The organism is Flavonifractor sp. An82 (assembly GCF_002159265.1).
Classification (GTDB): domain Bacteria; phylum Bacillota; class Clostridia; order Oscillospirales; family Oscillospiraceae; genus Flavonifractor.
This window is the reverse complement of record NZ_NFHG01000003.1, coordinates 1-57,671: the sequence shown is the minus strand read 5'-3', so window position 1 is coordinate 57,671 and position 57,671 is coordinate 1. Positions and strand designations below refer to the sequence as shown.

The 57,671-nt window shown below is 63.9% G+C and carries 50 protein-coding genes (1 of these 50 running past the window's edge); 20 read left to right on the top strand and 30 right to left on the bottom strand.

From position 1 onward, the window contains the following. The 8 genes from B5G34_RS05360 to B5G34_RS05325 form a co-directional block, all read right to left on the bottom strand. Positions 1 to 350: the 5' portion of a ParA family protein gene (locus B5G34_RS05360; RefSeq protein ID WP_087334969.1), read on the bottom strand. Its footprint begins 436 nt before the window's first position; 350 of the gene's 786 nt are visible here — the first part of the coding sequence; it begins with the start codon at positions 348 to 350; its stop codon lies off the left edge, out of view. A 184-nt stretch (positions 351 to 534) separates the two neighbouring features. Next, a complete protein-coding gene (locus B5G34_RS05355) occupies positions 535 to 1,341 on the bottom strand; it encodes a ParB/RepB/Spo0J family partition protein (RefSeq protein WP_087334967.1) in 807 nt (268 codons plus the stop codon). A 103-nt stretch (positions 1,342 to 1,444) separates the two neighbouring features. Beyond that, positions 1,445 to 2,134, bottom strand: coding sequence for a response regulator (locus B5G34_RS05350; protein WP_087334966.1), 690 nt, complete (start codon positions 2,132 to 2,134; stop codon positions 1,445 to 1,447). A gap of 1 nt (position 2,135) precedes the next feature. Further along, positions 2,136 to 2,501 carry a helix-turn-helix transcriptional regulator gene (locus B5G34_RS05345; protein WP_242956857.1) on the bottom strand — a complete coding sequence of 122 codons (366 nt, stop codon included), beginning with the start codon at positions 2,499 to 2,501 and terminating at the stop codon, positions 2,136 to 2,138. A 167-nt stretch (positions 2,502 to 2,668) separates the two neighbouring features. Then, positions 2,669 to 3,925 carry a peptidylprolyl isomerase gene (locus B5G34_RS05340; protein WP_087334964.1) on the bottom strand — a complete coding sequence of 419 codons (1,257 nt, stop codon included), beginning with the start codon at positions 3,923 to 3,925 and terminating at the stop codon, positions 2,669 to 2,671. Positions 3,926 to 3,964: 39 nt separating this feature from the next. Beyond that, a complete protein-coding gene (locus tag B5G34_RS19370; RefSeq protein ID WP_275532288.1) occupies positions 3,965 to 4,099 on the bottom strand; it encodes a hypothetical protein in 135 nt (44 codons plus the stop codon). 141 nt (positions 4,100 to 4,240) lie between these two features. Further along, positions 4,241 to 5,098: a YitT family protein gene (locus B5G34_RS05330; RefSeq protein ID WP_343286554.1), complete on the bottom strand. Its 858-nt coding sequence runs from the start codon at positions 5,096 to 5,098 to the stop codon at positions 4,241 to 4,243. 24 nt (positions 5,099 to 5,122) lie between these two features. Beyond that, positions 5,123 to 6,781 carry an S-layer homology domain-containing protein gene (locus B5G34_RS05325; RefSeq protein WP_087334963.1) on the bottom strand — a complete coding sequence of 553 codons (1,659 nt, stop codon included), beginning with the start codon at positions 6,779 to 6,781 and terminating at the stop codon, positions 5,123 to 5,125. Between the two features lie 254 nt (positions 6,782 to 7,035). On the opposite strand from B5G34_RS05325, the gene B5G34_RS05320 reads away from it, so the two are divergent. The 5 genes from B5G34_RS05320 (at position 7,036) to B5G34_RS05300 (ending at position 12,743) form a co-directional block, all read left to right on the top strand. Continuing rightward, the gene (locus B5G34_RS05320) at positions 7,036 to 7,608 is read left to right on the top strand and encodes a xanthine phosphoribosyltransferase (RefSeq protein WP_087334962.1); all 573 of its coding nucleotides are present in this window, start codon (positions 7,036 to 7,038) and stop codon (positions 7,606 to 7,608) included. A gap of 109 nt (positions 7,609 to 7,717) precedes the next feature. Beyond that, entirely contained in the window at positions 7,718 to 8,983 is a 1,266-nt protein-coding gene (locus B5G34_RS05315; protein ID WP_087334960.1) for a BMP family ABC transporter substrate-binding protein, read from the top strand. A 109-nt stretch (positions 8,984 to 9,092) separates the two neighbouring features. After that, entirely contained in the window at positions 9,093 to 10,676 is a 1,584-nt protein-coding gene (locus tag B5G34_RS05310; protein ID WP_087334958.1) for an ABC transporter ATP-binding protein, read from the top strand. Beyond that, the gene (locus B5G34_RS05305) at positions 10,669 to 11,754 is read left to right on the top strand and encodes an ABC transporter permease (protein WP_087334956.1); all 1,086 of its coding nucleotides are present in this window, start codon (positions 10,669 to 10,671) and stop codon (positions 11,752 to 11,754) included. The genes B5G34_RS05310 and B5G34_RS05305 overlap by 8 nt, the downstream gene beginning before the upstream one ends. Further along, positions 11,754 to 12,743 carry an ABC transporter permease gene (locus tag B5G34_RS05300; protein ID WP_087334954.1) on the top strand — a complete coding sequence of 330 codons (990 nt, stop codon included), beginning with the start codon at positions 11,754 to 11,756 and terminating at the stop codon, positions 12,741 to 12,743. The genes B5G34_RS05305 and B5G34_RS05300 overlap by 1 nt, the downstream gene beginning before the upstream one ends. Positions 12,744 to 12,797: 54 nt before the next feature. On the opposite strand, the gene B5G34_RS05295 is transcribed toward B5G34_RS05300, so the two are convergent. The 9 genes from B5G34_RS05295 to B5G34_RS05255 all read right to left on the bottom strand — a co-directional run bounded on the left by B5G34_RS05295 (position 12,798) and on the right by B5G34_RS05255 (position 21,077). Next, positions 12,798 to 14,276, bottom strand: a complete 1,479-nt coding sequence (locus tag B5G34_RS05295) for a M56 family metallopeptidase (RefSeq protein WP_087334952.1) — start codon at positions 14,274 to 14,276, stop codon at positions 12,798 to 12,800. Further along, complete coding sequence (locus B5G34_RS05290) at positions 14,273 to 15,772, bottom strand: M56 family metallopeptidase (RefSeq protein WP_087334950.1); 1,500 nt, start codon at positions 15,770 to 15,772, stop codon at positions 14,273 to 14,275. Before B5G34_RS05290 ends, B5G34_RS05295 begins: the two co-directional genes overlap by 4 nt. After that, on the bottom strand, positions 15,769 to 16,146 hold the full coding sequence (locus B5G34_RS05285; protein WP_087334948.1) for a BlaI/MecI/CopY family transcriptional regulator: 378 nt from the start codon (positions 16,144 to 16,146) through the stop codon (positions 15,769 to 15,771). Before B5G34_RS05285 ends, B5G34_RS05290 begins: the two co-directional genes overlap by 4 nt. A gap of 129 nt (positions 16,147 to 16,275) precedes the next feature. Continuing rightward, entirely contained in the window at positions 16,276 to 17,655 is a 1,380-nt protein-coding gene (locus tag B5G34_RS05280) for a DUF4179 domain-containing protein (RefSeq protein WP_140397201.1), read from the bottom strand. Then, positions 17,630 to 18,121: an RNA polymerase sigma factor gene (locus B5G34_RS05275; RefSeq protein WP_087334945.1), complete on the bottom strand. Its 492-nt coding sequence runs from the start codon at positions 18,119 to 18,121 to the stop codon at positions 17,630 to 17,632. The genes B5G34_RS05280 and B5G34_RS05275 overlap by 26 nt, the downstream gene beginning before the upstream one ends. A gap of 129 nt (positions 18,122 to 18,250) precedes the next feature. Further along, a complete protein-coding gene (locus B5G34_RS05270; protein ID WP_087334943.1) occupies positions 18,251 to 19,006 on the bottom strand; it encodes an XdhC/CoxI family protein in 756 nt (251 codons plus the stop codon). Continuing rightward, positions 18,994 to 19,797, bottom strand: a complete 804-nt coding sequence (gene yqeB, locus B5G34_RS05265; protein ID WP_087334941.1) for a selenium-dependent molybdenum cofactor biosynthesis protein YqeB — start codon at positions 19,795 to 19,797, stop codon at positions 18,994 to 18,996. The genes B5G34_RS05270 and yqeB overlap by 13 nt, the downstream gene beginning before the upstream one ends. Beyond that, positions 19,785 to 20,501 carry a selenium cofactor biosynthesis protein YqeC gene (yqeC, locus tag B5G34_RS05260; protein WP_087334938.1) on the bottom strand — a complete coding sequence of 239 codons (717 nt, stop codon included), beginning with the start codon at positions 20,499 to 20,501 and terminating at the stop codon, positions 19,785 to 19,787. Before yqeC ends, yqeB begins: the two co-directional genes overlap by 13 nt. 3 nt (positions 20,502 to 20,504) lie before the next feature. Then, on the bottom strand, positions 20,505 to 21,077 hold the full coding sequence (locus tag B5G34_RS05255; RefSeq protein WP_204245915.1) for a manganese efflux pump MntP family protein: 573 nt from the start codon (positions 21,075 to 21,077) through the stop codon (positions 20,505 to 20,507). A gap of 113 nt (positions 21,078 to 21,190) precedes the next feature. Between B5G34_RS05255 and B5G34_RS05250 the strand changes: the two genes are divergently transcribed. Then, on the top strand, positions 21,191 to 21,634 hold the full coding sequence (locus B5G34_RS05250) for a nucleoside deaminase (RefSeq protein WP_087334937.1): 444 nt from the start codon (positions 21,191 to 21,193) through the stop codon (positions 21,632 to 21,634). Between the two features lie 405 nt (positions 21,635 to 22,039). Here the strand turns inward: B5G34_RS05250 and B5G34_RS05245 are convergent, their stop codons facing one another. The 12 genes from B5G34_RS05245 to B5G34_RS05190 all read right to left on the bottom strand — a co-directional run bounded on the left by B5G34_RS05245 (position 22,040) and on the right by B5G34_RS05190 (position 34,054). Then, entirely contained in the window at positions 22,040 to 22,420 is a 381-nt protein-coding gene (locus B5G34_RS05245) for a hypothetical protein (RefSeq protein WP_087334935.1), read from the bottom strand. Between the two features lie 168 nt (positions 22,421 to 22,588). Beyond that, positions 22,589 to 23,152 carry a nucleotidyltransferase family protein gene (locus B5G34_RS05240; RefSeq protein WP_242956854.1) on the bottom strand — a complete coding sequence of 188 codons (564 nt, stop codon included), beginning with the start codon at positions 23,150 to 23,152 and terminating at the stop codon, positions 22,589 to 22,591. After that, on the bottom strand, positions 23,149 to 24,531 hold the full coding sequence (gene hydA, locus B5G34_RS05235; RefSeq protein WP_087334933.1) for a dihydropyrimidinase: 1,383 nt from the start codon (positions 24,529 to 24,531) through the stop codon (positions 23,149 to 23,151). The genes B5G34_RS05240 and hydA overlap by 4 nt, the downstream gene beginning before the upstream one ends. Before the next feature lie 24 nt (positions 24,532 to 24,555). Continuing rightward, a complete protein-coding gene (locus tag B5G34_RS05230) occupies positions 24,556 to 24,909 on the bottom strand; it encodes a hypothetical protein (protein ID WP_087334931.1) in 354 nt (117 codons plus the stop codon). A 28-nt stretch (positions 24,910 to 24,937) separates the two neighbouring features. Further along, positions 24,938 to 26,176 carry a threonine synthase gene (locus B5G34_RS05225; protein WP_087334929.1) on the bottom strand — a complete coding sequence of 413 codons (1,239 nt, stop codon included), beginning with the start codon at positions 26,174 to 26,176 and terminating at the stop codon, positions 24,938 to 24,940. 14 nt (positions 26,177 to 26,190) lie between these two features. Then, entirely contained in the window at positions 26,191 to 27,657 is a 1,467-nt protein-coding gene (locus tag B5G34_RS05220; RefSeq protein WP_087334927.1) for a pyridoxal-phosphate dependent enzyme, read from the bottom strand. A gap of 353 nt (positions 27,658 to 28,010) precedes the next feature. Next, on the bottom strand, positions 28,011 to 29,945 hold the full coding sequence (locus B5G34_RS05215; RefSeq protein ID WP_140397200.1) for an ABC transporter permease: 1,935 nt from the start codon (positions 29,943 to 29,945) through the stop codon (positions 28,011 to 28,013). Beyond that, on the bottom strand, positions 29,920 to 30,822 hold the full coding sequence (locus B5G34_RS05210; RefSeq protein WP_087334924.1) for an ABC transporter ATP-binding protein: 903 nt from the start codon (positions 30,820 to 30,822) through the stop codon (positions 29,920 to 29,922). The genes B5G34_RS05215 and B5G34_RS05210 overlap by 26 nt, the downstream gene beginning before the upstream one ends. Beyond that, the gene (locus B5G34_RS05205; RefSeq protein WP_087187310.1) at positions 30,819 to 31,208 is read right to left on the bottom strand and encodes a GntR family transcriptional regulator; all 390 of its coding nucleotides are present in this window, start codon (positions 31,206 to 31,208) and stop codon (positions 30,819 to 30,821) included. The genes B5G34_RS05210 and B5G34_RS05205 overlap by 4 nt, the downstream gene beginning before the upstream one ends. Before the next feature lie 167 nt (positions 31,209 to 31,375). Beyond that, complete coding sequence (locus tag B5G34_RS05200; protein WP_087334922.1) at positions 31,376 to 32,035, bottom strand: 3-oxoacid CoA-transferase subunit B; 660 nt, start codon at positions 32,033 to 32,035, stop codon at positions 31,376 to 31,378. Further along, a complete protein-coding gene (locus B5G34_RS05195) occupies positions 32,035 to 32,727 on the bottom strand; it encodes a 3-oxoacid CoA-transferase subunit A (RefSeq protein WP_087334920.1) in 693 nt (230 codons plus the stop codon). The genes B5G34_RS05200 and B5G34_RS05195 overlap by 1 nt, the downstream gene beginning before the upstream one ends. A 67-nt stretch (positions 32,728 to 32,794) precedes the next feature. Beyond that, the gene (locus tag B5G34_RS05190) at positions 32,795 to 34,054 is read right to left on the bottom strand and encodes an acetyl-CoA C-acetyltransferase (RefSeq protein ID WP_087334918.1); all 1,260 of its coding nucleotides are present in this window, start codon (positions 34,052 to 34,054) and stop codon (positions 32,795 to 32,797) included. A gap of 228 nt (positions 34,055 to 34,282) precedes the next feature. On the opposite strand from B5G34_RS05190, the gene B5G34_RS05185 reads away from it, so the two are divergent. The 8 genes from B5G34_RS05185 to mfd all read left to right on the top strand — a co-directional run bounded on the left by B5G34_RS05185 (position 34,283) and on the right by mfd (position 45,261). Next, positions 34,283 to 34,774, top strand: a complete 492-nt coding sequence (locus tag B5G34_RS05185; RefSeq protein ID WP_087334916.1) for an HD domain-containing protein — start codon at positions 34,283 to 34,285, stop codon at positions 34,772 to 34,774. A 197-nt stretch (positions 34,775 to 34,971) separates the two neighbouring features. Beyond that, entirely contained in the window at positions 34,972 to 36,165 is a 1,194-nt protein-coding gene (locus B5G34_RS19365) for a DapH/DapD/GlmU-related protein (RefSeq protein WP_087334914.1), read from the top strand. An 88-nt stretch (positions 36,166 to 36,253) separates the two neighbouring features. Continuing rightward, positions 36,254 to 37,213, top strand: coding sequence for a ribose-phosphate pyrophosphokinase (locus B5G34_RS05175; RefSeq protein ID WP_087334912.1), 960 nt, complete (start codon positions 36,254 to 36,256; stop codon positions 37,211 to 37,213). Positions 37,214 to 37,570: 357 nt separating this feature from the next. Continuing rightward, on the top strand, positions 37,571 to 38,167 hold the full coding sequence (gene pth, locus B5G34_RS05170) for an aminoacyl-tRNA hydrolase (protein ID WP_087334911.1): 597 nt from the start codon (positions 37,571 to 37,573) through the stop codon (positions 38,165 to 38,167). 114 nt (positions 38,168 to 38,281) lie between these two features. Beyond that, the gene (locus B5G34_RS05165; RefSeq protein ID WP_087334909.1) at positions 38,282 to 39,112 is read left to right on the top strand and encodes a VanW family protein; all 831 of its coding nucleotides are present in this window, start codon (positions 38,282 to 38,284) and stop codon (positions 39,110 to 39,112) included. Positions 39,113 to 39,124: 12 nt separating this feature from the next. After that, positions 39,125 to 40,468, top strand: coding sequence for an AMP-binding protein (locus B5G34_RS05160; RefSeq protein WP_087334907.1), 1,344 nt, complete (start codon positions 39,125 to 39,127; stop codon positions 40,466 to 40,468). Next, positions 40,465 to 40,707 (top strand): phosphopantetheine-binding protein, encoded by a 243-nt coding sequence (locus B5G34_RS05155; protein WP_162609423.1) that lies wholly within the window; start codon positions 40,465 to 40,467, stop codon positions 40,705 to 40,707. The genes B5G34_RS05160 and B5G34_RS05155 overlap by 4 nt, the downstream gene beginning before the upstream one ends. Before the next feature lie 45 nt (positions 40,708 to 40,752). Beyond that, entirely contained in the window at positions 40,753 to 45,261 is a 4,509-nt protein-coding gene (gene mfd / locus B5G34_RS05150; RefSeq protein ID WP_242956852.1) for a transcription-repair coupling factor, read from the top strand. 95 nt (positions 45,262 to 45,356) lie between these two features. Here the strand turns inward: mfd and B5G34_RS05140 are convergent, their stop codons facing one another. Continuing rightward, entirely contained in the window at positions 45,357 to 45,767 is a 411-nt protein-coding gene (locus tag B5G34_RS05140) for a hypothetical protein (protein ID WP_087334903.1), read from the bottom strand. A 234-nt stretch (positions 45,768 to 46,001) separates the two neighbouring features. On the opposite strand from B5G34_RS05140, the gene secA reads away from it, so the two are divergent. The 6 genes from secA (at position 46,002) to B5G34_RS05110 (ending at position 57,529) form a co-directional block, all read left to right on the top strand. Continuing rightward, positions 46,002 to 48,749 (top strand): preprotein translocase subunit SecA, encoded by a 2,748-nt coding sequence (gene secA, locus B5G34_RS05135; protein ID WP_087334901.1) that lies wholly within the window; start codon positions 46,002 to 46,004, stop codon positions 48,747 to 48,749. Positions 48,750 to 48,801: 52 nt separating this feature from the next. Next, the gene (pgeF, locus tag B5G34_RS05130; RefSeq protein WP_087334899.1) at positions 48,802 to 49,614 is read left to right on the top strand and encodes a peptidoglycan editing factor PgeF; all 813 of its coding nucleotides are present in this window, start codon (positions 48,802 to 48,804) and stop codon (positions 49,612 to 49,614) included. Positions 49,615 to 49,681: 67 nt separating this feature from the next. Beyond that, positions 49,682 to 51,241 carry an ABC transporter substrate-binding protein gene (locus B5G34_RS05125; RefSeq protein ID WP_242956851.1) on the top strand — a complete coding sequence of 520 codons (1,560 nt, stop codon included), beginning with the start codon at positions 49,682 to 49,684 and terminating at the stop codon, positions 51,239 to 51,241. 174 nt (positions 51,242 to 51,415) lie between these two features. Next, positions 51,416 to 52,957: an S-layer homology domain-containing protein gene (locus B5G34_RS05120; protein ID WP_087334897.1), complete on the top strand. Its 1,542-nt coding sequence runs from the start codon at positions 51,416 to 51,418 to the stop codon at positions 52,955 to 52,957. Between the two features lie 153 nt (positions 52,958 to 53,110). Continuing rightward, a complete protein-coding gene (locus B5G34_RS05115) occupies positions 53,111 to 55,741 on the top strand; it encodes a cation-translocating P-type ATPase (RefSeq protein WP_087334895.1) in 2,631 nt (876 codons plus the stop codon). Between the two features lie 402 nt (positions 55,742 to 56,143). Beyond that, complete coding sequence (locus B5G34_RS05110; RefSeq protein ID WP_087334893.1) at positions 56,144 to 57,529, top strand: TrpB-like pyridoxal phosphate-dependent enzyme; 1,386 nt, start codon at positions 56,144 to 56,146, stop codon at positions 57,527 to 57,529. Positions 57,530 to 57,671 lie beyond the last annotated feature (142 nt).

Below are 57,671 nucleotides of genomic sequence, written 5' to 3'. Positions count from 1 at the left end.
TCGTACTGATCGTCCAGCTGGGCCAGGGCGTTCTTCAGCAGATACTCCCGGTCGGGAGCGGTGATCATCTCCACCGTGGCGCCGGTGAGGGACTTGTTGGCGGGGATCACGTCCGCATAGGGAGTGTTTACCACCGCCTTGCTCACCTCCACACCGTTGAGCAGTACATCGTAGATGTTGGGGGAGATGGTCTTGTCCACGCCAAACCCGGAAGTGGTGTTGGCCTGGGGGTCAAAATCACAGACCAGCACCCGCTGGTCCAGCTTTTTCAGGGCGGCGGCCAGGTTGACGCAGGTGGTCGTTTTTCCGACCCCGCCCTTCTGATTTACAATAGCAATGGTCTTTGCCATAGCGCACCTGCCTTTTTTCTCTTAACGGTTCGAGTCTTATTATATCCCGTTATAAAACGCAATTCAACTGAATTTGAAAAAGATTGGATGTTTCACTGTTGCGTTGTTTCACGTGAAACAAGGCAGGTAATAAAAAAGGGGAGTGTTTCACGTGAAACAGTGAAACACTCCAAAAGAGAGGGGATCAGCCTTTGGGAATGGTAATGGTCAGCTGGATGGCGTCGGCGGTCTCCTGCCGCTTGCAGTTGGCGTTGACACCGGCGCTCTTCATCATGGACAGCCCTCGGGTAACGGTGTTGAGGAAGAGCCGCACATCCTTAATAATAAAGGCGGGCTTCTTCCTGGGTGACTTGCCGGGGGCGGGGTGGAGCAGCTCCTCCACATACTGCTCCGTTCTGGCTACCGTCAGCCCCTCCTCCGCCACATGGCGGGCGGCCTCCTCCTGGAGGGCAGGGTCGTCCAGCTTGAGCAGGGCCCGGGCGTGGCGCTCGGTGCAGCCGTGCTGCCGCAGAACGGACAGGGCGGCAGGGGGGAGGCGGAGCAGCCGCAGCTTGTTGGCCACGGCGGACTGGGACTTGCCGATGCGCTTGGCGGCCTCCTCCTGGGACAGGTGGTAGGTCTGGATCAGAGAGGACAGGGCGGCGGCCTCCTCCACAAAGTCCAGGTCCCGGCGCTGGAGGTTTTCCACCAGGGCCAGCAGGGAGGACTCCTGGCCGTCCACGCTGACGATGATGCAGGGCACTTCGGCCAGCCCCGCCAGCTTGGAGGCCCTCAGACGGCGCTCCCCGGACACCAGCTCATATCCAGCCACGGTACGGCGCACCGACAGGGGCTGGAGCACGCCGTGCTCCTTGATGCTGGCGGCCAGCTCCTCCAGGCCGTCCTGGGCAAAAAACTTCCGGGGCTGTCCCGGATTGGGGGCAATGGTATGGATGGGTAAAAACTGGACCCGATTGCTTTCAAACAGGCCCTTTCGACGTAACAGCGGCATAAAAAGCGCCTCCTTCGCGGGCGTAAATGGTTGATCTGACTATAGATTACCATATTTTTCCGCAAAAGAGGCCTAAGGGTGTCGAATGGGAAATATTTTCCATTTACCAACCGGAGGGGTCCAGGGCGGCGGCCAGGCGGCGGAGGAACACCAGGTTGCTGGGCCGCTGGGGCGGCAGGCCCTCCGTCAGGGCCAGATAGGCGGGAGTGGGGTTGGCGTGGAGCTTGTCCACCATGGCCCGGATGTTCTTTTCCACGCTGGCGTAGCTGGTGTGCTGGTCGGAGATGGTGGGGGCGTAGGCCTCCTTCAGCAGGGCGGAGGGGTCCTGACAGAGCACCGCCGCCGCCCGGGCGGCGGCCTCCACTCCCATACCGGCGGCCCCCATCTCCTCCAGCAGGGCCAGGGCGGCCCGCTTCAGAGGGGCCAGACAGAGGAATTGGAGCAGCTCGGGCAGGGCCTGGCAGTTCACCGGCTTCACCAGATAGTAGCTGGCCCCCAGGGAGAGGGCGCACTTCACCACCCCCTGGTGGGACACCTGGGAGGTAACCACCACCACCGGCCCGCCCCGCCTGCGGCGGAGAGCCTCCAGCACCCCAAGGCCGTCCAGACCGGGCATCACCAGGTCCAGCAGCACCACATCGGGGCGCAGCTGGTCAATGAGCTCCAGACACTCCAGACCGTCCTTTGCCGCACCGCACAGGGACAGCCCGGGCAGCTGAGGGATGGCGGCCGTCAGCAGCCGCCGGGCGGCGGGATCGTCCTCCGCCACCAGGACCCGGATCTGGTCTGCCATCTTATTGCTCCGGTCCCATGGCCTCCGCCGCCTCCAGAGCCAACTGAAGCATATGGGTGGCCAGCTCCCGGTTCAGAGGGGTGGTCTGGCGCAAATGGCGGGTGAGCCGGTCCACCGCCGGGTCCTCCGGCAGGGTCCCGTGGGCAAGGTATTCCAGACTGACGCCCAGCACCTGGCTCAGTTCTACAAAAATGGCCATGGACATACATTTTTTGCCCTGCTCAATGTCGCTGACGTACTGGGAGGTGATCCCCAGACGCTCTGCCAGATGCTCTCGGCTCATGCCCAAATCTGCCCGACAGTTCCACACCCGTGTCCCTACCTGGGCCAGCCATTGCTTTCTCTCTTTCTTTTCCGTGATAACCACCCCGCATCTCCTGTGATCTCAACTATAGATATAGGGTGGCACAACTATATGTTTTTACAAGAAACGATAGTTTGTAAAATATCAACTTTAAATTATACGGCTTATGAAAGCGCAAAAAAAGCAGCAGCGGGGCAACTGCCGCCGCTGCTGTTTTGCAGGGGTTGGGTTCAGGCCGCGGGGGAAGCGGTGGGCTCCGCCGCGGGGGTCTCGGTCTCGGGGGCGGGGGATTCGGTCTCTGCCGCCGGGCTCTCAGAGGCCTGGGCCTCAGCCTCGGCCTGCTTCTGCTCCTGCCACTCCATCACCATGTTCATCATGAAGTCGTAGAAGGCCTTGGGGTCCAGCTTGTCGTAGGCGTCGGTGGTCTCCACCTTGGCGTCGGCGGTCCACTGGTCCAGCATCTGGTTCATGGCGTAGTTGGAATAGGCGGCCCGGGTGTCCTCGTTGTCGGCGTTCTGCCGCAGCAGGATGTGGTAGCCGTAGTCGGTGGCCACGGGGGCGCTGATCTCATCCACAGCCAGGGCGGTGCCGGCGGTGACGAACTCGCTCACCAGGGAGGAGGAGCCGTCCAGCAGGGCGCCGGAGGCCAGGAAGGTGTAGCCCTCAGGCTTGAGCAGCTCGCCGCTGGTCTCGTCCCGGCCGTCGTCGCTCTTCTCGTTCATGGCGGCGTCAAAGGCGGCGATGGGGTCGGCGGCGGCGGTGATCTCCTGGTAGAGGGCGTCGGCCTCAGCCTTGGTGGCCGCCTTCTCCTCGTCGGTGACGTCGGAGCCGTCGTCATGGGCGGGGAAGGCGATGAGGATGTGCTTGCAGTTGTAGATGCCCTCAGCGTCGATCATGTTCTGGATGTCCTCGTCGGTGGGGGTGAGCTCACCGGCCTCCTCCATGGAGGTCTGGAGGTTCTGCACCTGATAGTAGGCGTCGTTGAGGGAGAGGTAGCCCTCCCGGGAGATGCACTGCTGGTCCAGCCACTCCTGGGTGGTGAGGCCGTAGTACTGCTCATACATGGCGCCCACCTGCTCCAGCTGCTCCTCGGCCTCGGCACGCTGCTCCTCGGTGACGTTGGCGCCCTGCTCCTCGGCATGGTTGGCCACCACGGCGTACAGCTTGCTGATCTCCAGGGCCTTGTTCTTCAGATAATCGTTGGTGGGCTGGTCCTCAATGGTCTCCTCCCAGGCCTCGTCGTCGGCCAGGTAGCCGGCGCTCTTGGCCTCGGAAATGCTGGTCAGCAGCCAGTACAGGTACTGATCGGCGGTGACGTCCCGGCCGTCCACGGTGAAGAGAACGGTGTCCCGGGCCAGGCCGGTGGCCTGGTAGGCGATGTCATCGGCGGCGGGGGTGGGCTGGGGGTCGGCAGTGCTGCACCCGGCCATGGCGCCGATGAGAAGCGCGCCGCTCAGTCCGGCGCACAAGAGTTTTTTCCAGTTCATGCTTCTTTCCTCCTTGTTTTAGGCCTTGCTTGAAAATTGTCAACACGCCCAATCGGCAGGTTTTTTGCCCGCTGGACGGCCCAATTTTTTCTTGAAATCCGTCAGGATTCCTGCAAAAAAATTGCTTGCCAGCAGCCAAAATCCCTCGCCGCTGGGCATATCGCCAATCTTCAAACAAGGCCTCGCCGGACAGTACCGGCGAAACAGGGATAGTGTACACCTTTTTTCCCGCCCAGGCAAGAAAACCGGGGCGGCGTTCACTGAAAATTCACAAACGCCGCCCCGGTGTGGGGTGTATGCAGTTGAATCGGCGGCTCAGGCCCGCAGGAAGCCCTTGCCGAAGATCTCGCTGGAATTGGCCACGATCATGAAGGCGTGGGGGTCCACCTGCTTCAGGTGGCGGCGCAGGGCCACCGCCTGGCCCCGGGAGAGCACGGTGAGCACCACATGGTGGACGTCGTGGGTGTAGGCCCCCTGGGCGGTCCAGACGGTGGCGCCCCGCACCAGGGTGTGGGTGACGTAGTCGCACACATGCTCCGGGTCGGAGGTGATGACGAAGAAGGCCTTCCGCCGGTTGAGGGACTCAATGGCCGAGTCCACCAGCACCGACTTGAGGGCCAGACCCAGCAGGGAGCACAGGCCCGCCGTGGCGTCAAAGACAAAGAGAGCTGCGGCGGCGATGGCCACGTCGGAGATGAGCAGAGCGGTGCCCACGTCCAGGCCGGTGTACTTCTTCAAAATCATGGCGGCGATGTCGGTGCCGCCGGAGGAGGCGTCGATGTTGAACAGGATGGCGGCCCCCAGGGCGGGCAGGATGACGGCGAAGAAGAGCTCCAGCATCAGCTGGTCGGTGAGAGGCTCGGTGAGAGGCCATACCCAGGAGAATACCTGGATGAGGCCCGCCGACAGCAGGGAGCAGTACACCGTGCGGAACCCGAAGCCCTTGTCCAGCATGATGAAGCCCAGGATGAGGAAGAGCACGTTGATGATGGTATTGTAGGTGGAGGCCGACAGCATGGGCAGCACCTTGCCCAGCAGGATGGACAGGCCGGACACGCCGCCGATGGAGAAGTTGTTGGGGAATTTGAAGCAGTAGACCCCCACCGAGATCATGAGGGCGGCCACATTCATCCATACAAATTCCTTCAGGAAACGCTTTTTATCCGGGTGCACAGCAATCCCTCCTTATTCAGCCGGTCAGCGGGCGGCATTGACGGCGCTCCACACGTCATAGCCGGTGGAGGCGGGGATGGTGCCCACCCGCCACAGGGACACGCCGGTGACGCCGAAGAGCCGGGCCAGCTGGAGCTTGTCCGCCACGCTTTGGGCGTCCTCGTACCATACCTTATAGCGCTCCCCCTCCTCATTGGTGTAGACGGCGCAGGGGTTGCGGTACTTCTCGCTGTAGGTCACCACCGTGTCCGGCTGGGCCAGCCGCCCGGCCAGGGTGTCGGTACCGGGGTGGTAGATGGTGGTGTCCAGCAGGCGGCCGTTCTCGTCAATGTGGAACCCCGCCGTGCCGAAGGAGATGGCCAGGGCTACCTTGCTTACATCCTGTACGCCGGTGTCCGGGTCGGTGATATCCCGCAGGGCCTCGTACACGCTGGCAAAGGGGGTGACGGGGGAATCGGTGTTGCCGGTGCCCACATAGGAGCCGGGGACGGAGGTCCACTGGTAGTCGTGGGCCATGAGGATCACCTTGTCGCACACCTCGCCCAGGCCCCGGTAGTCAAAGCCGGTGTACCAGGTGTCGGGCTGGACGCAGACATACAGGGTCTTATCCTCCGGCAGGGCGGAGCGCAGCTCCTCCATAAAGGTGGCATAATTCTTCTTTATAGTATCCCCTTTCAAACCCTCGAAGTCGATGGTGAGCCCGGCGTAGGACCCGGCGGCCTCCACCAGGGCAGAGATGGCCTGGGCGCGGGCATTGGAGTCGTTGACCACCGCTGCCACTGTGGAGGTGGTGGAGCCGTCGGCCAGGGTCACCGCGTCGGTGGCCGAGCCGAAGACGCACAGGTTATAGTCTACCCCGTGGCTGGTAAAGTAGTCGGTGGCGGGGGTGGGGTCGGAGGGGCGTACCCAGTCGTTGCCGTTGGCGCTGGTGGAGTTGAGGGTGGGACCGCTCTCGCCGTACTCCAGCCGGGCCCAGCCCACGCTGACGGCGTCCATATGGGCGGTCAGGTTGATCTGGGAGTAGGAGGAGAAGGCGTAGAAGCCGTGGAGCCAGTCGGTTTTGGAGGTATAGCGCTCATACACCCGCACCAGCATGGCGGCGGCTTCCTCCCGGGTGGCCGAGTGGGTGGGCAGGAACTTGAGCTGGCCATTGGGCCCGGCCACACCCCGGATCATGCCGATGTCGTAGGCGATGGCGATGTAGCCCGTGTTGGTTTTCACGTCGGTGAAGGGGAGGGACAGGGAGGACAGGTCCCCGGCCAGGGTGTCGTACCCCAGGGCCCGCACCAGCATCACCGCCATCTCCTCCCGGCTGATGTAGTCCAGGGGGCGGAAGGCCCCGGCGCCCTCCATCACGTCGTGGGCCCGGGCGGTCTCCACGGCAGAGTAGTACCACTCTCCGGTACCGCAGTCTATGTAGGAGGGAGAGGCGGGGGAGATCATCTCCCAGTCAAACATCCGGCACAGAATGGTGACAAATTCCGCCCGGGTGATCTCGTCCCCCACGCCGAAGCGGCCGTCGGGGTAGCCCTCCATCAGGCCGTAGGTCTGGGCCTTCTGGATGTCGGCCTGGGCCCAGTGGCCGCTGGTGTCGGAAAAAGCCCGGGCCTGAGGGGACAGGGGGGCGGCGGACAGTAACAAAACGGCGGTAACAGCCGCCGCGCACAGCCGGCGTTTGAGCATAAAAAGGACCCCTCCTTTTATAAAAGTATGGCGTCAGTTGGGCTGCCGTCTCTATTTTAACAAAGGAAAAGGCAAAGTACAACGGAAAACCGAGGTGGGCAGACCGGCGGGAGTAAAAAATCAACTTGACATATCAGACAAAATTTATAAAAAGAGATGACGGGAGAGCGGTTTTTTGATAGAATATGGTCAGTTGCAGTAGGATGCAGAATTCGATACAATAAATATGAATTTTTTGTTAAGGAGACGGCGATATGAAATTGCTGGAAGATCGCATCCGCACCGACGGCGTCATTCGGGATGGCGGCGTGCTGAAGGTAGACAGCTTCCTCAATCACCAGATGGATGTTAAGCTGTTTCAGGAAATGGGCAAGGAATTTTTGCGCTTGTACAAGGACTGCGGGGTTACCAAGATTTTGACCATCGAGGCATCGGGGATCGGGATCGCGTGTGTGGCCGCGCAGTTTTTTGATTGCCCGGTGATCTTTGCCAAGAAGAACAAGACCAAGAATATCGCCGGCGACGTGTACACCTCCAAGGTGGAGTCCTTCACCCACGGCAAGGTGTACGATATCATTGTGGCCAAGCAGTTCCTGCTGCCCGAGGATCGGGTGCTCATCATTGATGATTTCCTGGCCAACGGCTCCGCCCTCCAGGGCCTCATCAATCTGGTGCGGGACGCCGGGGCCACCCTGGTGGGTGCCGGTATCGCCGTGGAAAAGGCCTTCCAGCCCGGCGGCGATTTGATCCGGGGCATGGGCGTGAGAGTGGAATCTCTGGCGAAAATCAAGTCCATGAGCGTGGAGGACGGCGTGGAGTTCTGCTGAGGACCCGCCCCTGGCCCCTCTTTGTATGTTCAGACCAGCCCGTCGGGAAGCGGGCTGTTTTGAAGGAAAGTTGGAAGTCAAACAGGATTTAAAAGGAGGAACACTGGACATGAAGAAGAGAAAACTGCTTGCACTGCTCCTGGCTGGTTCCATGATGCTGGGCCTGGCCGCCTGCGGCGGCGGCACCCAGGGCGGCAGCGAGAGCCCCTCCGGCGGCGGTGAGACCGTTTCCGGCGGCGAGACCGAGGGCAAGACCGTCAAGGTTGGCCTGATCTGCATCGGCGACGAGAACGACCAGGGCTACACCTACAACTTCATCCGCGGCAAGGAGGCCGTCACCGAGGCCCTGGCGGAAAAGGGCATCACCATTGATTGGCAGATCAAGTGGAACATCGGTGAGGACTCCTCCTGCGAGGACGCCAATATCGAGCTGGCCGAGGCCGGCTGCGACCTGATCATCAACAACTCCTACGGCTTTGAGCCCTTCATGCTGAAGGTGGCTCCCGATTATCCCGAGATCGAGTTCATCGCCTGCACCAACCAGGCCTCCGCCGTGGACGACCTGCCCAACACCCACAACGCCTTCGCCAACATCTATGAGGGCCGTTACCTGGCCGGCGTGGTGGCCGGCATGAAGCTGCAGGAGATGATCGACAACGGCGAGATCACCGCCGACCAGGCCGTCATCGGCTACGTGGGCGCCTACTCCTTCGCCGAAGTGATCTCCGGCTTCACCGCTTACTATCTGGGCGCCAAGAGCGTGTGCCCCAGCGTGACCATGAAGGTCCAGTTCGTGGGTTCCTGGTCCGACGCCACTGAGGAGGGCAATGCCGCCCAGGCTCTGTGCGACGCCGGCTGCGTCATGATCTCCCAGCACTCCGACAACACCACCCCCGCCACCGCCGCTCAGAACGCCGGCGCGTTCCACACCGGCTACAACAACGACATGATCTCCGTGGCCCCCGAGGCCTCCCTCATCGGCACCCGCATCGACTGGTCCGTGTACTTTGAGTACGCCATCGAGGCCGTTGCCAACGGCGAGGAGTTTGAGCAGGATTGGTGCCACGGCATGGACGAGGGCGCCGTGGTCATGACTCCTCTCAACGAGGAGATCGCCGCTGCCGGCACCGCCGAGAAGCTGGCTGAGGTGGAGGAGGCCATCCGCTCCGGCGAGCTGCAGGTCTTCGACACCACCACCTTCACCGTGGAGGGCCAGCCCCTCACCACCTGCATGGCTCTGGATACCGACGGCGACTTCGTGGCCGACTCGGAGGAGGCCGTGTTTGACGGCGCCTTCCATGAGTCCTACTTCCAGTCTGCGCCTTACTTTACCGTGCAGATCGACGGCATCGAGTGGCTCAACTCCGCCTATTGATGACCTGACCCAAAAGAGGGCTGCACCAGCAGCCCTCTTTTCTGTCTTTTCCCGGGAAAGACAGTGACCCATTACTCACCCACGTCTCATCACAGGAAGGATGACAGCCTTGGAACCTGTCCATGCAATCGAACTCAGACACATCACCAAGCGTTTCGGCACCAAGGTGTTGGCCAATGACGACATCGACCTGACCATCGACCGGGGGGAGATTCTGTCCCTGCTGGGGGAGAACGGCAGCGGCAAGACCACCCTGATGAACATGCTGGCCGGGATCTATCTCCCCGACGAGGGAGAGATCCTGGTGGAGGGCAAGCCGGTGGCCATCCGCTCCCCCAAGGACGCCTTTACCCACGGCATCGGCATGATCCACCAGCACTACAAGCTGGTGGAGGTGTTCACCGCCGCCGAAAACATCGCCCTGGGCCTGAAGGGGAAGGAGCACGACCGTAAGGCGGTGGCCGCCCAGGTCCAGGCCATCAGCGACAAGTACGGCTTCGGCATCGACCCAAACAAGAAGGTCTATGACATGTCGGTGTCGGAAAAGCAGACGGTGGAGATCGTCAAGGTGCTCTACCGGGGGGCCGAGATCCTCATTCTGGACGAGCCCACCGCCGTCCTCACCCCCCAGGAGACCGAGCGGCTCTTCAACATCCTGCGGGCCATGAAGGCCGACGGCAAGGCCATCGTCATCATCACCCACAAGCTCCACGAGGTGATGGCCCTGTCCGACAAGGTGTCGGTGCTCCGCAAGGGCAAGTACATCGGCACCGTCAACACCAACCACACCAACCCCCAGAAGCTCACCGAAATGATGGTGGGCCATGCGGTGACCCTGAACATTGACCGGCCCCAGGCCCAGTACAAGGACCTGCGGCTGGAGGTCAAGGGCCTGAACTGCCGCAACGGCGAGGGGGTCAGCGTACTCAAGGACGTCTCCTTCCAGGCCTACGGCGGCGAGATCCTGGGCATTGCCGGCATTGCCGGCTCCGGCCAGAAGGAGCTGCTGGAGGCCATTGCCGGCCTGCAGAAGGCGGAGTCCGGCCACATCTTCTACTATCCGCCCCACCCCAACAGCGACATCGCCGGCAACCATGTGCCGGTGGACAAGGCGGGGGAGGAGCTGGTGGGCAAGACCCCCGGCCAGATCCGCAAGGTGGGGGTATCCCTGGCCTTCGTGCCCGAGGACCGGCTGGGCATGGGCCTGGTGGGCGGCATGGGCATGGTGGACAACATGATGCTCAAGACCTACAAGGACACCCCCGGCCCCCTGGTGGACCGGAAGGCCCCCAAAGCTTTGGCGGAAAAGCTCATCGACGAGCTGGAGATCGTCACCCCCGGGGTGGCCACTCCGGTGCGCCGTCTGTCCGGCGGCAATGTGCAGAAGGTGCTGGTGGGCCGTGAGATCGCCTCCGCCCCTACGGTGCTCATGACCGCCTACCCCGTCCGGGGCCTGGATATCAACTCCTCCTACACCATCTACCGTCTGCTCAACGAGCAGAAGATGAAGGAGGTGGCGGTGCTGCTGGTGGGCGAGGATCTGGACGTGCTGCTGGAGCTGTGCGACCGTATTCTGGTGCTGTGCGGCGGCCAGGTATCCGGCGTGGTGGACGGGCCGTCCGCCACCAAGGAGCAGCTGGGCCTGCTCATGACCCACGTGGGCGGCGGAAAGGAGGGAGCACAGGATGCATGACTCGAATAATCCCCTGATCCGCCTGGCCAAGCGGGAAGGGATGCCCAAGGGGCAGGTGTGGGCCATCCGGGCCTGCTCCTTCCTGGCGGCTATCCTCATCAGCGCCCTCATCTTCCTGCTGATGGGCCACAACCCCTTCGGGGCCTTCGGCACCATGATCGTGGGCTCCCTGGGCAAAAAGACCGCCATCCGCCAGACTGTGAAGATCGCCATCCCCCTGCTGGGCACGGCCCTGGCCATCGCCCCCTGCTTCAAAATGCGCTTCTGGAACATCGGCGCCGAGGGTCAGATCACCGCCGGCGCCGTGGGAGCCAGCTACTTCGCCCTCTTCTGGGCGGACAAGCTGCCCAGTCCCGTGCTGCTGGTGGTCATGGCGGTTTCCGGCGCCATCTGCGGCGGCCTGTGGGCCCTGGTGCCCGCCTTCTTCAAGGCCAAGTGGGGCACCAACGAGACCCTGTTCACCCTGATGATGAACTACATCATGATCGGCGTGGTCAAGTGGCTCCAGGGCGGCCCCTGGGAGGGCCGTCCCGGCTCCCAGATCATTCCCCAGTTCGACTCCGCCGCCGTGCTGCCCAAGGTACTGGGGGTCCACTGCGGCTGGATCATCGTCCTCATCCTGACGGTGGCCATGTTCTTCTACATGAAGTACACCAAGCAGGGCTATGAGATCGCCGTCATCGGCGAGAGCGAGAAGACCGCCCGGTACGCCGGTATGAACGTGGGCAAGATCATCATGCGCACCATGTTCCTGTCCGGCGCCATCGCCGGTCTGGTGGGCTTCATCGTGGCCTCCGGCGCGGACAACACCCTGTACTCCGGCGTGGCTGCCGGGGTGGGCTTCACCGCCATTACCGTAGCCTGGCTGGCCCAGCTCAATCCCTTCGCCATGGTGGGCATCTCGGTGCTGCTGGGCGTGCTGGACAAGGGCGCCGACACCCTCCAGACCCAGCTGGCCGTCCCCGCCTCCATCTCGGACATCATCACCGGCATCTTCCTGTTCTGTATGCTGGGCTGTGAGTTCTTCATCAACTACCGCCTCATCTTCCGGGGCAGTCATAAGGAGGTGGCCAAGTAATGGATATCAACAGCAACGCGGTCCTGCTCCTCATCATGGCCGCCGTCCTCAACGGCGTGCCCCTGCTCTACGGCACCCTGGGTGAGATCCTGTCGGAAAAGGCGGGCAACCTGAACCTGGGCGTGGAGGGCATGATGTTCATGGGTGGCGCCATGGGCCTGGGCGCGGCCTTCTACTTCGAGGGAGCCGGCGGCACCAACGGCATTCTGGCCGTCATCCTGGCCCTGTTCTTCTCCTTCCTGGGGGGCGCCATCGGAGCCCTTATCTATTCCTTCCTCACCATCACCCTGCGGGCCAACCAGAACGTCACCGGCCTGGCCCTGGCCATCTTCGGCACCGGCGCAGGCCAGTTCATCGGCGAGTACATGCGGGTGACCTCCGGCGGCTACGTGGCGGTGAGCAACAGCCTGAAGGCGGTCTTCCTCAATTCCCCCTTCCCGGCGGCCATTCAACAGCTGCCGGTGGTGGGGCCCCTGCTCTTTGGCCACAGCATCTTCCTCTATCTGGGCCTGGTGCTGACGGTGGGGATGCACCTGTTCCTCAACAAGAGCCGGGCGGGCCTGTCCCTGCGGGCGGTGGGCGAGTCTCCTGCCACCGCCGACGCCGCCGGCGTCAACGTCACCCTGTACAAGTATCTGGCCACCGTCATCGGCGGCGGCATCTCGGCCATCGGCGGCATGGTGTACATCATGACCATCGCCAGCTGCGTGTGGAACCACGAGGCCCTGTCCGGCGAGGGCTGGCTGGCGGTTGCCCTGGTCATCTTCTGCCTGTGGCGGCCCCTCAACGCCATCTGGGGCTCTGTCCTCTTCGGTGCGTTGATGATCCTGTACCAGCGGCTCCACCTGGGCTTCATTCCCGACGAGCTGTACAAGATCCTGCCCTATGTGGTCACCGTCATCGTGCTGATCTTTACCTCCCTGCGCAACAGCAAGGACAAGCAGCCTCCGAACTCCCTCGGATTGCCCTACTTCCGCGAGGAGCGGTAACATCCAAACGAAACGCGGCCCCGGCGCAACTGCGCCGGGGCCACTCTTTTTGTTCTATGCCGCCAGGGTGCGGAGATCATCCCAGTTCACCGGCCCGTCCATCCGGAAGAGAGCCAGATCCCGGTTTTCCCTCCGGACCACGCAGAACCGGTCGTCCCACCGCACCTCCAGCTGGCTGCCATTAGAACAGCGGAGGGTGAGGTAGAACCGCTGCTCCGAGTCGTCCACCCTGGGATAGTAGGTGGGGGCGGCGGACAGCCGGGTGAGGGGCAGCTGGGACAGGCAGGCCTCCAGCGCCTGGGCCCGGTCCCCGTCCAGGGACTCCCGCCTCAGATCCTGCTCATCCTCCACCAGGGCAGCGGCCACCGCCTGCTCCGCTCCATAGGGGGTCAGGACCAGGTCCCGGCCGCTGCCCTCTATGCCCACCGTCACCACACCATAGCAAAGTATCAGCAGAGCCATGGTCAGTCCCAGCAGCACCGCGCCGGAGGTGCGCTTTCCCGGAGCCACCACCCTCCGCAGCCGCCGGCGCAGGCTGGAGGCCGAGGCGGACAGGCAGGTGGACAGCCCCCGCTGATCCCCCGCCGTCTCCAGCAGGAGGGCGGCGTAGGTCTGCCGCACCGGCTCCTCCGTGCCGTAGACCACCAGCTCGTCGCAGGACAGCTCCAGATCGTCGGAGGCCCGCCGGGTGGCCAGCCACACCAGGGGATTGAACCAGCAGATGGCCCGGCACAGCATGCAGAAGCACTTGGTGTCCACGTCGTACCGCTGGATGTGGAGCAGCTCATGGCGGAAGATGAGCCGGTACTGCTCCAGGGTAAAGTCCCGCTGGGGCAGCAGGGCTGCCATGGAGCAGAGGCCCACCGTCAGGGGGGAGGCGACGGCGGGGGAGATGAGCAGGGGAATGGGCTTTTTCCGCCGGAGGATGGACTGGGCATGGTCCCACAGAGCCAGCACCTCCGGGGCGGTCACCGGCACCGCATCCTTCAAAATGGTCCGGCGGAAGCGGTAGTGGGAAAAGATCTGCCACGCCAGCACCGCCGCCGCTCCCACGCCCCAGAGCTTTACCAGCAGGAGCAGCACATCCCGGGGGACGGAGAGTACCAGCAGAGCAGGCCGGTAGAACGTGTAGGAGAGGACGCCGGGGAGAAAGGGAAGGTAGAGAAGGGTGGGCAGCAGCCACAGCGTGGCGCAGGCCAGGGCGGAGATCCGCCGCCGCAGCAGGGGAAGCAGCACCAGCAGTACCCCGAAATAGATCGTCAGCAGCACCAGCAGCTGGAGGGTGGTGTCCAGCAGCAGACCGGCGGCAATGTCCCAGCCTGTGAAGATGGCCTTCCCCACAACAAAAGCCAGGATAAAGATGGGAAAAAATCTGGGGGAGTATTGGGCCAGGATGCCTTGATACAGGGAAAAGGCCTCCGGATCGGGGCAGCCGTGCAGAGCGATTTTCCGCTCATACCACCACCGCAGCAGGAAGAGCAGGGCGATGACAGCCCCAGAAAAGAGGCTGAAGCCCACATCAAAGCTGGTCATGACGATTCCTCCTCTGCCAGGGCATACAGTCCCTCCCAGTCCACCGGGCCGTCCACCCGGTAGAGAGTAGATACCTCATCTATGCCGTCCAGTATAGTCAGAGAGCACAGACCGTCGGTGAGACGCAGATATTGCAGGTGCTCCCTGTCGGACAGGAAGGCGGAGAGACGGGGTTTTGCGCTGCCGGGGATGTTGGGGCCCACGGCCAGCTTGGTCACCGGCAGGTCGGACAGCTCCGCCAGCAGGGCCCGGTTCATAGTGGGGGAGGGCTCCCGCACATCGACGCTGTCGCTGCCCACGTACACATTGACGGATTGGAAGATCACTTCCTCCTGATTGGGAAAGAGCAGCTCCCCGGCGGTGCCGTTGGCGGTGCTCACCCAAATCAGGCCGGAGCACAGCACCAGGACTGCCATGATGAGCCCCAGAACCAGGGCCCCGGAGCCCCGCTCCCGGGGGACCATGACCCCCTTCAGGCGGCGGCGCAGGCTGGAGGCCGAGGCGGACAGACAGGTGGTAAAGCCTCGCTCATCCCCTGCAGTCTCCAGCAGGAGGGAGGCGTACTCCCGTCGGGTGTGGTCCTCCGCATCGTACACCACCATCTCGTCACAGGACAGCTCCAGGTCGGAGGAGGCCTTCCGGATGGCCGCCCACATCAGGGGATTGAACCAGCACAGGGCCTTGCAGAAGAGATAAAAGCACTTGGTGGATATGTCCCACCGCTGGACGTGGCGGAGCTCATGGCGGAAGATGAGCTGGTACTGCTCCAGGGTGTAGTTCCGCTCCGGCAGCACCGTACACATGGTACGGTTGAAGAGCCCTATGGTCAGAGGAGAAGAGACAGCGGGGCTGGTCACCAGCCTAATGCGCTGCTTTACCAGGGCCAGACGATGCTCGTCCCACCACAGGTTGATGACGTCCGTATCCTCCACCGGCCGGGCGTTCTTCAAAAGCCGGCGGCGGAAGCGGAGGTGGGAAATCAGATACCACAGAACCACCGCCCCGGCCCCCGCCAGCCAGATCCCAAGGAGGACAGGGCCCAGGCCGTTGGGGATGGAGAGCACCACCAGGGGCGGCACAAAGGACAGCTGCCAGAGCAGGATATCGTAGTATAAAAAGACGGGCAGCAGCCACAGGGTAGCGCAGGCCCGGGCGGAGATGGTCCGCCGCAGCAGGGGGAGCAGGAGCAGCAGCAGGGCGAAGTACAGGGAGAGGACCACCAGCAGCTGGAGAGAAAACTCCACCAGGGAGTCGGTGGCCAGCGCCGGACCAAAAAAAGGGGCGTAGATCAGCCAGTAGACGGCCATCATAATGGGCAGCGCCCAGGGGATAACGAAGATGACGGTGTTCCGCTTGGTGCTAACCCGGACGGTACAGCCGGTGACGGCCACCTGCCGCTCATACTTCCACTCCAGCCAGAAGGAGACAGCCACCCCTATGCCCAGTACAAGGGCAACAAATACACGGTAGAACCAGACGATCAGAAAGTTGTTCACAGCCGTCCCTCCTCCAGCATGCGGCGCAGCTCCTCCAGGTCCTCACGGCTCACCCCGGCGTCCACCAGGGAGGTGACCAGGGCGGCCACCGAGCCCCCGAAGAGCTGGTCCAGCACCCCCCGGCTGGCCTGGGCCAGATAGTCCTTTCTGGTGATAATCGGTGTATAGTAGTTTACCTTGCCTCGGCGCTCCAGCTGGAGAAAGCCCTTGTCGCACAGCCGGGTGAGGAAGGTAAGGATGGTGGTGGGGGCCAGAGGATGGGTGTTGGCCAGCGCCTCCTCGATCTCCGGCCGGGTCACCGGCGGCTCCTTGTCCCAGATGATCTGCATCAGCTCCAGCTCGCTGTCGGGCAGACGGCGGATGTCCTGTTTCATGGTTACACCTCCTTCTTCTATTGTAGAACTTCTTCTTCTGTAGAAGATTATAGCGCCAAAGGGCGGGGCTGTCAAGGGCGCAAAAGGGCCGCCGGGCATTGCCCGGCGGCCTTGGAGAGGGGAAATACGTCAATCTATGGGCAGGGTTTCCCCGTTCAGGGTGACCGAGACCACCTGGTCCGGGTCAATGGGCTCCTCAAACTCCCACATCACCCAGCCTGCCCGCTGGCTCCACACCTCGTCATAATAAGCGGGGGTAAGGGTCGTGCCGTCGGCCAGGGTCACGGAGAGGGACAGCTCTGTACCGGTGAGCTGGCAGGGAGACTCCTGCCCCTCCGGGGTACTGAAGTTGGTGCAGACGCTGAGGGGAGAGACCGTGATCTGGTCCAACTGGGCGTCCCAGGTGCGGCCAAAGGGCATTTCCCCGCCGATGGTATAGGGGAGCATGAGGGGCTCCGCCGGAGTGGCGGTGCGCAGGTCCAGTACCTCCACGGGAACGGTGATCTCCCAGCTCCCTTCGATCTTGCCGCCCGCTGCCGAATATTCCGTACTCAAATGCATCAGATCCAGGTATTTCAGGGTATCCGGCGTCAGACCGGGCAGGCAATAGTCCCGGCCGCCCTCCACCGCAGTGCAGAGCACGTCCCCCATGCCCTGCTGAGGCCAGCGGTCCGGGTCCTCCGGGTCATACAGGTAATACTCCACATAGCAGGGGTGTCCGTCGTCCATCAGCGGAACGATATCTTCTTCCTGAACAAAGCGCACATGATAGCACCCGTCGGAGGCAAAGCCCATGGAGGAGATGGAGACAGCCCCGTCGTTATCCAGCGCCATAGGGTTCTGGTCCGGCAGAAGAACGGTGGCGCCGGTATCGGTTACAGTGCTTTCCAGGTCCTCGGTGGGAAGTTCCTCCCGGTCCAGGGCCAGCCGGGCCTGCCGGTGACCGGGAATAAAATAACTGGCCTCCAGGCAGACCTGAGTGGGGGGAGCATCCGCCAGGTCAGCGGTGCCGCGGCTGTATACCAGGGTGGCCAGATGCTGCTCCGGGTCATAGTCCAGCACTTCCAGACCCTTACCGCCGTTGCCCCAGTCAAACTGTCCGTCCGTTTCCTGGGAGAGGATCAGATCGCTGACGGTGTCCTCATCCAGCGTGGTTCCCGTCAGGTCCTGCAGGGTGAAGTACAGCCGGGTGACCCTGGTGTCGGCCAGGGCGGCCTGCACCTCGATCCGGATCCCCTGATCCTCACAGGAGCCCAGGGCCTGGGAGGCATAGGGGGCCCGGTTTCCCAAGTGGTCCTGGATGACTTGCCAGACAGCGGGCCCCGCCGCCAGGGCGGAAACCATAAGCACAGCGCACAGGCCCAGCGTCACCACCGCCCGGCGGCCCAACCGTCTTACCTGCTTCACTTGCGTTTCTCCTTTTGTCAATGCCTCCAGCCGGTCCAGCGCGGCCCGGCTGGGCTCCAGGGCGTCCATCTCCCGCTTATAGTCCCTGTGAAACATCTTCATCCGCCTCCATCCATTCCCGCAGCAGCCCTCTGGCCCGGAACAGCCGGGACTTGATGCCGCCCTGGCTTTTGCCCAGAAGGGCGGCGATCTCCGCTACGCTCATATCCTCATAGTAGTACAGGTGCACCACCACCCGGTATTTGGCGGGCAGGGCCAGCACCGCCTCCACCAGTCCGCCCTCCTCCGGGCCGTCCGGCGCGGGCAGAGCGGGGGAGAGGGGCTCCTCCCGCCGCCGCCAGGGGGCCCGGAACCAGTCGTTGGCGCAGTTGGCCGCCACCCGCAGCAGCCAGGCCCTGGCGTGCTCCCGGTCGGCAAAGTCCGGCCTGGCCTTCAGCAGGCGGACAAAGACCTCCTGCATCACGTCCTCCGCGTCGGCCCGGCTGCCTGTCCGGGCATAGGCCAGCCGAAACACCGCCGGGCCGTACTGCCGGGCCAGCTGACCCGGTTCCTTCCATCCTTCCTCCAAGTGAGCCGCCCTCCTTTCTGCCCTATACACGGTTTTGCCGGACAAACGGTTTCATTTCCCGGGAAATTTTCATGGGAGATGGGTGAAAAAGGCCGCCGGGCATTGCCCGGCGGCCTTGGTAAACGTCATTCAGTTGCGGCGGGGCTCAAAGCGGACCTTCACCCGGCCGCCGCACACCATGCCCAGCTCGGCGGCGGCGTGGGACAGGTCGTATTCCACGACCTCCTCCGGTCCGCCGGACTGCCACAGCTCCTGGGCGTGAAGCTTGGCCTCGTACTCCACGGCGCCGCCGCCGATGGTGCCGGCGCAGGTGCCGTCGGGCCGCACCAGCATCCAGGTGCCCACCCCCCGGGGGGCGGAGCCGTGCTTCTCCACGATGGTGCACAGCACACCGGGCTCCTGAGGCGGACGCACCGCGCCGGGGCCCCGCTGAGCCCGCACCTGCACCAGCTGGGCGGCGATGGACACGGCGATCTCCGCCGGGGTCTGGCCTCCGATGGACAGGCCGATGGGGGAGTGGACCCCGTCCAGCATTTCCTGGGAAAATCCCTCCTCCCGGAGGGCCTTGTATACGGCGGCCACCTTGGTGCGGCTGCCGATCATGCCCACATAGGCGTACTGTCCCCGCAGCACGTGGGCCAGACACTCCTTATCAAAGGCGTGGCCCCGGGTGAGAATGGCGTAAAAGTCGGTGTCCCGGCTGCCCAGAGCGTCCAGGGCCTCCTCAAAGGGCATGCACAGTACCTGATGGGCCATGGGGAAGCGGGCCTCATTGGCAAACTCCGGCCGGTCGTCGATAACTACCAATTCAAACTCCAGACGGGCGGCAATGTGGGCCAGCTCCAGCGACACATGGCCGCCGCCGCACAGGATCAGTCGTTCCACAGGCGTAATCTCCTTCCAAAGTACAAAATACCCTCCAGCACGCCGCCGCCGATGGCCCGGGCCTTGTCCGACACGGTGAAGCAGTGGCGCACCTCACACCGGGGATCGATGTCCCCCGACTTCATGCCGGCGGTGACGGGGATACCGGCAGGCAGCATGCCCCGGACGATGCCGGTGAGCTGGGCGGTGACGGGGATGCCGTTGACTCTGGCCACCACGTCCCCCAAATTGACCTGCTGGCCGATCTGAGCCACCGGCTCAAAGGGACCGTCGGCGGGGGCACGGATAATGCGCTCCTTGGTGTAGCCTCCCACGTCGCCGGGCACGCCGGTGTTGGGGATGGCGGCCCCCTCCAGGATAAGCCGGCCCAGGTCGTGGCCCCGCTTGGTCTCAATGACGCCGTGGCAGTCCACCCCGGCGGTGAAGCCGGGGCCCAGAGCCAGCACGATGGCGGCGTCGTCCAGGGTGGTGCCCAGATTCTTTTTGGCCAGAATGGCATCCACCACCACGGTAAAGGGCAATTCGGTCCGGATACGGGCCTCCGGGTCGGCCAGCACCGGGATCTCGCCCGCCGCCAGAATGGCCTCCGCCTGGGCCTTGTCCGCCGCCTTCCGGGCGGTGATCCCCTCCACGGTGACCTGGCCGTCGTACATACACTGGGAGAAAGCCACGGTCCGCCGCACCGCCGTGGGCTGGGCAATGTCGGTCATGACCACTGAAAAGCCCGCCCGGTACAGCCGCACCGCCGTGCCGGTGGCCAGATCTCCCGCGCCTTTGACTAGAATAAGCATAATCCACCCCGCTCCTCTTCCGTATAATAGGTGATGGTACTGTCAATGCCCTGCTGTGCCAGCAGGGTCTTGATCTCCTCTCCCCAGGCCCGCTGCTGATCGTCGTCCGCCTTGTTCAGCAGACAGCGGAAGGCCATGGCTTGTCCCACGCTCTTTCGCCCGCCCAGGGGGCTGGACAGGATGGATGCCACGTCGGCGGGGGTGATACGATGGTCGGGGGAGACCCCCAGCAGAGCGCATACCCGCTCCGGCCGGTGGCAGATCTCTTCCACCGGCTTGCCCACGCAGTCCAGGCCCGCTGAGGCGATGACGGCGTCACAGGCGGGAGGGATCACCGGCTCATGGTCCGCCGGGGCCTTCAGGGGCCGCAGCTTGGCGCCGTCGGCCTCAATGAGCACCACGTCGGCCACAGCCAGGCAGGTGGCGGGATCTCCCGCGCCGGTGAGCTTGCCCCGGGCATCGTAGGTCCCCAGGGTGACCACCCGGTGCTCCGCCAGCAGGGCGGGCAGGGCGGCCGGGTCGCCGGTCAGGGGCAACTTGGGGTGGGGCAGGATATGGGTGGTGGTGGTGACCACCACACGCAGCCCCAGGTCCATGGCCTGCCGGGCCATGGCATACATGGTGGAGGACTTGCCGCCGCCCCCCACCAGGGCGGTCAGCCGGTGGACCTTGGGGTCCAGCCCCAGCGTCTCCCAGATGCCCATGCTTTAACCTCCCATCGTATGTTCAATGACGATCTTCAGTCCAATGCCGATGAGTACCAGACCGCCCACCAGCTCGGCCCGCCGCTGGAACAGAGCCCCCAGCCGCTTGCCCACCATGCCGCCCACCACCGACAGCACAAAGGCCACCACGCCGATGACCACGGCGGAGAGGAGGACCGGCACATTCATAAAGGCCATGGACACGCCCACGGCCAGCGCGTCAATGCTGGTGGCGATGGCCAGCATGCACAGCCGCTTGGCGGAGAGGTCGGAGGGGGCCTCCTCCTCTTCACCGGCCCCCTGGCGCAGGGCGCCCCACACCATCCGCCCGCCGATGATGGCCAGCAGGGCGAAGGCCACCCAGTGGTCCATAGCCTCTATGTACTGGCTGACGCTGCTGCCCAGCAGCCAGCCGATGAGGGGCATACCGAACTGGAAGCCGCCGAACCACAGGCCCATCTTCACGGCCTGGCGGCCGCCGAAGCCGGGGATGGAGATGCCGCTGGACACCGACACCGCGAAGGCGTCCAGGGCAAGACTGACAGCGATGAGAAAAATTTCAATCAAAGCAATCACCTGCAAAAAAATTAGCCTTGCTTAAAATAGTATAGCATAGGAGCCGGAATTATGCTATAACAAATATAAGGACACATGACCGCCAAAGCGGTGTGGGAGAAGGAGGAGAGCGGATGGAACACCGGGACTGGATGGCCCGCGCCCTGGAGCTGGCCCGGCAGGCCATGGCCGAGGGGGAGGTGCCTGTGGGCTGCGTCATCGTGCGGGACGGCACGGTGGTGGGGGAGGGCCGCAACCGGCGGGAGACCTGCCGCACCGCTCTGGGCCACGCCGAGATCGAGGCCATCCACCAGGCCTGCCGCACCCTGGGGGGCTGGCGGCTGACGGGCTGCACCCTCTACGTCACCCTGGAGCCCTGCCCCATGTGCGCCGGAGCCATCGTCAACGCCCGCATCCCCGCCCTGTATTACGGGGCCAAGGACGACAAGGCCGGGTGCTGCGGCTCGGTGCTCAACCTGTTTGAGGAGCGCTTCAACCACCATCCCCGGATCTACGGCGGCCTGATGGAGGCGGAATGTACCGACCTGCTCCAGCAATTTTTCCAGAATTTGCGTTAATGTGGCGGTTTTTGTACACATTTAATTGATTTGTAACAAGTATCCCTACCTTTTGTAACAACCCCCTGGTAGCATAACACTTGCAAGAGACAAGCTTCTTTTCATTCTATCCTCCAATCATATGAGGCGGACAGCGAGCGCAATGCTGTCCGCTTCGCTTTTCTTGACACAATCTTTTCAAAAGAGGCCGCAGATTTAACGCTTTTTTAACACCTGCGGTTTTTTTCGTTAACATCTTTTGAGTATGATAATACTCGCAAGAGACAGTTTCTTTTCATTTCATTGTATCCTCTTTCCTTCGGCAGGGGCCGGACGCCAGGAGCGGGCGTCCGGCCCCTGCCGTTGTGCGCAAAAAACCGGGCTGCCGCATTTCGCGGCAGCCCGGTTGGTTTCCTGTGCAGGGGATTACTGCTTCTCAAAGGTGAGGGACTGGCCGTCCTGCTCCAGAACGATGGTCTTGCCGTCAAAGGTGACAGGCAGATCGTCGCCCTCGGCGGACAGGACCAGATTGTTGCCGTCGGCCTTCCAGGTGCCGGATACGCTCTCACTCTGACCCAGGGCGGACATATCCAGGGAGAAGTTGCCGTCCTCCTTCAGCTCCAGGGTGATGTTCATCTCCACACCGGCCATGGAGGCCAGCTCATCCAGATCCATGCTGATGCCGGCGGCGTCCATCTTAGTCAGCTTATAAGAGCCGGCGGCGCTGCTGCCGCCACCGCCGCCGCAGGCGGCCAGACTGACGATCATGGCCAGAGCCAGGAGGAGAGTCAATGCGCGCTTCTTCATAGTATCCTTCCTTTCTCATTCAGATGCCGGATGGGCATGATAGGAAATAATACGAAATTCGTTTATTTCGTAAATAAGATTATACCATGGGGAAGGGGCTTTGACAATCTGAAAGAAATCTTAAAAAAATCACCGAGGTGAAAGGAACGTACGGTCGCCGCCCCTGCCTTACCCCAAATCCTCCGGTTTGTCCACATCCTCCAGCTCTTTTGGGGAAAAAGCCTCCACCAGCACCAGCCGCTCCGGATGGCGCTTGATCACCGCGCCGCCGCCGGTGTCCCCGGTGAGGGCGGCCAGTTCGTCCAGCAGATCGGCAGGGAAGAGGACGGGATTGCCCCGCTTTCCTCCCCAGGACAGAGCGCAGATGGCCCCATCTGATTCCTCGAAGGACTGTTTTAGACGAATAATACTGTCTGTGGTCAAAAATGGCTGGTCGCACACGGAGAAGAGTACCCCGTCCATGCCCCCCATCCGGGACACCCCCAGGCGGATGGAGGCCGAAATGCCCTGGGCGCCGTCGGGATTGTACAGGGGAAGAAAGCCCAGTTCCTCCCCGGCCTCCAGCACCTCCGGGTAGGGGGAGCATACCGCCAGCCGGTCCAGACCGGCCCCGGCCAGGGCGGTCATGGCACGGCGGTAGAGGGGTACCCCCTCTACCGCCGCCAGCAGCTTGTTGGAGCCGAACCGCCGGCCCAGACCGGAGGCCAGCAGCACGGCGCCGATGCGCTTCATCGCCAGAACTGGGAGGGGCCCCGGGACACATAGCGGCCCAGACCCTCCTGGACCACCTTGCCCTCCCGGACCGCCACCTGGCCGTCCAGCAGCACCGTGTCGGTGCGGCCCGCCATCTCCATGCCCTCATAGGGGGTGTAGTCCACCCGCTGATACTGGGCCTCGGCGGTAATACGCCAGGTATAATCAGGATCAAAGATTACAATATCGGCGTCGCTGCCCACCGCCAGAGCGCCCTTCTGGGGGAACATGCCGAAGAGCTGGGCGGGGTGCTGGGCCAGGGCCAGCATCATCTGATGGGGGGTGATGCGGCCGGACTTCACGCCATAGGTATACATGATGGGGGGGCGGTGCTCGGTGCCGGGGATGCCGCCGGGGATGGCGGAGAAGTCATCCTTGCCCAGCTCCTTGGTGGGGTGGAAGTTGAAGGAGCAGTGGTCGGTGCCGATGGTGTCGATCTCCCCGTTCTCCAGGGCCTCCCACAGGGCGTCCACGTCGGACTGGGGACGGGCGGGAGGAGCGCACACATACTTGGCGCTCTCGAAGCCGGGCAGGTGGTACTTGTCCTCGGTGAGGGTGAAATACTGGGGGCAGGACTCCAGGTACACCTTCTGGCCCCGGTTCCGGGCGGCACGGGCGGCCTCCAGGCCCCGCTGGGTGGACAGGTGGACCACATTGACGGGATAGCCCGCCTGCTCGGCCAGGGCCAGCCAGCGGTCCACCGCCTCCGCCTCCATGACGGCGGTGTGGGACAGGGGATGGCTGGCGGGGGAGAGCTTGCCGGCGGCCTTGAGCTCGGCGATGGCCCGGTCGATGAGGTCGCCGTTCTCACAGTGGCAGCCCACCACGCCGCCCTCCTTGCCCACGGCCTTGATGACCTCGTAGGCCACCCCGTCGGAGATGCGGATGTTGGCGTAGGCCAGATACACCTTGTAGGAGGTGACGCCCTGGGCGGTCATCTGGGGGATCTCCGCAATGATGCGGGGGTCCCAGTCCTTGATGGTCATGTGGAAGCCGTAGTGGCAGCTGGCGTGGCCGTCGGCCCGGGCGTGCCACTCGTCCAGGGCGGACTGGAGGGAGGCCCCCCGCTCCGGCTCGGCAAAGTCCAGCACGCAGGTGGTGCCGCCGGCCAGGGCGGCCCGGGTGCCGCTCTCCCAGTTGTCGGCGGTCTCCCGGATGGTGCCCTTGTTCATCTCAAAGTGAGTGTGGGTGTCGATAAAGCCGGGGAAGACCAGCTTCCCGGCGGCGTCGATAACCTGGCTGTCCCCCACGGGGAGGTTGGGGCCGATCTCGGCGATCTTGTTCCCCTCCACCCGCAGGTCGGCCTGCACCGGGCCCTCGGGGCAGATCAGGGTACCGTTTTGAATGAGAATAGACATGAGGAAGGCTCCTTTCTCTTTGGATCAGGCGAACTGCATGCCCAGCTGGAACAGAATGCAGGGCATGGCCAGCTTGATGGCGCCGGTGACGATGGTCATGAAGGCCAGCAGCGCCAGGGCGGAGCCCCGCTTGCCGAAGGTGTCCTGCCAGCGGTCCAGCATGCGGGTGAAGTTGGCGGTACGGTTCTGGGCGCCGATGAGGTCAGCCACGCTCTTGATGGTGGTGAAGGCGGTGTAGCCCATCCACACAGGCAGGGCGATCAGGGAGACATTGGAACGGAAGCCTCCGTTCAGCAGGTAGAAGAGGGCCAGGGCAAAGCTGGCCACGGTAAAGAGCAGGTAGGCCCAGACGCCGACCTTGGCGGCACGTTCGTTCATATGGCGGATTTCCTTTCTTTGGTGGATTTCAGGGGCGGATGCCCGCCTGGTCAAAGGCGGAGAGGAGGGCGTCCATGTCCGGTTTTACCAGCATGGGCTCCCCGGCGGCTTTGATGCCGTTCTGCACGTCCTTCAGGCCGTTGCCGGTGACGATGCTCACCACCGTGCTGTCCGGAGAGATGAGACCCAGCTCCAGGGCCTTTTTCACTCCGGCGGTGCCGGTGACCCCGGCGGGCTCGCCGAACACCCCCTGGGTGCGGCCCAGCAGCCGCATGGCGGCCAAAATCTCCTCATCGGATACGTTGACGGCCACGCCATGGGAGGCCCGGATGGCGTTGAGGGCCTTGTCCGGATTGCGGGGCACCCCCACAGCGATGGAGTCGGCCAGGGTGTTCTCCTCCATGGGGGTCCAGGGCTGTCCGGTCTGGATGGCCCGGTTCAGGGGGCAGCAGCCCTCCGCCTGGACGGCGATGAGCCTGGGCAGCCTGTCGATAAGCCCCACCTCATAGAGGTCCACAAGGCCCTTCCAGGCCCCGGCGATGGTGCAGCCGTCCCCCACGGAGAGGGCGATGTAGTCGGGCACCTGCCAGTTCAGCTGCTCCATGATCTCCAGGGTCACCGTTTTTTTGCCCTCGGACAGGTAGGGGTTGATGGCGGCGTTGCGGTTGTACCAGCCCCACTTGTCGATGGCGGCCTTGGACAGCTCGAAGGTGTCCTCATAGGAGCCGTCCACGCTGATGACGGTGGAGCCGAAGATGCGCAGCTGGGCCACCTTGCCCTTGGGGGCCCGGCTGGGTACGAAGATGTAGGTGCGCAGGCCCGCCGCCGCGGCGTTGCCCGCCAGGGAGGAGGCGGCGTTGCCGGTGGAGGAGCAGGCGATGGTGTCCGCCCCCGCCTCTCTGGCCTTGACCACCGCCAGGGCGGAAGCACGGTCCTTCAGGGAGGCGGTGGGGTTCTGGCCGTCATCCTTGATGTACAGCTTTTTCAGCCCCAGCTCTGCTCCCAGCCGGTCGGCCTTGTACAGGGGAGACCAGCCCACCCGCAGGGGCGGGGGTGCAGATTCTTCCTCGATGGGCAGCAGGGGCCGGTACCGCCACATGGACCGGTCGGGGTTTTGGGCCAGCTTTTCCCGGGAAAGATCCCGGCGAAGGGCGGCGTAGTCATATTGGATATCCAGAATGCCCCCGCAGGAGCAGGTGGTGAGATCGGGGACGGCTTCATATTCTTTGCCGCATTTGACGCACTTGGCGCCCAGCACGTATTTCATGGAGGAACCTCCTTTTACAGGCCCTTCAGCACCCCGGTCTCCTCGTTGAAGGCCCGGATCAGCTCATCCAGGGCGTCGGCCTGGCTGTGGACGTCGGCCCACTCGGTGCCATACCACAGAGCGTCCAGCTCCTGGGTGGTCTTGCCCTGCTGCTCCACCCAGGTGTAATACTTCAGGTTGTGGACCCGCTTGCGGTCGTAGTAGCCCAGCTCCGCCATGCAGTCGGTCTTGAGCCCCATGAGATGGAGGGCGTAGTCGAAGGCGGCGGCTTTGGCGTCGTATTCGCCCAGCTGCTGGGCCAGCTCCGCCAGACGGGAGCGGTACATATCCGCCGAGTCGGTGAGGACGGTACACACCACGTCGTGCTCGGTGAGCTCGTAGTACTTGGCCATCTTGATGCAGCACAGCACGTTGGCAATGCCCGAGATGCCCATGAGGGACAGCTGCTCCACCAGCTGGGGGTCAACACCGGCCTCGATCAGCCGGGCCTTGCCCGCCGGCTCGTTGAACAGCCGCAGCAGGGCCATGGCGTCGTTATCGTCCACGTCGATGACCATGTCGGTGTTCTTCACGTCGTGGATCCAGGGCACGTGCTTGTCGCCGATGCCCTCCACCCGGTGGTCGCCGAAGCCGTTGTTCAGGATGGTGGGGCACTGGACGGCCTCGCCCACCGCCAGCTTCATGGCGGGGTAGACCTCCTTCAGATAGTCGCCGCAGCCGATGGTGCCCGCCGAGCCCGAGGTGAAGCAGGCGCCCGCCAGCTTGTCGCCGGGGCGCTTGGCGTCCTCGAAAGCCTGAGCCACCGCCGCGCCGGTGACCTTGTAGTGCCACAGGTGGTTGCCCATCTCGGCAAACTGGTTGAAGATCATGCAGGAGGGGTCCCGGCTGAGCTCGTTGGTCTTGTCAAAGATCTCCTTCACGTTGGACTCGCAGCCCGGGGTCTTGATGACCTCCGCATCGATGGAGGCCAGCCAGTCAAACCGCTCCTGGCTCATGCCGGCGGGCAGGATGGCCACGCCGTGGACCCCCAGCAGCCGGGAGTTGAAGGCGCCGCCCCGGCAGTAGTTGCCGGTGGAGGGCCACACCGCCTTCTGGGAGGCGGCGTCAAACTGGCCGGTGACCAGACGGGGGGCCAGACAGCCGAAGGAGGCGCCCACCTTGTGGCAGCCGGTGGGGAACCACTTGCCCGGCAGGCACAGAATGCGGGCGGGCACGCCGGTGAGGGCGGGGGGCAGCTCGATGTAGTTGGGGGCGGAGCGGTACAGGCCGCCGGACGCCACGGGCTGGTTCTTCCAGGTGATGCGGAACAGGTTGGCCGGGTCCACATCCCACAGCCCCACATGGGTCAGCCGGTCCTGAATGGGCTGGGGCACCGTCTCCGGATGGATCATATTCTCAAAGGTGGGGATCACAACGCCATTTTCCCGGGCAATACGGATGTTATGCTCCAGGCCCTGGCGGCAGATGGTCAGGTCGATCATACACAGGCCTCCTTACCGAGATACTTACCAACATGATAGCACATGCCGCTGAGAAATCAAGGAAAAGTATCCCACACCACTGGGAAAAAGCCTGTCGGATTTGTGGAGAGACAACAAAGGAGCGCGACAGTCCCCAAAATGGCAAAGCCATTTTGGGGATCAGGATGCAGCCCACTGCGTCGCACGCGCAAAGCGCGTACGCTTGTGGGCTGAGCAGTGTTTTTTCCGAGGCACATGTCCCCGGAAAAAACAGATCTGAATTTATTTCACGCCTGCGGGCGCGAACTCTGCGAGGCTTTTAAGAAGCGAAAGGAGCGCGCCGCCTTGGGCGGCGCGCTCCTTCTGAACATCAGTCAGTTGTTGTCGGCCTGCTGGACCTCCACCTGGGACAGGAAGGCGTTGGGGTAGTCCTTGAGCACCTCCAGGGTATGGAGGGCGCTCTTCTGCAGGGTGATGGTAATGGTGTAGGTGTCCTCCTGCACAGCGGAGCCCGTGGGGCCGTATTCCTGCACAGCCACGGTATTGGCAGTGTTGGAGGTGCTGCCCAGAGGCACCCGGTAGGTGAGCTCCAGATCGGCGTAGCAGCAGTTGTCCATCCGGTTCCGGTCCTCCAGCAGGTAGCGGCGGCCCAGGTTGCCCTCGGCGATGTCGGTCTGAATGGCCTCCATCAGGGGCTCCAGCAGCTCAGAGGGCAGATACTCAAAGCCGTAGGTGTCCTCCTGGGGATTGTAGAGGTTGACAATGGCCACGCTCACCAGCTGATCCTCCGGCTCTACGTTGCCGAAATAGCTGTCGTACACCACATCGGGCCGGTTGAGGAGGGCGGAGAGCCTGGCGGAGAGGGTGGTGGAGTCGGTCAGGTCGGCAGAGGTCACCGGGAAGACATACTTGCGCTGCATCACCGAGCCGTCCTTTATGGAATAGGTGAGGATGATGCTTTCGGAGGTGCCCTCCTGGATGTCCACGCCGTCGGCGTCGGTGGTCCACACCTCGGAGCTGCCGCTCTGGCTCTGCCAGTCCTCCAGAGCCGCCTTCTGCTGGGTAATGGCGGTGTGGAGATCCAGCACATCCTGGATCACCTCGGGATCGTCGGAGAACAGGGGACTGTCGCCGCCGTCCCGGGGGGTGGTATCCAGACCGTAGATGCGCACGCTCTCCACCTGGGAGGCGTCGGGCACCGCGTTCTCAAAGCCCATCAGGTCCAGCTCCAGGGCCCCCATGCCGGCGCACAGGCACAGCAGGAAGACCACGCAGCCCTTCCAGCTGGTTTTGAACACCCAGAACCGCTTGCGCAGCAGCATCTCGGCGATGAAGCAGCCCACAGCGCCCCACAGTACCATCCAGCCCAGCAGAACCCAGGGACTGGTGGGGAGCAGGGCATAGAAAATGGAGTAGAAGAAGGTGCCCAGAGCCACGGCGGCACACAGGGAAACCCCGTACCGGAACACCGGGCGCATCCAGCCCACGGTGATCACGTCCCCCGCCCGCTCCAGCTGGCGGCGGCGGTAGAGGATCAGGGCCACCACAGCCAGCGCCAGGCCGATGAGGGCGTAGAGGGTCACCAGACCCAGGCCGTGGAACTGGTAGTTTCCGTCGGCGGCGCTGGGGCCGCTGGCGGTGCCGTGGGTCAGCTTGAGGGCGGGGGAGAACCACTCGGAGGCTTCCTCCATCCACACCGCGCCGGTGAAGCCGAAGAGGAACTGCCGGGCGATGGTCTCCAGCAGGTAGGTCACAGCGGGCACCACAAAGCTGAGGATCAGATAGAAGGCGGGCAGGGCCAGGATGTGGCCGGTGAACATGGCGCAGAACACGGCGAAGGAGTAGAAGAAGAGGCACAGCATGCTTGTGACCACCAGCCAGGTGAACAGGCTGCTGAACACCACCGCGCCGTTGAGGGCCTCCGCCGCCAGAGCCAGCAGGAACACGAGGAAGTTGGGGACGATGAGGAAGACCAGCCCCGACAGGTAGTTGGTGAGGAAGAGCCCCTCCCGGCGCATGGGCAGGGCGTGGAGCATCCCCACCGAGCGGGCGGAGTACAGGTAGGAGAAGACCGCCATGGCCGCCAGGATGCCGAACACGAAGGCCAGCGCCAGGGCGGTGCTGCCGCCGCCGATGTGCTGCAGGGGATAGGAGCGGGCCTCATAGTCCGTCCAGTAGGTCTTCTGGATCAGAATACCCACCGGCATGAGCACCACCCAGATCAGGGTGTACAGACCCCAGATGGGCCAGAACCGGGCCAGATTCTTCCCCAGCAGGGTCATGTTAAAGTACGATGTCCCGGACCGCATAGTCCTCACCTCCCAGCTCGTAAATAAAGATCTCCTCCAGGGTCAGGGGCAGGGCCTCCATGAGAATGGGGGCGTAGGCCGCCAGCCGGTTGGTCACGTCGGTGGCGTTGCCCCGGATGATGAGGGTGTGGATGCGGCCCACATGGGACACATGGAGCACCTCCAGGTCCTCGGGCAGCTGGGGCAGCTCCCGCTCCTGGAAGACGATCTGCATTTTGACCACGTTCTCCTGCAGATCGGACAGGGAACGCTCGATGAGCACCTTGCCGTGGGACAGGATGCCTACGTGGTCGCACACGTCCTCCAGCTCCCGCAGGTTGTGGGAGGACACCAGCACGGTGGTGCCGTGCTCGGCCACGTCGCCCATGAGCAGGGACCACACCTGGCGGCGCATCACCGGGTCCAGACCGTCCACCGGCTCATCCAGCACCAGCACCTCCGGCCGGCAGCACAGGGCCAGCCAGAAGGCGGACTGCTTCTGCATGCCCTTGGACAGGCGGCGGATGGGCTGCTTCTCGTCCACAGTGGTGAACACGTCCTTCAGAGCCTCATAGCGCTTGTGATCGAACCGGGGATAGAACCCCTTGTAAAAACGCATCATGTCCCGGGTGGAGGCGGACAGGAAGTAGTACAGCTCATCGGGAATGTCGGCAATGCGGGCCTTGGCGGCGGGATTTTCGTAGATGGGGTTGCCGTCCAGCAGCACCGAGCCCGAGTCCTGCCGGTACACGCCGGTGACATGGCGCAGCAGGGTGGACTTGCCCGCGCCGTTGGGACCCACCAGGCCGTAGATGGAGCCCTGGGGCACCGTCATGGTCAGGCCGTCCAGAGCTTTAAAGCCGTCAAAGGTCTTGACCACATTTTTGGCTTCGATCATGGTTTCCTCTCCTCTCTCACCGCCTGGCGGGCGGCGGCCTCGTCCAGACGGCGGGCCAGTTCCCCCGCCGTCATCCCCAGAAACAGCAGCTCCGCCGCCGAGGAGTCAAAGTCCTTCAGCAGGCGCTCCCGCCGGTCGGCGTTTACGTCGGCCTGGGGGGCGGCAAAAGAGCCCTTGCCTGCCACAGTGTACAGATAGCCCTCACGCTCCAGGGATTCGTAGGCCCGCTGGATGGTGTTGGGGTTGATGGCCAGCGACGTGGCCAGCGCCCGCACCGAGGGCAGTTTGTCCCCCGCCTGGAGCGCGCCCGTCACCACCAGGTGCCGCAGCCCATCCTTTACCTGTTCGTAGATGGGCCGGGCGTCCCGGTAATTGAGCTGGATCATCCTGGCATCTCCTTTCCGGAAGTGTATGACACATCTTAGTACAGTCAGTATACACGGGACAGAGGGGAGAAATCCTTAAAAAAGTATAACGATTTTCTTCCGGTTTTCAGGAGGCATAAAAAACGCCCCGCGGTTTTCCGCGGGGCGTTGGAAACGGCAAAAGCCGATCAGCACATGGGCTTCAGGTCGGGGGAGACGATCAGGGTAGCCTCGGTGGCAGCCTGGATCTGCTCCACGGTGAACTCGGGGTTGTACTCCACCAGCTCCAGACCCTTGTCGGTCACGTTGATCACGGCCATCTCGGTGATGATCTTGGTGATGCAGTGCACGGCGGTGTAGGGCAGACGGCACTTCTTCAGGATCTTGGGATTGCCCTTGGCGGTGTGCTCCATGGCAACGATGACTTCCTTGGCGCCCACCAGCAGGTCCATGGCGCCGCCCATGCCGGGCATCTTCTTGCCGGGGATGATCCAGTTGGACAGGGAGCCCTCCTCGTCCACTTCCAGGCCGCCCAGGATGGTGGCGTTGACGTGGCCGCCGCGGATGAAGCCGAAGGAGGTGGCGGAGTCGATGTAGCAGCCGAAGGTATCAGCCTGGGCGGGAGATCCGCCGGCGTCGGTCTTATAGCGGGGGTCGGCCTCCTCGGGAGTGGGCTTGGGGCCGGTGCCGATGATGCCGTTCTCGGACTGGAGGATCACGTGGACCCCCTCGGGCAGATAGGCGGGAACCATGGTGGGCAGGCCGATGCCGAGGTTGACCACGTCGCCGTCCTTCAGTTCCTGAGCCACACGCTTGGCGATAAAGCCCTTGATCTCAGACTTTTCCATTACGCATTCCCTCCATCCACAATGTAATTGACAAAGGCGCCGGAGGTGACCACGTTCTCGGGCTCAATGTCGCCGATCTCCACCAGATGGTCGGCCTCGGCGATGACCACGTCAGCGGCGGTGGCCATCACGATGTTGAAGTTACGGGTGGTGCCCTTGTACCAGACGTTGCCGAACTTATCAATGGTGTGGCCGTTGATGATGGCAAAGTCGGCGCGGACAGGCTGCATCAGCAGATAGTCCTTGCCGTTAATGGTCTGCTTGCCCAGGCACAGGGGGGAATCCTCCACGATGGTGCCCACGCCGGTGGGGGTGAGCACGCCGCCCAGGCCGGCGCCGCCGGCACGGATCATCTCAGCCAGGGAGCCCTGGGGAACCAGGTCCACCTGCAGGGTCTTCTCCACCATGCCCTGGGTGCCCACGTCGGGGGTCATGCCCACGTGGGTGGCGATGACGCGCTTGACCTGATGGTTGTGGACCAGCTTGGCCATGCCGTAGAACTCCTCACCGTTGGGACCCACGGCCATGCCGCAGTCGTTGCCGATGATGGTCAGGTCCTTGGTGCCCTTCTTGGCCAGGGCCTCGATGACCTTGTGGGCGCTGCCGCAGCCCAGGAAGCCGCCGAACATAATGGTGGCGCCGTCGGGGATCATGTTCACGGCTTCCTCAACAGAAATAATCTTGTTGCGCACGTTATTACCCTCCTAAATATAATATAGGGGCCGGCCGGGGCGGCAGCGCCGCCCCGGCGCGGACAGATCAGCACTTCTCGAAGACAGTGGCAACGCCCATGCCGCCGCCGATGCACAGGGTGGCCAGGCCCTTCTTGGCCTCGGGCCGCTTCTGCATCTCGTGCAGCAGGGTAACAATGATGCGGGCGCCGGAAGCACCCACGGGGTGACCGATGGAGATGGCGCCGCCGTTGACGTTGACCTTGTCCATATCGAAGCCCAGCTCACGGGCCACGGCGATGGACTGAGCGGCAAAGGCCTCGTTGGCCTCCACCAGGTCGATGTCCTCGATGGTCACGCCGGCCTTGGCCATGGCGTTGCGGGAGGCGGGCACGGGGCCCACGCCCATGATCTTGGGATCCACGCCGCCCTGGCCCCAGCCGATCAGCTTGGCCATGGGCTTCAGGCCGTACTTCTCCACAGCCTCGCCGGAAGCCAGCACGATGGCGGCAGCGCCGTCGTTGATGCCGGAGGCGTTGGCGGCGGTGACGCGCTGGACGTGCTTCTTGGCGTCGGCCTCGTGGACCTGAGTGACCTCAAAGGTATGGACGATCTCGTCCTCCACGCCCTCGGGACCGGCGGGGAAGGCGCCGCGCAGCTTGGCAACGGACTCCATGGTCACGCCGGCCTTGGGGAACTCGTCCACCTTGAACTCCACCATTTCCTTCTTCTTCTTGACCATAACGGGCACGATCTCGTCCACGAACTTGCCAGCGGCCTGAGCGGCCTCGGTCTTGTTCTGAGAGGACACGGCGAAGGCGTCCATCTCCTCGCGGGTGATGCCCCACACGTCGGCGATGTTCTCAGCGGTGGTGCCCATGTGATAGTTGTTGTAAGCGTCCCACAGGCCGTCCTTGATCATAGTGTCCACGACCTTCTTGTCGCCCATGCGGGCGCCCCAGCGCTCAGCGGGCAGAGCGTAGGGAGCGGCGGACATATTCTCGGTGCCGCCGGCCACGATGACGTCGGCGTCGCCGGCCATGATGGCGCGGGCGCCCTCAATAACGCTCTTCATACCGGAGCCGCACACCATACCCACGGTGTAGGCGGGCACGGAGTAGGGCAGACCGGCCTTCACGCCCACCTGACGGGCGGGGTTCTGGCCCTGGGCAGCGGTCAGGATGCAGCCGAACATCAGCTCGTCCACCTGCTCGGGCTTCAGACCGGCCCGGTTAAGGACTTCCTTGACCACCACGGCGCCCAGATCAGTGGCAGGGGTGTCCTTCAGGCTGCCGCCAAAGGAGCCCACAGCGGTGCGGCAACAGTTGACAACATAGACTTCTTTCATGTGTTTGACCTCCAGATTTTTTCGTTTTCTCCCCTAATAAACCCTTCGTTTCATTATACATCCGCCATTAGTAAAAATCAACTGTGGAAAGTGTGGAAGCGGCTGCCGGCAGCGGGTATCCAATTTATACCAGAGGCACGGGGGCAGGATGGGGTTGCGGCCCGAAAGGCGGGGGGATATAATAAGTAGAAACGAGACCGGACACACCGGGAAAGGAGGGATGGACCCATGCGGGAAGAACATTGGAGCGCCTATCTGGACTGCGTGGGGGAGCTGCTGGCCCAGCCTCAGGTGCAGGCCATGAAGGAGATCCGCCACCATCCGGGGGTGTCCTGCTTTGAGCACAGCCTCTTTGTATCCTATGTGGCCTTCCGGCTGGCCGGGCGCTGGCGGGGGGACCGCCGGGCGGCGGCCCGGGCGGGGCTGCTCCACGACCTGTATCTCTACGATCCCCGGAGCCTGCCCTCCTATAAACAGTGCTTTGCCCATCCCCTGGCAGCCGAGCGCAATGCCCGTGCCCTGTGCGGGGAGCTGAGCCCGGAGGAGGAGAACGGCATTCTGGCCCACATGTGGCCACTGGCCCCCCGGGCGCCCCGCAGCCGGACGGCGGCGGCGGTGTGCCTGGCCGACAAGCTGTGCGCCACGGCGGAGGTGCTGGGGATCTGGCGGCGGCTGGAATTGTACCGGCTGGCCTGGGCCCCGGCGCGGGCGTTCCGTTGAAATTTGGTAAAGAACAGGTAAAGGACGGCGGGGAAATTGTGCAAGGGTGCCAAGTTGGAAAAATGACGGGCTTTTTTTCAAAATTTCGATGCATTTTCTCTGCCCCTTTGCTATAATTATAATGATTCATAATATAGGCTTGATCACGGCCTGTCCGGCGGACAGGCAAATCCATTGTGTTTGAGGTGATCCCAAGTATGAGCGCGACTGGAGCGGTAGTGTTCCTGCCCCGGGAGGGGACCGGCCCGTCACGGATGCTGGAGGAGCTGCTCTTTGATCCGGCGGCTCTCTGGCTGACCGAGGCGCTGGAGGCAGCCGGTGTGGAACAGTTTTTTGTGGTCTGCCACAGCGATGACCGGGAGAAGGCCCGGACCTGCTTCCCCGAGGGCACCGAGTTTGTCACCGGCAGCACCGGAGACGCCCTGGAGCAGCTGATGGACTTCCTGGCCCGGCTGGAGGGCAAGGTGCTGGTCTTTACCCGGCCGGTGCTCCTCTCCTGGCAGAGCGCCCGCCAGCTGGTGGACGACAACTGCTCCGGACCGCTGGACAATAAGGACACCGGCGTGTGCCGCATCGACGCGGCCCTGCTGGCCCAGGCCCTGGCCGACGGCAGCGGCCTGGACGAGGTTTTGAAGGAGAACGCCGACAAGCTGGGCGGCCGCAGCATCTGGTACCAGAGCGCGGCGGTGCTCAAGGCCGGCCCCGAGGGCCGGGTGGAGGCGGAGCTCACCGCCCGCAACTACGGCGCCTACCGGCTGCTGGAGAGCGGCGTTCGCATCATGGACCCCAACACCTGCTATGTGGGACCCCGGGTGAAGGTGGGGGAGGGCACCGTGATCCTCCCCGGCACCATCCTGCGGGGGGAGACCGTCATCGGCGCCGGCTGCGAGCTGGGCCCCAATTCCATGGTGCGGGACTGCACCGTGGGGGACAACGTGGTGGTCAACGCATCCCAGATCAATGAGAGCACCGTGGACGCCGGCACCAAGATCGGCCCCTTTGCCTACATCCGCCCCAACTGCCACGTGGGCGCCAACGTGAAGGTGGGCGACTTCGTGGAGCTGAAGAACTCCACCATCGGCGACGGCACCAAGATCTCCCACCTGACCTATGTGGGCGACTCCGACGTGGGCTGCCGGGTCAACTTCGGCTGCGGCACCGTCACCGTCAACTATGACGGCATCAGCAAGTACCGTACCACCATCGGGGACGACGCCTTCATCGGCTGCAATACCAATCTGGTGGCCCCCGTCCGGGTGGGGGACGGCGCCTACACCGCCGCCGGCTCCACCATCACCGACGAGGTGCCCGCCGACTCCCTGGCCATCGCCCGGCCCCGCCAGACGGTGAAGAAGCAGTGGGCCGCCCGCCGCCGTTCCAGAAGAAAGTGAACCCGCCCCTCACCGGAGGGGTAAAGATAGTTCCGAGCTGCACCATGAAATAGAGAACGACTATATTTGTGAGAGGATGTTTAAAAAAATGATCGCACACGGTAAGGACATCAAGATCTTTTCCGGCACTTCCAACCGCGCTCTGGCTGAGGCCATCTGCAAGGAGATGGGTATGGAGCTGGGCAACGCCGAGGTAGGCGCCTTCTCCGATGGTGAAAACTTTGTCTCCATCTACGAGACCGTCCGCGGCTCCGACGTGTTCGTGGTCCAGTCCACCAGCTCCCCGGTCAACGACAACCTGATGGAACTGCTCATTATGATCGATGCCCTGAAGCGGGCCTCCGCCGGCCGGATCACCGCCGTGATCCCCTACTTCGGCTACGCCCGTCAGGACCGCAAGACCAAGCCCCGTGATCCCATTTCCGCCAAGCTGGTGGCCAATCTGATCACCCGGGCCGGCGCCGACCGGGTGCTGACCATGGACCTGCACGCCAACCAGATCCAGGGCTTCTTCGACATCCCCGTGGACAATCTGCTGGGCAACCCCATCTTCACCAACTACCTGCATGACCGCTTCGCCGGCCAGGAGGAGGACGTGATCGTGGTGTCCCCCGACGTGGGCTCCGTGGCCCGCGCCCGCGCCTTCGCCCAGAAGCTGGGTATGGGTCTGGCCATCGTGGACAAGCGCCGCCAGAAGGCCAACTCCTCCGAGGTTATGAACATCATCGGCGACGTCCGTGGCAAGAAGGTCATCCTCTTTGACGACATGGTGGACACCGCCGGCTCCCTGTGCGGTGCAGCCCAGGCTCTGGTGGAGCTGGGCGGCGCTACCGACGTCATCGCCTGCGCCAGCCACGGCGTGCTCTCCGGCCCCGCTGTGGAGCGCATCGAGAAGAGCGTCATCAAGGAGCTCTACTTCCTGGATACCGTCCCTGCCAAGCAGGGCGTCACCTGCGACAAGATCAAGTATCTGTCCGTGGCCCACATGTTTGCCGAGGCCATCGAGCGCATCTACGAAGAGGTCTCTGTGTCTAAGCTGTTCGTGTAAGAACCGTCCAGGGGGGACGTTGTCTGCCATAAAAGGTGGCTTGCGCCTGATTGGCATCGAACCTGCCCCCGGCAGGTTCGACCCTGGATACGAAACCACCGCGCCGATACAGGGCACGGTAAAAGAGCCTCGCAGAGTTCGTGCCCGCAGGCACGAAAAAGATCTTATCTGTTTTCAGCCGCGACATGTGCGTGGCTGAAAACACTTCTCAGCCTGCAAGTGTGGGATCTGTCCGCTTTGGCGGACAGATCCTGCGCGCGGCGGGCTGCATCCCACTCAAACAAGTGGCTGCGGCCACTTGTTTGACAAATTTAGGGCGGGGGCTTGCCCCCGCCGTTGTCTGTCCAAGGAGCAACTATGTTTTTCAACAAGAATCGAGCCTCCGGCGTGGAATGGCTGGTGGTGGGCCTGGGCAATCCCGGGGACAAGTACGAGAACACCCGGCACAATGTGGGCTTCCTCACCATCGACCACATCGCCGAGGAGCAGCGGGTGCCGGTACAGAAGCTGAAGTACCGCTCACTCACCAACACGGTGGAGCTGGGAGGCGCCAAGGTGCTGCTCATGAAGCCGGTGACCTATATGAACCTGTCCGGCGAGGCGGTGGGGGAGGCCGCCCGGTTCTACAAGATCCCCGCCGACCACGTGCTGGTCATCTCCGACGACGTGTCCCTGCCCATCGGCAAGCTGCGCATCCGCAAGGGGGGCTCCGCCGGGGGCCACAACGGCCTGAAGAACATCATCCAGCACCTGGGCACCGACCAGTTTCCCCGGGTGAAGGTGGGTGTGGGGGAGAAGCCCCATCCCGATTACGACATGGCCGACTGGGTGCTCTCCAAGTTTGTGGGGGAGGACCTGAAGACCATCACTGCCGCCATTGAGAAGGCCGCCAAGGCGGTGGAGTGCCTCATCGCTGAAGGCCCCGACAAGGCCATGAACCAGTTCAACGGCTGAGGGGCTGTTGCCAAATCGTAACTTGCAATTCCCCACGGGGATGCTAGGATAGAAGGAGCGGGCGCGCCCGCTCCTTTTTCGCAGGGGGCGCGCCGGATTTGGGAGGTGGTCTCCATGGCGGGACGCAGGCTGTTTTGCCAGTACGGTCCGGTGTGCTACCGGATCTCCCTGTGGAAAGAGGGGAAACGCAAGGCCCTGGCCGACTGGCGGACCGGAGCCCGCTGGGCGGTCCGGCGTCAGCAGGAGGAGCTGCCTGTGCTCCTCAAGGGGCACCGCTCCCCGGTGCTCCGGCGTTTGAGCGGGGTGGATATGGACCTGCAGCGCAGCAAGCGGACCAATCTGGCCCTGGCCGCCCCCTGCATCGACGGGGTGGTGGTGGCGCCGGGGGAGAGCTTCTCCTTCTGGCGTCTGGTGGGCAAGCCCACCGCCCGGAAGGGCTACCAGGACGGGCTCACCATCGCCAGCGGCATCCTGGGCCGGGCGGTGGGAGGTGGGCTGTGCCAGCTGGCCAACCTGATCCACTACCTGGTGCTCCACAGCCCCCTCACCGTCACCGAGCTGCACCACCACTCGGACGCCCTCTTTCCTGACGACCGCCGCCGGGTGCCCTTCGGTACCGGTACCTCCATCTTCTATCCCCATGTGGATTACCGCTTCCGCAACGACACCGACCAGCCGGTCCAGCTGCGGGTGTGGCTGGACGGGGACGACCTGTGCGGCGAGCTGCGGGGGACGGCCCCTTTCCCCCTGCGCTACCGGCTGCGGGAGGAGGGGAGCGGCTATGTCCGGGAGGGAGCGGAATACTACCGGGTGAGCCAGGTCTACCGCATTGCCTATGACCGGGCCACCGGCGCGGAAGTGGGGCGGGAGCTGCTGCTGGACAACCACTCCAAGGTACTCTTTGATCCCGCACTCATTTCGGCGGATCAGATGTTACCCCGCTGAAAGGAGCGCCCTATGCTGCTGGAACAAATCAAGGCCCATAGCGCCGCCCTGGGGGACCGGCCCGCCCTGATGGCGGGGGAGGAGGTGATCCGCTGGGGGGAGCTGTGGCCCATGGCCCAGGGCCTGGCGGCCAAACTGCGGGAGCAGGGCACCGGCCCGGTGGCCCTCATCGGGGACCCGGGTGAGGTGTGGGTGCCGGTGGCCTTTGTGGCCTGCCTGCTGGCGGGGCGGCCCTATCTGCCCCTGGACCCCCTGCTGCCCCCGGCGGGACAGCGGGAGCTGCTGGAGCAGGCGGGGGCGGTGCTGCTGGACCGGCGGACGGCGGAGGAGGGCTTTTCCTCCGGCCTGTCCTGCCCGCTCCCCGAGGATTCTCACTCCATTGCCTATGAGATCTTTACCTCGGGCAGTACCGGAACGCCCAAGGGAGTGGCGGTGAGCCTGGGCAATCTGGAGCACTTCCTCCGGTGGGCCTCCGCCCTGCCCGATGTGGCCGCCGTCCTGGGCGGGACGGCGGTGGGCCAGGCCTCCTGGTCCTTTGACCTGTCGGTGGCCGACCTCTATCTCTCTCTGCTGGGGGGCGGCACCCACGTGGCCCTCACCGGAGAGGAAAAACAGAATTTTGCCGCCCTGTTCCGCCGGTTGGAGGCCAGCGACCCGTCTCTGCTGGTGGTCACCCCCTCCTTTTTGCGCCTGTGCCTGACGGAGCCCTCCTTTGGTCCCGCCCGGCTGCCCCGGCTGCGGACGGTTTTCTCCTGCGGAGAGGTATTGCCCCCCGCCGCCGCCCGGCGGCTGCTGGACCGGTTCCCCGGTGTGGCCCTCCTCAACGCCTACGGTCCCACCGAGGCCACCTGCGCCGTGTGCGCCGTCCCCATTTCCCGGGAGATGTGCACCGGGCCGCTGCCTATCGGCATCGTTGGGGAGGGAGCTGTGGATATCTCCCTGGAGGAGGGGGAGATCGTGCTCACCGGAGCCAGTGTGGCTCCCCGGTTTGGGGGAACGTATTCCACAGGGGACCTGGGTTATGTGGAAAAGGGCCTGCTCTACTGGGCGGGGCGGCGGGATTTACAGCTGAAGTACAAAGGGTACCGGCTGGAGCCCACCCGCATTGAGGGGGCGCTGGAGGCCCTGCCCCAGGTGGAGCGGGCGGCGGTGCTCCCCCGGTGGGACGGGGCGGGGCAGGTAAAGGGCCTGACCGCCTTTGTGGAGGGGACCGGGCTGGAGCCGGAGAAGCTGGCCCAGGCCCTGGCGGAGCGGCTGCCCCCCAGCCAGATCCCCGGCCAGTGGCGGCTGCTGGACCGGATGCCCCTGACCCACAACGGAAAATGCGACCGGAAACGGCTGGAGGAGATGCTATGATGATGGGTGACGATGTGATCCGGGACCTGCTGGTGCAGGTCTGCGGCACCCGGGAGGCCCTCCGCCCCGGAGCCGACCTGCTGGAGGAGGGCATTTTGGACTCCCTGGCCATGATCGACCTGCTGGAGGGGCTGGAGGACCTGGGCATCCAGATCCAGCCCACCCGGGTGCCCAGGGATGCCTTCCGCACGGTGGAGGGCATCCTGACCCTCTGCCGCCAGGCGGAGAAACAGGAGTAAGTGCGCTTTTAACTTCCAAATTTTTTTATATCTTTGAGGTGTACCATGAAACAACTGCTGTCGGCCCTGAAGGATATCCCGGAATATTGCGCCCTGGAGGCGGCCATCGACGGCGGGGCCTGCCCCGTGGCCTTTTCCGGCCTGTCGGCGGTCCACCGGGCCCATTTTGCCGCCGGGCTTCACCAGGGGCTGGAGCGGCCGGTGGTGGTGGTGTGCGCCGACGAGGGGGAGGCCCAGCGGATGGAAAAGGACCTGGCCGCCCTCTCCGGAGAGAAGGTAACCACCCTGTCCGCCCGGGAGTTCACCTTCCACAACGCGGCGGTGGTGTCCCGGCAGTATGAGCACCGGCGTCTGTCCGTCCTGCGGGCGCTGGCGGCGGGGGAGTGCCCCCTGCTGGTGTGCACGGTGGAGGCTCTCCTCCAGCGCACCATCCCCAAGACCCTGCTGACCCAGGCCGCCCAGGTGATCCGCATGGGGGAGGCCCATGATCTGAACGACCTGACCGAGACCCTCACCGCCGCCGGGTACGCCCGGTGCCAGCAGGTGGAGGGTGTGGGCCAGTTTGCCCTGCGAGGGGGCATTCTGGACTTTTTCTCCCCCGCCCACCAGAAGCCGGTGCGGGTGGAGTTCTTCGGGGACGAGATCGACGCCATGGGCTTCTTTGAGCCGGACACCCAGCGGCGCATCCAGAACATCAGCGAGGCGGAGATCCTGCCCGCCGCCGAGGTGCTGCCCCAGTTTACCCCCGGAGGCTGGGCGGGACTGCTGGAGGGCATGGACAAGCTGATCGCCCGGGCAAGAAAGCGCAAGGGGAGCGAAAAGCTGGTGGAGACCCTGGAGGAGGACCGGGAGCGGCTGGCCGCCGGTACCTCCTTCCCGGCCATGGACCGGTATCTGGGCCTCATCTACCCCAGCATGGCCACGGCGGCGGACTACCTGCCGGAGGACGCCGTGGTACTGTTCAGCGAGAGCGGCCGGGTGGCCGAGCGGGGGAAGAACTACCTGTGGCAGCTGGGGGAGGACGCCAAGTCCCTGATGGAACGGGGGGAGCTGGCCGGTGATCTGGCCGACTTCGCCCGTACCCCCGAGGAGCTGTGGGGGGTGCTGGAGGAGTGGCCGGTGTGCTACCTGGATGCCTTCGCCGCCTCATCCTATCCCCGGCGGCCCCGGACGGTGCTCAACCTGCTGGCCAAGCAGCTGCCCTCCTACGGCGCCAGCCTGGAGACCGCCGTCTCCGACCTGGCCCACTATGTGTCCGAGGGCTTCCGCACCGTGGTGCTGGTGGGCAGCGAGCAGCGGGCCCTCAACCTCCAGGCCCTGCTGCGGGAGCAGAAGATGACCACCGCCGTGGACTTCCAGCTCCACGACCTGCCCGCCTACGGCAAGGCGGTCATTGCCGTGGGGGGCGTCACCGCCGGTATGGAGTACCCGGTGGGACGGCTGGCGGTGCTCACCGAGGGCCAGTCCGCCCTGGGCAAAAAGCGCCGTCCCAAGCCCGCCACCAACCGGCAGAAGCTGAAGTCCTACGCCGACCTGTCCCCCGGCGACCTGGTGGTCCACGAGCACCACGGGGTGGGCCGCTTCGTGGAGATGACCAAAAAAGTGGTGGACGGCGTGGAGAAGGACTACGTGAAGATCGCCTACGCCGGTACCGACACCCTGTATGTCCCCGCCACCCAGCTGGACCTGGTGAGCAAGTATATCGGCGGCGGCGAGGACGCCAACGAGACGAGAAAACTGTCCCGGCTGGGGGGCGGCGACTGGGAGCGGGCCAAGTCCAAGGCCAAGAAGGCGGTAAAGGACCTGGCCAAGGGGCTTATTCAGCTCTACGCCCAGCGGCAGCGGCAGCCCGGCTTCGCCTTCTCCCCCGACTCCGAGTGGATGCATGAGTTTGAGGAGCAGTTCGAGTATGCCGAGACCGACGACCAGCTGCGGTGCATTGCCGAGATCAAGCGGGATATGGAGACCGCCCGGCCCATGGACCGGCTGCTGTGCGGCGACGTGGGCTACGGCAAGACCGAGGTGGCCTTCCGGGCGGTGATGAAGTGCGTGCTGGACGGCAAGCAGGCCGCCATCCTGGTGCCCACCACCGTATTGGCCCGGCAGCACTACCTGTCCGCCAAGCAGCGCTTTGCCAAGTACCCGGTGGAGATCGACGTGGTGAGCCGCTTCCGCACCCCTGCCCAGATGAAGGAGACCCTGCGGCGGCTGGCGGCGGGGCAGATCGACCTTCTGATCGGCACCCACCGGCTCTTCCAGAAGGACGTGACCTTCAAGGACCTGGGCCTGCTGGTCATTGACGAGGAGCAGCGCTTCGGCGTCCAGCACAAGGAGAAGCTGAAGGAGCTGTCCCGGCAGGTGGACGTGCTCACCCTGTCCGCCACCCCCATCCCCCGCACTCTGAACATGGCCCTCTCCGGCATCCGGGACATGAGTACCCTGGAGGAGCCCCCCATGGACCGCCAGCCGGTGCAGACCTACGTGCTGGAGCACGACTGGGGGGTGCTGATGGACGCGGTACGCCGGGAGCTGGAGCGGGGCGGCCAGGTATTTTACCTCCACAACCGGGTGGACACCATCACCCGCACCGCCGCCCGCATCCGGGAGATGCTGGGGGAGGACGTGGAGGTGGCGGTGGCCCACGGCAAGATGAGCCAGGAGGAGCTCAACGAGGTCATGACCCGCATGAGCGAGGGCGAGGTGGATGTGCTGGTGTGCACCACCATCATCGAGACCGGCATCGACATCGCCAACGTGAACACCCTCATCATTGAGGACGCGGACAAGATGGGTCTGGCCCAGCTCCACCAGATCAGAGGCCGGGTGGGCCGGTCCACCCGCCGGGCCTTCGCCTACCTCACCTACCGGCAGGGCAAGGTGCTGAGCGAGGTGGCCTCCAAGCGGCTGGGGGCCATCCGGGAGTTTGCCGAGTTCGGCTCCGGCTTCAAGATCGCCATGCGGGACCTGGAGATCCGGGGCGCGGGCAACGTGCTGGGCCCCGAGCAGTCCGGCTTCATGCTCAGTGTGGGCTACGACATGTACCTGCGGCTGCTGGAGGAGGCGGTGCTGGAGGAGCGGGGAGAGCCCATCCCCAAGCGCACCGACTGCGCCGCCGACCTCAGTGTGGCGGCCTCCATCCCCGACCGGTATGTGCCCTCCCCGGAGGAACGGATGGACCTGTACCGGCGCATCGCCGCCATCCGCACCGAGGAGGATGCCGACGATGTGATGGATGAACTCATCGACCGCTACGGCGATCCCCCCAGACCGGTGAACAATCTGATCACGGTGGCCCTGCTGCGCTCCGACGCCGCCCAGAACGGCGTCACCCAGATCAAGCAGCAGGGGGGCGGCCTGCAGTTCTATCTGGACGGCTTTGACCTGCGGCAGGTGTCCGCCCTGTGCGCCCTGGACAAGTACAAGGGACGGCTGCTCTTCTCCCCCGGGGTGTTTTGGAAAGAAAGATGGCATCGATCAGAAATCAATGATATTGAGGTATACCTCCACGCTGCCGTAGGTCAGTTTGGGTTCGCCGTTTTCATCGGTGTAGAGCCAGAAGTTCTGATCCAGGGGATAGGAGGGATCGCCGGTGCCCACAGAGGCATAGACGGGGATGGAGATCTTCACCCAGCCGTCGGTGGCCTTGGTAAAGGTACCGGTGAGGAACTTGTCGGCCCAGCGGTAACCGTCCTCATTCTCCATGGCCTCATAGTCCAGGGACAGGCCATACTCCGCCAGAGCGTCCAGGCCCGCCTGGGTGCCGATGGGGGAGGAGCCCAGATGGGCATATTTGACCTGGGTATTGGAGGCGTTCAGATCGTCGGCGGTGTAGAAAATGCCGTCAAAGAAGGAGTTGATGCCGGCCCACTCCACCGTGTCGCCCACGGTGCCCCACAGGACGACGGGGGCCACCGCAAGTTCACCGGGAGCCACGAACTGGAAGCGGAGGGTGCGGGTGATGGGGTCGCCCTTCTTGGGGGTAACGGTGAAGGTCACGTCGGTTTCGGCAACGCCCTGGCACTGGCCCTCCAGGTGGTCGCCCACCAGCTTGATGCCGTCGGGCAGCTGGCCGGAGATCTGGTTGACGGTAAAGCTGTTCCACTGCTCCTCAGGCAGCCACCAGCGGAACTCATAGTATACATCGTTGTACCAGGTCTCCTCAGAGCCGTCCTCCATCACCATGGTTTCGGGGGCGTAGGAGAGCACATACTCCACCTCGCGGGGATCATAGGGGGGCTTGGCGGACTGGATGACGGCGGTCTGGGTGGCGGCGTCGTAGCTGACCTCCTTGCCGAAGGCCTCGCTGATGGCCCGGATGGGTACATAGGTGGTGCCGTTGTAGGCGAACACGTCCACCTCCTTGCCGTTGACGTCCTTGGGCACGAAGGCCTCGCCGTCAATGGACAGCTTCATGCCGGGGAGCACGGAGATGTTGACCAGGTTGCCGGCGGCCAGGGCGGCGGTGCCGGTGCCCAGGACCAGCGCCAGCGCCAGGGCTGCGATGCGGGTCTTCTTCTTCATAGAGACACTTCCTTTCATGGTTTGCGGGTCTGAACGGTCCGTTCAGGGAGTTGAGTCCAGCATACCACAGTACTGTAAGAAAGTGGTGTGCGCAGGCGCACACTTGTGTCAAAACCGGCGGGAGTCGGTCACAGCAGCCCCGGCTCGCCCAGAGAGAGGAGCAGTTCGTCGGTCTCCTCCAGGGTGAGATGGTGGCTCAGGCCGTAGAGCACCGCGGCGTCAAACCGGCTGCGGGGATAGAGGACCGGTCTGCCGCACCGGGTGAGCAGGCGCTGGGTCTCCTCCTCTCCCAGGTCCACCGCCAGGGCCAGCCGCAGCAGAAAGGTGCGGGTGGGGGCACGGGTACCGTTGAAGAGCTGGTAGCCGTAGGAGCGCTCCAGATAGCAGGCCCGGATGGCGTCCTTCACCAGCCAGCCCCGCTGCTCCAACAGATTGCATAAATAAAAGGTGCTGTCGGGGGGCGTAAAGGCGTCGTCGCCCAGCAGAGCGGGGTCGGGAGCGGAGCAGATGGCTCTGCGCAGTTCTTCGGTGGTCCTCATAAGGCCTCTCCTTTCCGGGAAAATAGGAATAAAAAAAGTGTACCATACTTTGGGAAAATGCGGGTGTGCAAATTTGCACATTTTTCTGCGGACCCGCCGCGGGAGGAAGGGTCGGGGCAATTTGTTCACAATTTCCTCTTTTTTCTTACACACGCTTATGCTATACTAAGAAACTGAATCAATGCGAATTGGCCGCGCTTTGCGCGGTGTGAGATCAGAAAGGTGAATTATCACATGGGACTGTTGAAAAAGCTGTTTGGTACCAGCTCCGCCAAGGAGCTCAAGGCCATCAAACCCATCGTGGACAAGATCGAGGCCCTGGACGAGGCGTATTCCAAGCTCACCGATGAGCAGCTCAAGGCTAAGACCCCTGAATTCAAGGAGCGGCTCCGTAACGGCGAGACCCTGGACGACATCCTGCCCGAGGCCTTCGCCGCCTGCCGGGAGGCGGCCTGGCGCGTGCTGGGCATGAAGCCCTACCGGGTGCAGCTCATCGGCGGCATCATCCTCCATCAGGGCCGTATTGCCGAGATGAAGACCGGCGAAGGTAAGACCCTGGTGGCCACCCTGCCCGCCTACCTGAACGCCCTGGCCGGGGAGGGCGTCCACATCGTCACTGTCAACGACTATCTGGCCAAGCGTGACTCCGAGTGGATGGGCAAGGTCTACCGCTTCATGGGCCTCACCGTGGGTCTGGTGATCCACGACGTGCAGCCCAAGGACCGCAAGGCCTCCTACGCCGCCGACATCACCTACGGCACCAACAACGAGTTCGGCTTTGACTACCTGCGGGACAACATGTGCATCTACGCCACCGAGATGGTGCAGCGGGGCCACGCCTTCGCCATCGTGGACGAGGTGGACTCCATCCTCATTGACGAGGCCCGTACCCCCCTCATCATCTCCGGCCAGGGTGACAAGTCCACCCAGCTGTACACCATCGTGGATTCCTTTGTGGCCCGCCTGAAGGGCCAGCGGGTGGCCAAGGTGGATACCAAGGAGGAAGAGGACCCCGACGTGGACGCCGACTACATCGTGGATGAGAAGGCCCGCACCGTCACCCTCACCGCCCGGGGCATCGCCAAGGCCGAGCAGCAGTTCCAGATCGAGAACCTGGCCGACCCGGAGAACACCACCCTGTCCCACCACATCAACCAGGCCATCAAGGCCCGGGGCCTGATGAAGCGGGACATCGACTACGTGGTGAAGGACGGCGAGGTCATCATCGTGGACGAGTTCACCGGCCGCCTCATGTACGGCCGCCGCTACAACGAGGGCCTCCATCAGGCCATCGAGGCCAAGGAGGGGGTCACCGTGGCCCGGGAGTCCAAGACTCTGGCCACCATCACCTTCCAGAACTACTTCCGCCTGTACAACAAGCTGTCCGGTATGACCGGTACCGCCATGACCGAGGAGGAGGAGTTCGGCACCATCTACGCCCTGGACATCGTGGAGATCCCCACCAACAAGCCCCTGGCCCGTATTGACCAGCCCGACGTGGTGTACAAGACCGAGAAGGGCAAGTACAAGGCCATTGTGAAGCAGATCGAGGAGTGCCACGCCAAGGGTCAGCCTGTGCTGGTGGGCACCATCTCCATCGAGAAGTCGGAGCAGATCTCCGATATGCTCAAGAAGAAGGGCATACGCCACAACGTGCTGAACGCCAAGTTCCACGAGAAGGAAGCCGAGATCGTGGCCCAGGCCGGTAAGTTCGGCGCCGTCACCGTGGCCACCAACATGGCCGGCCGTGGTACCGATATCCTGCTGGGCGGCAACGCCGAGTTTTTGGCCAAGGCCGAGCTGCGCAAGGCCGGCCTGTCCGACGAGCTCATCGCCGAGTCCACCGGCTACGCCGAGACCGACAACCAGGAGATCCTGGAGGCCCGGCGGATGTTTGCCGAGGCCGAGGCCAAGTACAAGGACGAGATCAAGGAGGAGGCCGACAAGGTCCGCGCTGTGGGCGGCCTCTTCATCCTGGGTACCGAGCGCCACGAGTCCCGCCGCATCGACAATCAGCTCCGCGGCCGTGCCGGCCGTCAGGGCGACCCCGGCGAGAGCCGCTTCTTCCTCTCCCTGGAGGACGACATCATGCGCCTGTTCGGCTCCGAGCGGGTCATGGGCATGATGGATAAGCTGGGCGTGGACGAGGACACCCCCCTGGACTCCAAGATGCTGTCCAACGTCATCGAGAATGCCCAGAAGCAGGTGGAGTCCCGCAACTTCCAGACCCGTAAGACGGTGCTGGAGTACGACGACGTGATGAACACTCAGCGCCAGGTCATCTACGAACAGCGCCGCAAGGTGCTGGACGGCGAGAACCTGAAGGAGGCCGTCCAGACCATGCTGTCCACCGTCATCTCCAACGAGGTGGCGGCCCACATGGGCGAGCACAAGCACATGGACGCCGAGAACTGGCGGGAGGTGTGCGCCCAGTACCGGGGATTGTTCCTCACCCCCGAGGACTACAAGTTCACCGACCAGGAGCTGGAGCAGTACGACGCCGACGGCCTGGAGAAGCTGCTGCTGGGTAAGGCCACCGAGGTCTACAGCAAGAAGGAAGCCGAGCTGGGCGAGCCCCTTATGCGTGAGCTGGAGCGGGTCATGATGCTCCGGGTGGTGGACGAGTACTGGATGGACAACATCGACGCCATGCAGGAGCTCCGCCAGGGCATCGGCCTGCGTGCTTACGGCCAGAACGACCCCGTGGTGGAGTACAAGCGCGAGGGCTATGAGATGTTCGAGCGCATGATCGCCGCCATCCAGGAGGAGACCCTCCGCCGGATCTTCCTGGCCCGGGTGCAGGTGGGCTCCACCGTCAAGCGCGAGCGGGTGGCCAAGGTCACCGGCGAGAGCGCCGGCAGCGACGGCACCGTGAAGAAGCAGCCCGTCAAGAAGGGCCAGAAGGTGGGCCGCAACGATCCCTGCCCCTGCGGCAGCGGCAAGAAATACAAGAAGTGCTGCGGCATGCATGAGGACGACTAAAAGCGGCCCAGGCCCCGGAAGCGGGCTGCCCGTTCCACATGAAGGAGACCATATGAACATCATTGAGCACAATAAAAACGGTCTGGTGTACCTGGCCTCCGAAGGCATGGAGGAGGCCGGCGGAGTGGTCCACGGCTTTTCCACCCGGCTGGGGGGCGTGTCCCAGGGGATCTACGACTCCCTCAACCTGAGCATGACCCGGGGGGACGACCCGGACAAGGTGGCGGAAAACTACCGCCGGTTCTGTGCCGCCATCGGCGCCGACGTGCGGCAGGTGGTGTGTGCCAGCCAGGTCCACGGGGACACGGTGCGCTCCGTCACCTCCGCCGACGTGGGTATCGCCCTGGACGAGCCGGAGCCCTGGCAGGCCGACGGCCTGGTTACCGATATTCCCGGCGTGGTGCTCACCGTCTTTACCGCCGACTGCCTGCCCATTCTGCTCTACGACCCGGTGCGCCGGGTGGTGGGGGCGGTCCACGCCGGCTGGCGGGGCACCGCCCTGGGCATTGCCGCCAAGGCGGTGGAGCGCATGGTGGACTGCTACGGCTGCGACCGGCTGGACATTCTGGCCGCCATCGGCCCCGGCATCTCCAAGTGCTGCTTTGAGACCCACGAGGACGTGCCCAACGCCATGACCGAGGCCATGGGGGCCTCCGCCCTCCACTGCATTGAGGTACTGCCCACCGGCAAGTTCCATGTGGACCTGAAGGCCCTCAACGCCAAGCGGCTGGAGAACGCCGGTCTGGACCCCGCGCATATTGCCGTGTCTGCCGACTGTACTGCCTGCCTCCACGACAAGTACTGGTCCCATCGCTTTACCCACGGGGAGCGGGGAAGTCAGGCGGCCATGATCGCGCTGGTATAATCAAATCAAAGGGGCGGGCGGTGATGAGCCGCCCGCCCTTTTCCATTCAGACAAGGAGGGGCTGTCCTTGAAGAAACGAACACGACTGCGGCTGGCGGCGCTGGGGGCGGCCCTCTGCCTGGCCCTGACCGGGTGTGCCGGCGATCCGGAGCCCGAGATCACCCCCACTGCCACTCCGGCGGAGAGCAGTACGCCCACCGCAGAGCAAACCAACTTTGTGCTGGCCTGTTATCCCGAGGCCGGGTTCCACCCCATCACCGGCTCCAACCGCACCAACCTGAATCTGGCGGGGCTCATGTACGAAGGGCTCTTTGCCCTGGACCAGCAGTTTGAGGTGCAGCAGGTACTGTGCTCTGGCTACACCACCTCGGAGGACGCTCTGACCTGGACCTTTACCCTGCGGAGCGGCGTCACCTTCTCCGACGGCAGTGCGCTTACCTCGGCGGAGGTGGTCTCCTCCCTGGAGAGCGCCCGCACCAGCACCCTCTATTCCGCCCGCTTTACCGACATCGGTACCATTACAGCGGGGGAAGGGACGGTCACCATTGTCCTCACCCGGGCCAACGGCAGCCTGCCCGCCCTGCTGGACATCCCCATCGTCAAGGAGACCGGGGGCATCCCCCTGGGTACCGGCCCCTATGTGCTCACCGGAACCGGGGAGGAGCGGTCCCTCACCGCCAACGGGAGCTGGTGGCAGGGGGAGAGCCTGCCCCTGGACACCATCCCCCTGCGGGCCATTCAGGAGGCCGACGATCTGATCCACGCCTTTGACACCAAGGAGATCTCCCTGGTGGCCACCGACCTGACCGCCACCAACGCCCTGGGCTTTTCCGGGTCCTATGACACGGTGGACTATCCCACCTCCACCATGGTGTATGTGGGCTTCAACACCGCCAGCGGACCCTGCCGGGATGCCGGAGTGCGGCGGGCCCTGCTGCGGGCCTTTGACCGGGATTCCGTGTCCACCGCCCTCTACTCCCGCCACGCCCAGCCCGCCGCCCTCCCCGTGTCCCCCGCCAACTCCCTGTACAAGGAGAGGCTGGCCGAGGAGCTGAGCTACTCCTCCCAGGGGGTGGCCGATGCCCTCACCGGGGCGGGATGGACCAGAACAGACAGCGGCTGGGTCAGCGGCCGGCAGACCCTCAGCCTGGAGCTGGTGGTATCTGCCGAAAACCAGGACCGGGTGGCGGTGGCCCAGCACCTGGTGAACGGCCTCAACGATCTGGGCATCAATGCCACCCTCACCAAGCTGGACTGGGACGCCTATGTCTCTGCCCTCCAGAAAGGGGACTTCGACCTCTACCTGGGGGAGGTACGGCTCACCGGCGACTTTGACCTCGCCGCCCTCATCACCAGCGGCGGGTCCCTCAATTACGGGGGCTACAGCGACGCCGAGGCGGCCGCCCGCCTCCAGTCCTACCGGGCAGCCACCGGTCAGGCCCGGGACCTGAGCGCCCAGCGGCTCTATGAGCGGCTGGCGGAGGAGCCTCCCTTCGCCGTGCTCTGCTTCAAAAACTGGTCGGTGCTCACCCAGTGGAACACCGTCTCCGGCCTGACCCCCACCCAGCAGAACGTATTTTACCAGTTTGCCTGGTGGAAGATCGGCCCCCAGGAGGAAACAGAATAAGACAGACCGGCCTTCCCGCCAAAGGGAGGCCGGTTTTTGTTCGGGGCTGACGGGGAAATGAATTGACAATATATGCGTAAGCATACATAATGAGGATATAAAGTGGGGGTATGGGAGTGCCCCCCGACCAGCAGAAAAGGGAGTGTTTTCATGAGGAGGATCAGTTTATTTTTGATGGCGCTGCTGCTGACCACGGCGCTGGGCCTGCCGGTGTGGGCGGCGGACAGCGATGCGGGACAGGCTGCGGATACCCTCTATTCCCTGGGCCTGTTTCGGGGTACGGGGACCGATGAACAGGGACAGCCCCGCTTTGACCTGGAGCGGCCTGCCCTGCGCAGCGAGGCTGTGGTTATGCTGATCCGGCTGATGGGCAGAGAGAAGGAGGCACTGGCCTGTACCGCAGCCCAGCCCTTCACGGACGTGCCCCAGTGGGCGGACCGCTATGTGGCCTACGCCTATGAGCAGGGGCTCACCAACGGCATCGGCGGAGGACAGTTCGGCAGCGATCTGGAGACCACGGGGAATATGTATCTGGCCTTTGTGCTCCGGGCGCTGGGCTACCGGGACAGCGGGGCAGAGGCGGCCTATACCTACGCCACGGCGGCCGAATTTGCCGCCCAGATCGGCGTCACCGACCGGGCCTATACAGCGGGGCAGTTCCTGCGGGGCGATATTGCGGAGGTGTCCCTTTCTGCCCTCTCCTTCCCGCTTTATGGCACGGAGCGGCTGCTGATCCAGGCATTGGTGGAGGATGGAGCGGTTTCCGCCGCCAGCGCACAGGCAGCAGGCTTCCCGGTGGACGGCAGCAGCCTAGTGGGGCAAAAGGTCAGCATTGCTGTAGTAAAGCAGGAGTATGATGCGGCAATTTTGGATGCAGCCCAGATAAAGCGGGCTTTTCCCACCGCCTGCCAGTTCTACCGCGGTAACTACTGGCAGGAAACGGAGGAACAGGTCATGGAGGTGGCAAAGACGCCCAGCACCTCCCTGGAGGAGCTGCTGGTGCTGGAGGCCATGCTGAACGACCACTTTGGCGACATCCCGCTGGAACCTGTGACGGACAGTGCGCTGTATTTTAATCCGGTTGACGAAGAGGATTATCGCCCCCTGTTGCTGCTGCTGGACCATAATTCCAATGTAGTGGGTATGTGCAACAGCTACGACGGAGGGGATACAGTGGTCTTTACCCGCACCAATATCCAGGCTGTCTCCTTACTGGAGGAGTTCCTGGCTCAGGTGGCCGCCCGCCTGGCCCGCAAGGATCAGGTAGAGGTGGCTGTGGACACCAGTGATCCCCAGGGCGGCTGGAACGACGGCACCGGGATGGCGTACCACTATCCGGTTTACATTGATGGGGAGGAACTGGCTGGCGACTATTGGCTGGCTCTGGATCTGGATTATCAGTGGAAGCTGGATGGGATTCAAAACAACGGCGGCAGCTTTGATACCTACCTGGAGTATATGATGTCCAATCTGCTCCTGGGCGGCTCCATGATTACCATGACAGATGATAATGGCAGAGAGCACAGCTACGGTGAGTTGTCCGAAGAATACCAGAGCATTTATGCCTACGATGAGCATTGGGACCGGGACGGCAACCTGATCAGCGCCCGTTACGGCCTTTATACCAGTGCACAGCGGAGCCAGCCTCTGTTTGTGGGTGTGTGCGACAAGGAGGGGAATCTGCTGGGCTATACCATTCTGGAGGCCACAAAATAAAGAATATACAGAACCGGCTCCGGGCCATCCGTACCCCGGAGCCGGTTCTTTTTTATGGAGAGGGCTTGCCGCCAGCTTTCCCCCAAATCCGGGGGACAGGCCTGCTATACTGTATCCAAAAGCTGGAAACCAAAGAGCGAGGAGCGGGGAGCTATGATACAGTGGCATGCGTGCAGCGCCAAGCAGGCGCTGGAGGAATTGAGAAGCGGGCCGGGGGGGCTGACGGGGGCGGAGGCCGCCCGGCGGCTGGTGGCCCACGGGCCCAACAGATTGGCCCGCAAAAAGGACAAGTCCTTCCCGGCCCGGCTGCTGGGCCAGCTGAAGGACCCCATGATTCTGGTGCTGCTGGTGGCGGCCGCCCTGTCCCTGTGGGCCAGCGGGGGAGAGGACTGGCTGGACGCCGCCATTATCCTGGGCATCGTGGCGGTGAACGCCATCATCTCCCTGTCCCAGGAGGACAGCGCCCGCAAGGCCCTGGAGGCTCTGAGCCAGATGTCCGCCCCGGCGGCCCACGTCCTGCGGGATGGGGTGCTGGTACGCCTGGAGGCGGAAAAGCTGGTGCCCGGCGACGTGATCCGCCTGGAAGCGGGGGACCTGGTGCCCGCCGACTGCCGCATCCTGGAGGCCGCCGGCCTCCAGGCTGACGAGTCCGCCATGACCGGCGAGTCCGCCCCGGTGAACAAGGGGGCCCTGGGCCCCCTCCCCGCCGACACCCCCCTGGCGGAGCGGCGCAACCTGCTCCTCTCCGCCACGGTGGTCACCCGGGGCCGGGCCACCTGTGTGGTGGCCGCCACCGGCATGGACACCGAGGTGGGCCACATTGCCGGAATGTTGATGGATAAGGTGGAAAGTGAAACACCTTTACAGGAAAAGATGGGGGAGATTTCCAAGACCCTCTCTTTCCTGTGCCTGTGCGTGTGCGCGGTGATGTTTGGGGTGGGGCTGCTCCAGGGACGGGACCTGCTGGAGATGTTCCTCACCGCCGTGTCCCTGGCGGTGGCCGCCATTCCCGAGGGCCTGCCCGCCATCATCTCCATCGTGCTGGCCCTGGGGGTAAGCCGCATGGCAAAGCGGCGGGCCATCGTGAAAAAGCTGCCCGCGGTGGAGACTTTGGGGTGCGCCGGGGTGGTGTGCTCCGACAAGACGGGCACCCTGACCCAGAACAAAATGACAGTGGTGGACATCTGGACGCCCCGGCAGGGGGAGCGGGATCTGGCTCTCACCATCGGGGCCCTGTGCGGCGACGCCCAGCTGAGCTGGAAGGGGAACACCCCGGTATGCACCGGTGATCCCACCGAGGCCGCCCTGGTGGAGGTGGCCGCCCGGGCGGGAGTGGACCGCAACAAATTGGAGGAGGAATGGCCCAGAAAGGGGGAAATCCCCTTCGATTCGGAACGAAAGCTCATGACTACCGTACATAGCAAACCGGGGGGCGGATACCGGGTGATGGTGAAGGGAGCCCCCGACGTGCTGGCCCGGCGGTGCCGGGTGGAGGAGAGCGCCCTGCGGAGGATCACCAGCCGGAACGAGGCCATGGCGGGCAAGGCTTTGCGGGTGCTGGGGGTGGCCTACAAGGATGTGGACATGCTGCCCCCCAATCTGGACAGCGCCGGTGTGGAAAAGGGGCTCACCTTTGTGGGGCTGCTGGGCATGATGGACCCGCCCCGGCCCGAGGTGAAACGGGCGGTGGAGCAGTGCTACCGGGCGGGGGTGCGGCCGGTGATGATCACCGGCGACCACAAGCTCACCGCCGTGGCGGTGGCCCGGGAGCTGGGCATCTGCCGGGCGGGGGACCGGGCCCTCACCGGCGAAGACCTGGATTTCCTGCCCCAGCCCGCCCTGGAGGAGGAAGTGGACAAATTCGCCGTATACGCCCGGGTATCTCCGGAACATAAATTGCGGATTGTAAAGGCCTGGCAGGCCAGGGGGAAGGTGGTGGCCATGACCGGCGACGGCACCAATGACGCCCCGGCCCTGAAGGCCGCCGACATCGGCTGCGCCATGGGTAAGAGCGGCACCGACGTGGCCCGGGGAGCGGCCGACATGATCCTCACCGACGACAACTTCGCCACCATCGTCTCGGCGGTGGAGGAGGGGAGAGGGATCTATGCCAACATCAAAAAGGCCATCCACTACCTTCTCTCCTGCAACATCGGAGAGATTCTGACCATCGCCCTGGCCACCCTGCTCCGGTTCCCGGAGATGCCGCTGGCCCCGGTGCAGCTGCTGTGGCTCAACCTGGTCACCGACTCCCTGCCCGCCCTGGCCCTGGGGGTGGAGCCGGTGGAGCCGGGGGTGATGGACCAGCCGCCCCGGCAGGCGGGGGAGTCCCTCTTTGCCCATGGCTTTGCCCTGCGGCTGGCCTGGCAGGGGGTCATGGTGGGGTTGCTCACCCTGGCGGCCTATGTGCTGGGGGCCTGGGTACTGCCCGGCTGCTCCCTGGCGGCGGGCAACACCATGGCATTTGCCACGCTGACCCTCTGCCAGCTCTTCCACGCCTTTGATGCCCGCAGCGAGGAGGCCTCCATCTTCAAGCTGGGGGTGACCTCCAACCCGGCCATGAACAAGGCCTTCCTCATCGGCATCGCCATGCAGCTGGGGGTGCTGCTGGTGCCCCCTCTCCAGACGGTGTTCTCCACCGTGTCCCTGTCTCCCCGGGCCTGGGGAGTGGTGGCCGGTCTGGCCCTTACCCCGGTGGTGGTGTGCGAGATCACCAAGGCCTTCCACCGCAGCCACAAGCCGGGCAAGCGGGTGAGTGATACCAAGGCAGCCCTGAAAAAATAAAAATTACCCCTTGACAAAGACAGAACGGGGCGGTATACTATGCCAAACTAAATTGATAAACCGATGAGAAAGAGGAGTAGTCCGGTATCAAGGCCTCACAGAGAGCTGCGGGTGGTGGGATCGCGGCAGGCGGCGTCCGGGTGAATGGACTTTTGAGGGCATAGCGAAAGGGCGACCGAGTAGCGCGACGGGGACTCCACCCGTTATCAGGGGAGCTCGTGCTGGCAGGCACGGGAAAGTGAGCGGGCGCATGGTTTCCATGCGTCAATCCGGGTGGCACCGCAGAGGTTTTTATTACGCCTTTGTCCCAGAGAATCTTTGGGACGGGGGCGTTTTTTCATGCCTGCCTTGCAGAAATTCATGCCCTCTCCCGCAACACCAATTTTGAAGGAGTGCATGAACATGACCAAGATCCCTCACCGCCTGTACCTCACCGAAGACCAGATGCCCCAGCGTTGGTTCAACCTGCGCTCCGCCATGGCAGAGCAGCCCGACCCCATGCTCCACCCCGGCACCCTCCAGCCCCTGGGGGTGGACGATCTGTCTCCCATCTTCTGCACCGAGCTGGCCCGCCAGGAGCTGGATGGCACCACCGAATTTATCGACATCCCGGAGGAAATCCAGGAGGTCTACAAGATGTACCGGCCCTCCCCCCTGATCCGGGCCTACAACCTGGAGAAGGCCCTGGGCACCCCCGCCAGGATCTACTACAAGTTTGAGGGCAACAACACCTCCGGCTCCCACAAGCTCAACTCCGCCGTGGCTCAGGCCTACTACGCCAAAATGCAGGGCCTCACCGGCGTCACCACCGAGACGGGGGCCGGCCAGTGGGGCACCGCCCTCAGCGAAGCCTGCTCCTACTTCGGGCTGACCTGCGACGTGTTTATGGTAAAGTGCTCCTATGAGCAGAAGCCCTTCCGCAAGGCGGTGATGGGGGTCTTTGACGCCGCCGTCACCCCGTCCCCCTCCAGCCTCACGGAGGTGGGGCGCAAGATCCTGGCGGACAATCCGGGCACCACCGGCTCCCTGGGCTGCGCCATCTCCGAGGCGGTGGAGGCCGCACTCAACAGCGGCGGCACCAAGCGGTATGTGCTGGGCAGCGTGCTCAACCAGGTGCTCCTCCACCAGTCCATCATCGGCCTGGAGTCCAAGCTTGCCATGGAGCAGCTGGGGGAGTACCCCGACGTGGTGGTGGGCTGCGCCGGCGGCGGCTCCAACCTGGGCGGCCTCATCGCCCCCTTTATGGCCGACAAGCTGAAGGGCGTCAAGAACCCCCGCATTGTGGCGGTGGAGCCCGCCTCCTGTCCCTCCCTCACCCGGGGCAAGTATGCCTACGACTTCTGCGACACCGGCAGGGTGACCCCTCTGGCCCGGATGTACACCCTGGGCTGCGGCTTCATCCCCTCCGCCAACCACGCCGGCGGCCTGCGCTACCACGGCATGAGCCCTGTCCTCTCCAAGCTGTACCACGACGGGCACATGGAGGCGGTGGCCTACGAGCAGACCCGCGTCTTTGAGGCGGCGGTGCTCTTTGCCAAGCAGGAGACCATCCTGCCCGCTCCCGAGTCCGCCCACGCCATCCGTGGAGCCATTGACGAGGCCCTCAAGTGCAAGGAGAGCGGCGAGGCCAAGACCATCCTCTTTGGCCTCACCGGTACCGGCTACTTCGATATGACCGCATACGAAAACTATCTCACCGGAAAGATGACCGACTATATCCCCACCGACGAGGACTTGCAGAAGGGCTTTGACTCCCTGCCGGACATTCCTCAGAACAAGGGCATCTGAACCTGCCGCCGGCCGCCTCAGGGCGGCCGGCGGTTTTTGTATAAAGAAAACCACTCGCTAGGCGAGTGGTTCAAAAAAGCCTATGGCGATGAAAATGATAAAAAAACTCCCTTTGCTATAATAGAAGTGCGGTCTGCCAACT

Coding starts and splice junctions, on each gene's coding strand:
- B5G34_RS05355 (WP_087334967.1), bottom strand. CDS start 1,341: ATGCCGCTGTTACGTCGAAAGGGCCTGTTTGAAAGCAATCGGGTCCAG.
- B5G34_RS05350 (WP_087334966.1), bottom strand. CDS start 2,134: ATGGCAGACCAGATCCGGGTCCTGGTGGCGGAGGACGATCCCGCCGCC.
- B5G34_RS05340 (WP_087334964.1), bottom strand. CDS start 3,925: ATGAACTGGAAAAAACTCTTGTGCGCCGGACTGAGCGGCGCGCTTCTC.
- B5G34_RS05325 (WP_087334963.1), bottom strand. CDS start 6,781: ATGCTCAAACGCCGGCTGTGCGCGGCGGCTGTTACCGCCGTTTTGTTA.
- B5G34_RS05320 (WP_087334962.1), top strand. CDS start 7,036: ATGAAATTGCTGGAAGATCGCATCCGCACCGACGGCGTCATTCGGGAT.
- B5G34_RS05315 (WP_087334960.1), top strand. CDS start 7,718: ATGAAGAAGAGAAAACTGCTTGCACTGCTCCTGGCTGGTTCCATGATG.
- B5G34_RS05305 (WP_087334956.1), top strand. CDS start 10,669: ATGCATGACTCGAATAATCCCCTGATCCGCCTGGCCAAGCGGGAAGGG.
- B5G34_RS05300 (WP_087334954.1), top strand. CDS start 11,754: ATGGATATCAACAGCAACGCGGTCCTGCTCCTCATCATGGCCGCCGTC.
- B5G34_RS05295 (WP_087334952.1), bottom strand. CDS start 14,276: ATGACCAGCTTTGATGTGGGCTTCAGCCTCTTTTCTGGGGCTGTCATC.
- B5G34_RS05285 (WP_087334948.1), bottom strand. CDS start 16,146: ATGAAACAGGACATCCGCCGTCTGCCCGACAGCGAGCTGGAGCTGATG.
- B5G34_RS05280 (WP_140397201.1), bottom strand. CDS start 17,655: ATGAAGATGTTTCACAGGGACTATAAGCGGGAGATGGACGCCCTGGAG.
- yqeB (WP_087334941.1), bottom strand. CDS start 19,797: ATGCTTATTCTAGTCAAAGGCGCGGGAGATCTGGCCACCGGCACGGCG.
- yqeC (WP_087334938.1), bottom strand. CDS start 20,501: ATGGGCATCTGGGAGACGCTGGGGCTGGACCCCAAGGTCCACCGGCTG.
- B5G34_RS05250 (WP_087334937.1), top strand. CDS start 21,191: ATGGAACACCGGGACTGGATGGCCCGCGCCCTGGAGCTGGCCCGGCAG.
- B5G34_RS05245 (WP_087334935.1), bottom strand. CDS start 22,420: ATGAAGAAGCGCGCATTGACTCTCCTCCTGGCTCTGGCCATGATCGTC.
- B5G34_RS05240 (WP_242956854.1), bottom strand. CDS start 23,152: ATGAAGCGCATCGGCGCCGTGCTGCTGGCCTCCGGTCTGGGCCGGCGG.
- hydA (WP_087334933.1), bottom strand. CDS start 24,531: ATGTCTATTCTCATTCAAAACGGTACCCTGATCTGCCCCGAGGGCCCG.
- B5G34_RS05230 (WP_087334931.1), bottom strand. CDS start 24,909: ATGAACGAACGTGCCGCCAAGGTCGGCGTCTGGGCCTACCTGCTCTTT.
- B5G34_RS05225 (WP_087334929.1), bottom strand. CDS start 26,176: ATGAAATACGTGCTGGGCGCCAAGTGCGTCAAATGCGGCAAAGAATAT.
- B5G34_RS05220 (WP_087334927.1), bottom strand. CDS start 27,657: ATGATCGACCTGACCATCTGCCGCCAGGGCCTGGAGCATAACATCCGT.
- B5G34_RS05215 (WP_140397200.1), bottom strand. CDS start 29,945: ATGCGGTCCGGGACATCGTACTTTAACATGACCCTGCTGGGGAAGAAT.
- B5G34_RS05210 (WP_087334924.1), bottom strand. CDS start 30,822: ATGATCGAAGCCAAAAATGTGGTCAAGACCTTTGACGGCTTTAAAGCT.
- B5G34_RS05205 (WP_087187310.1), bottom strand. CDS start 31,208: ATGATCCAGCTCAATTACCGGGACGCCCGGCCCATCTACGAACAGGTA.
- B5G34_RS05200 (WP_087334922.1), bottom strand. CDS start 32,035: ATGGAAAAGTCTGAGATCAAGGGCTTTATCGCCAAGCGTGTGGCTCAG.
- B5G34_RS05190 (WP_087334918.1), bottom strand. CDS start 34,054: ATGAAAGAAGTCTATGTTGTCAACTGTTGCCGCACCGCTGTGGGCTCC.
- B5G34_RS05185 (WP_087334916.1), top strand. CDS start 34,283: ATGCGGGAAGAACATTGGAGCGCCTATCTGGACTGCGTGGGGGAGCTG.
- B5G34_RS19365 (WP_087334914.1), top strand. CDS start 34,972: ATGAGCGCGACTGGAGCGGTAGTGTTCCTGCCCCGGGAGGGGACCGGC.
- B5G34_RS05175 (WP_087334912.1), top strand. CDS start 36,254: ATGATCGCACACGGTAAGGACATCAAGATCTTTTCCGGCACTTCCAAC.
- pth (WP_087334911.1), top strand. CDS start 37,571: ATGTTTTTCAACAAGAATCGAGCCTCCGGCGTGGAATGGCTGGTGGTG.
- B5G34_RS05165 (WP_087334909.1), top strand. CDS start 38,282: ATGGCGGGACGCAGGCTGTTTTGCCAGTACGGTCCGGTGTGCTACCGG.
- B5G34_RS05160 (WP_087334907.1), top strand. CDS start 39,125: ATGCTGCTGGAACAAATCAAGGCCCATAGCGCCGCCCTGGGGGACCGG.
- B5G34_RS05155 (WP_162609423.1), top strand. CDS start 40,465: ATGATGATGGGTGACGATGTGATCCGGGACCTGCTGGTGCAGGTCTGC.
- mfd (WP_242956852.1), top strand. CDS start 40,753: ATGAAACAACTGCTGTCGGCCCTGAAGGATATCCCGGAATATTGCGCC.
- B5G34_RS05140 (WP_087334903.1), bottom strand. CDS start 45,767: ATGAGGACCACCGAAGAACTGCGCAGAGCCATCTGCTCCGCTCCCGAC.
- secA (WP_087334901.1), top strand. CDS start 46,002: ATGGGACTGTTGAAAAAGCTGTTTGGTACCAGCTCCGCCAAGGAGCTC.
- pgeF (WP_087334899.1), top strand. CDS start 48,802: ATGAACATCATTGAGCACAATAAAAACGGTCTGGTGTACCTGGCCTCC.
- B5G34_RS05120 (WP_087334897.1), top strand. CDS start 51,416: ATGGCGCTGCTGCTGACCACGGCGCTGGGCCTGCCGGTGTGGGCGGCG.
- B5G34_RS05115 (WP_087334895.1), top strand. CDS start 53,111: ATGATACAGTGGCATGCGTGCAGCGCCAAGCAGGCGCTGGAGGAATTG.
- B5G34_RS05110 (WP_087334893.1), top strand. CDS start 56,144: ATGACCAAGATCCCTCACCGCCTGTACCTCACCGAAGACCAGATGCCC.